General features: G+C 59.3%; 55 protein-coding genes and 2 pseudogenes (1 of these 57 cut by a window edge). 21 read left to right on the plus strand and 36 right to left on the minus strand.

Features of this window, described 5'->3' with window-relative positions; genetic code table 11:
- From ATO6_RS21845 to ATO6_RS21890, 10 genes are all read left to right on the plus strand, one after another.
- Positions 1-356 (plus strand): citrate/2-methylcitrate synthase (locus ATO6_RS21845; RefSeq protein ID WP_303395926.1); only part of this gene is annotated, 356 nt, incomplete at its 5' end.
- Between the two features lie 3 nt (positions 357-359).
- Positions 360-1,523 carry an acyl-CoA dehydrogenase family protein gene (locus ATO6_RS21850; RefSeq protein WP_028288582.1) on the plus strand — a complete coding sequence of 388 codons (1,164 nt, stop codon included), beginning with the start codon at positions 360-362 and terminating at the stop codon, positions 1,521-1,523.
- 10 nt (positions 1,524-1,533) lie between these two features.
- Positions 1,534-2,373, plus strand: coding sequence for a MaoC family dehydratase N-terminal domain-containing protein (locus ATO6_RS21855; RefSeq protein ID WP_028288583.1), 840 nt, complete (start codon positions 1,534-1,536; stop codon positions 2,371-2,373).
- A 211-nt stretch (positions 2,374-2,584) separates the two neighbouring features.
- Complete coding sequence (locus ATO6_RS21860; protein ID WP_028288584.1) at positions 2,585-3,364, plus strand: ABC transporter ATP-binding protein; 780 nt, start codon at positions 2,585-2,587, stop codon at positions 3,362-3,364.
- A 4-nt stretch (positions 3,365-3,368) separates the two neighbouring features.
- Positions 3,369-5,366 carry an AMP-binding protein gene (locus ATO6_RS21865; protein ID WP_254919240.1) on the plus strand — a complete coding sequence of 666 codons (1,998 nt, stop codon included), beginning with the start codon at positions 3,369-3,371 and terminating at the stop codon, positions 5,364-5,366.
- Between the two features lie 15 nt (positions 5,367-5,381).
- Positions 5,382-6,266, plus strand: a complete 885-nt coding sequence (locus ATO6_RS21870; protein ID WP_028288586.1) for a branched-chain amino acid ABC transporter permease — start codon at positions 5,382-5,384, stop codon at positions 6,264-6,266.
- Between the two features lie 3 nt (positions 6,267-6,269).
- Entirely contained in the window at positions 6,270-7,322 is a 1,053-nt protein-coding gene (locus ATO6_RS21875; RefSeq protein WP_028288587.1) for a branched-chain amino acid ABC transporter permease, read from the plus strand.
- Between the two features lie 34 nt (positions 7,323-7,356).
- Positions 7,357-8,595, plus strand: coding sequence for an ABC transporter substrate-binding protein (locus ATO6_RS21880; protein WP_051630972.1), 1,239 nt, complete (start codon positions 7,357-7,359; stop codon positions 8,593-8,595).
- A 61-nt stretch (positions 8,596-8,656) separates the two neighbouring features.
- Positions 8,657-9,448, plus strand: coding sequence for an ABC transporter ATP-binding protein (locus tag ATO6_RS21885; RefSeq protein ID WP_028288589.1), 792 nt, complete (start codon positions 8,657-8,659; stop codon positions 9,446-9,448).
- Between the two features lie 13 nt (positions 9,449-9,461).
- Positions 9,462-10,250 (plus strand): SDR family NAD(P)-dependent oxidoreductase, encoded by a 789-nt coding sequence (locus ATO6_RS21890; RefSeq protein ID WP_028288590.1) that lies wholly within the window; start codon positions 9,462-9,464, stop codon positions 10,248-10,250.
- 25 nt (positions 10,251-10,275) lie between these two features.
- Here the strand turns inward: ATO6_RS21890 and ATO6_RS21895 are convergent, their stop codons facing one another.
- The gene (locus ATO6_RS21895; RefSeq protein ID WP_036540260.1) at positions 10,276-11,379 is read right to left on the minus strand and encodes a CaiB/BaiF CoA-transferase family protein; all 1,104 of its coding nucleotides are present in this window, start codon (positions 11,377-11,379) and stop codon (positions 10,276-10,278) included.
- A 113-nt stretch (positions 11,380-11,492) separates the two neighbouring features.
- Between ATO6_RS21895 and ATO6_RS21900 the strand changes: the two genes are divergently transcribed.
- Genes ATO6_RS21900 through ATO6_RS21910 form a run of 3 tightly spaced genes read left to right on the plus strand, consistent with a single transcriptional unit; the run spans position 11,493 to position 14,719 of the window.
- Positions 11,493-12,281 carry an enoyl-CoA hydratase/isomerase family protein gene (locus ATO6_RS21900; protein WP_028288592.1) on the plus strand — a complete coding sequence of 263 codons (789 nt, stop codon included), beginning with the start codon at positions 11,493-11,495 and terminating at the stop codon, positions 12,279-12,281.
- Positions 12,282-12,297: 16 nt separating this feature from the next.
- On the plus strand, positions 12,298-13,536 hold the full coding sequence (locus tag ATO6_RS21905) for a thiolase family protein (RefSeq protein WP_027264384.1): 1,239 nt from the start codon (positions 12,298-12,300) through the stop codon (positions 13,534-13,536).
- Between the two features lie 16 nt (positions 13,537-13,552).
- Complete coding sequence (locus tag ATO6_RS21910; RefSeq protein ID WP_036051588.1) at positions 13,553-14,719, plus strand: acyl-CoA dehydrogenase family protein; 1,167 nt, start codon at positions 13,553-13,555, stop codon at positions 14,717-14,719.
- 10 nt (positions 14,720-14,729) lie between these two features.
- On the opposite strand, the gene ATO6_RS21915 is transcribed toward ATO6_RS21910, so the two are convergent.
- The gene (locus tag ATO6_RS21915; protein WP_088626185.1) at positions 14,730-15,386 is read right to left on the minus strand and encodes an SDR family NAD(P)-dependent oxidoreductase; all 657 of its coding nucleotides are present in this window, start codon (positions 15,384-15,386) and stop codon (positions 14,730-14,732) included.
- On the opposite strand from ATO6_RS21915, the gene ATO6_RS21920 reads away from it, so the two are divergent.
- Positions 15,337-16,314, plus strand: coding sequence for an FAD-binding oxidoreductase (locus ATO6_RS21920; RefSeq protein ID WP_169739214.1), 978 nt, complete (start codon positions 15,337-15,339; stop codon positions 16,312-16,314). The genes ATO6_RS21915 and ATO6_RS21920 overlap by 50 nt on opposite strands.
- A 225-nt stretch (positions 16,315-16,539) precedes the next feature.
- Here ATO6_RS21920 and ATO6_RS21925 read toward each other — a convergent pair whose 3' ends face one another.
- The 10 genes from ATO6_RS21925 to ATO6_RS21970 all read right to left on the minus strand — a co-directional run bounded on the left by ATO6_RS21925 (position 16,540) and on the right by ATO6_RS21970 (position 25,650).
- The gene (locus ATO6_RS21925) at positions 16,540-17,736 is read right to left on the minus strand and encodes a phenylacetate--CoA ligase family protein (RefSeq protein WP_229669281.1); all 1,197 of its coding nucleotides are present in this window, start codon (positions 17,734-17,736) and stop codon (positions 16,540-16,542) included.
- Between the two features lie 27 nt (positions 17,737-17,763).
- A complete protein-coding gene (locus tag ATO6_RS21930) occupies positions 17,764-18,573 on the minus strand; it encodes an enoyl-CoA hydratase/isomerase family protein (RefSeq protein ID WP_028095226.1) in 810 nt (269 codons plus the stop codon).
- Between the two features lie 28 nt (positions 18,574-18,601).
- On the minus strand, positions 18,602-19,753 hold the full coding sequence (locus ATO6_RS21935) for an acyl-CoA dehydrogenase family protein (RefSeq protein ID WP_028284914.1): 1,152 nt from the start codon (positions 19,751-19,753) through the stop codon (positions 18,602-18,604).
- Positions 19,750-20,874 (minus strand): acyl-CoA dehydrogenase family protein, encoded by a 1,125-nt coding sequence (locus ATO6_RS21940; protein WP_088626186.1) that lies wholly within the window; start codon positions 20,872-20,874, stop codon positions 19,750-19,752. Before ATO6_RS21940 ends, ATO6_RS21935 begins: the two co-directional genes overlap by 4 nt.
- Positions 20,861-21,310, minus strand: a complete 450-nt coding sequence (locus ATO6_RS21945; protein ID WP_027264320.1) for a MaoC family dehydratase — start codon at positions 21,308-21,310, stop codon at positions 20,861-20,863. Before ATO6_RS21945 ends, ATO6_RS21940 begins: the two co-directional genes overlap by 14 nt.
- Entirely contained in the window at positions 21,307-22,026 is a 720-nt protein-coding gene (locus ATO6_RS21950; protein ID WP_088626187.1) for a transglutaminase family protein, read from the minus strand. Before ATO6_RS21950 ends, ATO6_RS21945 begins: the two co-directional genes overlap by 4 nt.
- 63 nt (positions 22,027-22,089) lie before the next feature.
- Entirely contained in the window at positions 22,090-23,226 is a 1,137-nt protein-coding gene (locus tag ATO6_RS21955; protein ID WP_088626188.1) for a CaiB/BaiF CoA-transferase family protein, read from the minus strand.
- A gap of 10 nt (positions 23,227-23,236) precedes the next feature.
- Positions 23,237-24,094 (minus strand): MaoC/PaaZ C-terminal domain-containing protein, encoded by an 858-nt coding sequence (locus ATO6_RS21960; RefSeq protein ID WP_028284918.1) that lies wholly within the window; start codon positions 24,092-24,094, stop codon positions 23,237-23,239.
- Between the two features lie 23 nt (positions 24,095-24,117).
- Positions 24,118-25,269 (minus strand): acetyl-CoA acetyltransferase, encoded by a 1,152-nt coding sequence (locus ATO6_RS21965; protein ID WP_088626189.1) that lies wholly within the window; start codon positions 25,267-25,269, stop codon positions 24,118-24,120.
- Between the two features lie 3 nt (positions 25,270-25,272).
- The gene (locus ATO6_RS21970; protein WP_036538078.1) at positions 25,273-25,650 is read right to left on the minus strand and encodes a Zn-ribbon domain-containing OB-fold protein; all 378 of its coding nucleotides are present in this window, start codon (positions 25,648-25,650) and stop codon (positions 25,273-25,275) included.
- A gap of 104 nt (positions 25,651-25,754) precedes the next feature.
- On the opposite strand from ATO6_RS21970, the gene ATO6_RS21975 reads away from it, so the two are divergent.
- Both ATO6_RS21975 and ATO6_RS21980 read left to right on the plus strand, forming a co-directional pair.
- Positions 25,755-26,900, plus strand: coding sequence for a CaiB/BaiF CoA-transferase family protein (locus tag ATO6_RS21975; RefSeq protein WP_028284921.1), 1,146 nt, complete (start codon positions 25,755-25,757; stop codon positions 26,898-26,900).
- Positions 26,901-26,933: 33 nt separating this feature from the next.
- Complete coding sequence (locus tag ATO6_RS21980) at positions 26,934-28,100, plus strand: CaiB/BaiF CoA-transferase family protein (protein WP_028284922.1); 1,167 nt, start codon at positions 26,934-26,936, stop codon at positions 28,098-28,100.
- A 21-nt stretch (positions 28,101-28,121) separates the two neighbouring features.
- Here the strand turns inward: ATO6_RS21980 and ATO6_RS21985 are convergent, their stop codons facing one another.
- From ATO6_RS21985 to ATO6_RS22085, 21 genes and pseudogenes are all read right to left on the minus strand, one after another.
- Entirely contained in the window at positions 28,122-29,279 is a 1,158-nt protein-coding gene (locus ATO6_RS21985; protein ID WP_028284923.1) for an acyl-CoA dehydrogenase family protein, read from the minus strand.
- A 207-nt stretch (positions 29,280-29,486) separates the two neighbouring features.
- Positions 29,487-30,413 carry an electron transfer flavoprotein subunit alpha/FixB family protein gene (locus tag ATO6_RS21990; protein ID WP_028284924.1) on the minus strand — a complete coding sequence of 309 codons (927 nt, stop codon included), beginning with the start codon at positions 30,411-30,413 and terminating at the stop codon, positions 29,487-29,489.
- Complete coding sequence (locus tag ATO6_RS21995; protein WP_028284925.1) at positions 30,413-31,171, minus strand: electron transfer flavoprotein subunit beta/FixA family protein; 759 nt, start codon at positions 31,169-31,171, stop codon at positions 30,413-30,415. Before ATO6_RS21995 ends, ATO6_RS21990 begins: the two co-directional genes overlap by 1 nt.
- Positions 31,172-31,213: 42 nt before the next feature.
- Complete coding sequence (locus tag ATO6_RS22000; protein WP_028284926.1) at positions 31,214-31,996, minus strand: enoyl-CoA hydratase/isomerase family protein; 783 nt, start codon at positions 31,994-31,996, stop codon at positions 31,214-31,216.
- Positions 31,997-32,007: 11 nt separating this feature from the next.
- Entirely contained in the window at positions 32,008-32,784 is a 777-nt protein-coding gene (locus tag ATO6_RS22005; protein WP_028284927.1) for an enoyl-CoA hydratase/isomerase family protein, read from the minus strand.
- A 79-nt stretch (positions 32,785-32,863) separates the two neighbouring features.
- Complete coding sequence (locus ATO6_RS22010; protein ID WP_028284928.1) at positions 32,864-34,114, minus strand: ABC transporter substrate-binding protein; 1,251 nt, start codon at positions 34,112-34,114, stop codon at positions 32,864-32,866.
- Positions 34,115-34,216: 102 nt separating this feature from the next.
- Entirely contained in the window at positions 34,217-35,455 is a 1,239-nt protein-coding gene (locus tag ATO6_RS22015) for an ABC transporter substrate-binding protein (protein ID WP_028284929.1), read from the minus strand.
- 33 nt (positions 35,456-35,488) lie between these two features.
- Complete coding sequence (locus tag ATO6_RS22020) at positions 35,489-36,298, minus strand: ABC transporter ATP-binding protein (RefSeq protein ID WP_088626190.1); 810 nt, start codon at positions 36,296-36,298, stop codon at positions 35,489-35,491.
- Positions 36,299-36,309: 11 nt separating this feature from the next.
- Complete coding sequence (locus tag ATO6_RS22025; protein ID WP_028284931.1) at positions 36,310-37,383, minus strand: branched-chain amino acid ABC transporter permease; 1,074 nt, start codon at positions 37,381-37,383, stop codon at positions 36,310-36,312.
- A gap of 3 nt (positions 37,384-37,386) precedes the next feature.
- Entirely contained in the window at positions 37,387-38,274 is an 888-nt protein-coding gene (locus ATO6_RS22030) for a branched-chain amino acid ABC transporter permease (protein WP_028284932.1), read from the minus strand.
- Positions 38,275-40,194, minus strand: coding sequence for a long-chain fatty acid--CoA ligase (locus tag ATO6_RS22035; protein ID WP_028284933.1), 1,920 nt, complete (start codon positions 40,192-40,194; stop codon positions 38,275-38,277).
- Positions 40,187-40,993: an ABC transporter ATP-binding protein gene (locus ATO6_RS22040; RefSeq protein WP_036538081.1), complete on the minus strand. Its 807-nt coding sequence runs from the start codon at positions 40,991-40,993 to the stop codon at positions 40,187-40,189. The genes ATO6_RS22035 and ATO6_RS22040 overlap by 8 nt, the downstream gene beginning before the upstream one ends.
- A gap of 37 nt (positions 40,994-41,030) precedes the next feature.
- Positions 41,031-41,885: an SDR family oxidoreductase gene (locus ATO6_RS22045; RefSeq protein WP_028284935.1), complete on the minus strand. Its 855-nt coding sequence runs from the start codon at positions 41,883-41,885 to the stop codon at positions 41,031-41,033.
- A 104-nt stretch (positions 41,886-41,989) separates the two neighbouring features.
- On the minus strand, positions 41,990-43,156 hold the full coding sequence (locus tag ATO6_RS22050; protein WP_176441060.1) for an acyl-CoA dehydrogenase family protein: 1,167 nt from the start codon (positions 43,154-43,156) through the stop codon (positions 41,990-41,992).
- The gene (locus ATO6_RS22055) at positions 43,153-44,364 is read right to left on the minus strand and encodes a CaiB/BaiF CoA-transferase family protein (protein WP_088626191.1); all 1,212 of its coding nucleotides are present in this window, start codon (positions 44,362-44,364) and stop codon (positions 43,153-43,155) included. Before ATO6_RS22055 ends, ATO6_RS22050 begins: the two co-directional genes overlap by 4 nt.
- 123 nt (positions 44,365-44,487) lie before the next feature.
- Positions 44,488-44,910, minus strand: a pseudogene (locus ATO6_RS25525) (transposase); the annotation flags it as partial.
- Between the two features lie 202 nt (positions 44,911-45,112).
- Entirely contained in the window at positions 45,113-48,193 is a 3,081-nt protein-coding gene (locus ATO6_RS22065) for an efflux RND transporter permease subunit (protein ID WP_088626193.1), read from the minus strand.
- A gap of 27 nt (positions 48,194-48,220) precedes the next feature.
- Entirely contained in the window at positions 48,221-49,324 is a 1,104-nt protein-coding gene (locus ATO6_RS22070; protein WP_233145720.1) for an efflux RND transporter periplasmic adaptor subunit, read from the minus strand.
- Between the two features lie 31 nt (positions 49,325-49,355).
- Complete coding sequence (locus tag ATO6_RS22075) at positions 49,356-49,907, minus strand: TetR/AcrR family transcriptional regulator (protein WP_254919241.1); 552 nt, start codon at positions 49,905-49,907, stop codon at positions 49,356-49,358.
- Positions 49,908-49,974: 67 nt separating this feature from the next.
- On the minus strand, positions 49,975-50,583 hold the full coding sequence (locus tag ATO6_RS22080) for a TetR/AcrR family transcriptional regulator (RefSeq protein ID WP_043753118.1): 609 nt from the start codon (positions 50,581-50,583) through the stop codon (positions 49,975-49,977).
- A 237-nt stretch (positions 50,584-50,820) separates the two neighbouring features.
- Positions 50,821-51,174 carry a helix-turn-helix domain-containing protein gene (locus ATO6_RS22085; RefSeq protein WP_229737775.1) on the minus strand — a complete coding sequence of 118 codons (354 nt, stop codon included), beginning with the start codon at positions 51,172-51,174 and terminating at the stop codon, positions 50,821-50,823.
- 243 nt (positions 51,175-51,417) lie between these two features.
- On the opposite strand from ATO6_RS22085, the gene ATO6_RS22090 reads away from it, so the two are divergent.
- From ATO6_RS22090 to ATO6_RS22110, 5 genes are all read left to right on the plus strand, one after another.
- Positions 51,418-51,714, plus strand: a complete 297-nt coding sequence (locus ATO6_RS22090) for a hypothetical protein (RefSeq protein ID WP_233145771.1) — start codon at positions 51,418-51,420, stop codon at positions 51,712-51,714.
- Positions 51,715-51,780: 66 nt separating this feature from the next.
- A complete protein-coding gene (locus ATO6_RS22095; protein WP_088626196.1) occupies positions 51,781-52,596 on the plus strand; it encodes a class III extradiol ring-cleavage dioxygenase in 816 nt (271 codons plus the stop codon).
- An 8-nt stretch (positions 52,597-52,604) separates the two neighbouring features.
- On the plus strand, positions 52,605-53,102 hold the full coding sequence (locus ATO6_RS22100; RefSeq protein WP_088626197.1) for a luciferase family protein: 498 nt from the start codon (positions 52,605-52,607) through the stop codon (positions 53,100-53,102).
- Between the two features lie 42 nt (positions 53,103-53,144).
- Entirely contained in the window at positions 53,145-54,047 is a 903-nt protein-coding gene (locus ATO6_RS22105) for an SDR family oxidoreductase (RefSeq protein ID WP_043753128.1), read from the plus strand.
- A complete protein-coding gene (locus tag ATO6_RS22110) occupies positions 54,047-54,694 on the plus strand; it encodes a glutathione S-transferase family protein (protein ID WP_048534191.1) in 648 nt (215 codons plus the stop codon). Before ATO6_RS22105 ends, ATO6_RS22110 begins: the two co-directional genes overlap by 1 nt.
- A 575-nt stretch (positions 54,695-55,269) precedes the next feature.
- Here ATO6_RS22110 and ATO6_RS22115 read toward each other — a convergent pair.
- From ATO6_RS22115 to ATO6_RS22125, 3 genes and pseudogenes are all read right to left on the minus strand, one after another.
- Positions 55,270-55,512, minus strand: a pseudogene (locus tag ATO6_RS22115) (integrase core domain-containing protein); the annotation flags it as partial.
- A gap of 48 nt (positions 55,513-55,560) precedes the next feature.
- Positions 55,561-56,091, minus strand: coding sequence for a transposase (locus tag ATO6_RS22120; RefSeq protein WP_333909906.1), 531 nt, complete (start codon positions 56,089-56,091; stop codon positions 55,561-55,563).
- Between the two features lie 77 nt (positions 56,092-56,168).
- On the minus strand, positions 56,169-56,623 hold the end of the coding sequence (locus tag ATO6_RS22125; RefSeq protein ID WP_088626198.1) for an acetyl-CoA C-acyltransferase family protein. Its footprint extends 733 nt past the window's final position; the window shows 455 of its 1,188 coding nt (coding positions 734-1,188); its start codon lies beyond the right edge, outside the window; its stop codon occupies positions 56,169-56,171.

The following is a 56,623-nucleotide window of genomic DNA, read 5'->3' on the forward strand; positions in this document are numbered from 1 at the left end:
TGCCGGGGCTCGGACATCCGGTGCACAAACCGGTCGATCCGCGCACCCCGCGCCTGTTCCAGATCGCTGCCGAGAACGGCAAGTCCGGTGAATACATCGAGTTGATCCAGAAAATTCAGGCCGTTGCCGAAGAAGAATCGGGTAAGATGCTGCCGATTAACGCCACTGGTGCGATCGGAGCGATCTGCTGTGAATTCGGCTTTCCCTGGAAGATCGTGCGGGGCTTTGGCGTCATGGCTCGCGCCATCGGCCTGGTCGGTCATATCCTCGAAGAGAGCGAAAACCCGATCTCCTATGAATTGTGGCAGCGCGCCGAAGAGGAAATCCTCGAAACCTCCGGCCCGGGAGCGGCTTGAACGATGCAGACGTCAGCCCCAGACACTCACACCGATCTGCGCGATGCCTTGCGCGCACTTTGCGCGCAGTTTCCGCCAGAGTATCATCGCAAGTTCGGCGAAGACGAAACCTACCCCGAGGAATTCGTCGATGCGCTGACCCGCGAGGGCTGGCTTGCCGCGATGATCCCAGAGGAATACGGTGGCTCGGGTCTGGGGTTGACCGAAGCCTCGATCATCATGGAGGAGGTGAACCGCTGCGGCGGAAACGCGGGCCATTGCCACGGGCAGATGTATAACATGGGCACGCTGCTGCGGCATGGTTCGGATGAGCAAAAGCAGACATACCTGCCCGGTATTGCCAGCGGCGCGTTGCGCCTGCAATCCATGGCCGTGACCGAACCGACAACCGGGACCGACACCACCAAACTGAAGACCATCGCAGTCAAGAAGGGTGACCGGTATGAGATCAATGGCCAGAAGGTCTGGATCAGCCGTATCCAGCATTCTGACCTGATGATCTTGCTGGCCCGCACTACGCCGCTGAGCGAGGTCAAGAAAAAGTCGCAGGGCCTGTCGATCTTTATGGTCGATCTGAAAGAGGCAATCGGCAACGGGATGGAGGTCCGCCCCATCGCCAACATGCCCGGCCACGAAACCAATGAAGTGTTTTTCGACAACCTGGAAATCCCCGCCGAGAACCTGATCGGCACCGAGGGGCGCGGGTTTTACCATATTCTTGACGGGCTGAACGCCGAACGGACCCTGATTGCGGCGGAATGCATCGGTGATGGATACTGGTTCGTTGACAAGGCCCGCGCCTATGCCGGCGACCGCGTGGTCTTTGACCGTCCCATCGGCCAGAACCAAGGTGTGCAATTCCCTATCGCCAGGTCCTATGTGAACATCGAGGCCGCCAATCTGATGCGCTTTGAAGCCTGCAGGCGGTTCGATGCCGGACTGGATTGTGGTGCACAGGCGAACATGGCCAAGCTGCTGGCTTCGGAAGCCAGCTGGGAAGCGGCCAATGCCTGCATCCAGACCCACGGCGGCTTCGGTTTCGCACGGGAGTACGATGTTGAGCGCAAGTTTCGCGAGGCGCGCCTCTATCAGGTCGCCCCGATCTCGACCAACCTGATCCTCTCCTATGTCGGCGAACATATCCTCGGCATGCCCCGATCCTTCTGAGGCCAGAAACATGGGTGAGATCGACCTTGACGCGCTGGCGCCCTGGCTGGGACGCACCGAGACCAAGGAAGATGTTCTGACGCAGGGGCTGATCGACAAATTCCGCGCCACGCTCGGTCCGCATCTTTGGGACGAAGCCGGCGATGTCCCGCTGGGGGTTCATTGGTGCCTTGCCCTTGATACCGTGCCAGCTGCCGCCCTGTCAGAAGATGGCCACGCCGCGAGGGGTGGATTTCTGCCCCCTGTTCTGCTGCCCGCCCGCATGTGGGCTGGCGGCGATGTTACGCATATCGCGCCGCTGAAAATCGGCGAAACCATCACCCGACGCTCTTCGATCAGGAATATTGTGGCCAAGCAGGGCCGTAGTGGACCATTGGTCTTTGTGACCGTCGAACATGAGTATCTGAGTGGCAACCGGCTTTGTATCCGGGAGCAGCAAACGATCGTTTATCGTGAGATTTCCACCCCCCGCACGGGCGAGAGCGCAGCTGACGCGGGTGACCCCAACACGCTTAGATCGACGCTGACACCGGATCCTGTTCTTCTGTTTCGCTATTCGGCGCTGACGTTCAATGCCCATCGCATTCACTATGATTACGTCTACGCCACCGAAACCGAAGCCTATTCCGGACTTGTTGTGCATGGCCCATTGCAGGCCACGCTGCTTCTGAATCTGGCGGCGGGTGCGTTGAAAACATCGCCCCACCGGTTTTCGTTCCGTGGCCTCGCGCCACTCACCCTGCCCTGCGAATTGCAACTGCACAATGAAGGGACCGGCACCTCCGGGACAGTCTGGTGTCAGGATCAAAAAGGTCTTCGAAGCTTTTCCGCAGAGTACGCGGCCGTCTGATCGGTCTTCTTCGGTAGCGAATTCAGTTGTTGACCAATTTTTCTAACATCTGTTAGGCTTCGCGGAGAGACTTGGTAAATAAACCAGGCAAACCTCTGAATTTAGAGGTGGGAGGAGGAACAATGCGAGGAAAACTCGTAACCAACGAAAAACCGTGCGGTCAGGCTATGCGCGCCTCCATGAGGTGTGGGGCAAAAGCACGGGCCGCAACATGACCACGAATAACGGGCACGTATCCTCACCGCTTGCGGTGCGTGGTGCAACTTTGAAATTTGGCGGTGTGACCGCGCTCGACGATGTGAGCATTTCTGTGGCCGACGATGAATTGCTTGCAATTATCGGACCGAACGGAGCCGGAAAAACATCACTTCTAAACGTGACTGCGGGCTTCTACCGTCCGCAGAAGGGCCGTGTCGAATTGTCCGGGCAGGACGTGACCGGCCTGCGTGTTGACCAGATCGCCCGGCGCGGTCTGGCGCGGACGTTTCAGGGCACCCATCTTTTTGCCGGGCAGACGGTGGTGGAAAACATTATGATCGGCCGCCACATGCTGATGAAATCGAATGTAGTCCAGGCTTTTTTCCAGTTCGGTCCCGTGATGCGCGAGGAATCGGAACATCGTGAAGCCGCAGAGGAGATCATCGATTTTCTCGAGATCGAGGCAATCCGCAACCGGCCCGTGGGCACGTTGGGGTATGGGTTGCGCAAGCGTGTCGATCTGGGCCGTGCATTGGCGCAGGAACCGTCGATCCTGCTGATGGATGAACCGATGGCCGGCATGAACTCGGAGGAAAAAGAAGACCTGGCGCGCTTCATTCTCGATGTGCGCGAGGCGCGCAAGATTCCGGTAGTTCTGGTGGAGCACGACATGGGCGTCGTGATGGACCTTGCCGACCGGATCGTGGTGCTGGATTTCGGGCGGGTCATCGCTGAAGGCACCCCGGAAGAAATCCAGAAGGACCCGGCTGTCATAAAGGCATATCTGGGGTAGCGGCATGGTCAAACAACGGACAGCAATGGTCTTTTCGGACCCAGCAGTGACACATAGCGAAACCCTGCCGCAGGTTTTGCTCGCGCGAGCGACATCCACACCGACCAACCTCGCCGAACGGCACAAGCGCCTGGGCATCTGGCGTGAATTCACCTGGGCCGATGTTCTTGACAGGGTTCGCGCCCTGGCTCTCGGGTTGGAGAACCTGGGCTTGTCGGCTGGCGAATCCGTCATGATGATTGGCGAAAACGAACCCGAACATTTCTGGGCTGAATACGCCGTCCAGTCGTTAGGCGGCAAAGTCCTGTCTGTCTATCCGGATCAAAACGCTGAAGAGATTCTGTATCTGGCCGAAGACTCGCAAACGCGGATTTTTCTGGCACAGGATCAGGAGCAGGTCGATAAATGCATCGAGATTGCGGGCAAGTACTCGGGCGCCCTGGCGGTCGTTTACTGGGACGATTCCGGTCTGTGGGGCTATGATCATCCCCTGTTGCATTCGTTTGAAAGTGTGAGCGCGGCAGGGCGTCAGATCCACGCCAAGGAACCCGCCAGATTTGAAGAACACGTAAAACGTGGACGGGCGGACGATACCGCCTTGCTGTCCTATACCTCGGGTACCACGGGAAAACCCAAGGGCGTTGTCATCAGCCATCGCTACCTGTTCGACAATTGCTCGCGGGTGATGGGGGCAATCGAAATCGCGCCGGGCACCGAATACCTGACCTACATTTCGCCGGCCTGGGTCACGGAACAGATTTTCGGCCTGTCGATCGGTTTGATCGCGCCCATGGTCGTCAACTTCCCCGAAGGCCCTGAAGACGTACTGACCAACATTCGCGAACTGGCGGTCGACGCACTGGTGTTCAGCCCGCGCCAGTGGGAAAATCTCGCCTCCATCGTTCAGGCCCGGATGCTGGGGGCGGGTAAAATCCGCAATGCGATGTACAACTGGGGTATGAAGGTCGGCCACGACGTTTATGTGGAACGGCTGGAGGGGCGTAGCCCCAGCCTTGCCGCACGCCTGCAGCTTCCCTTTGCCGAAGCTCTGGTGCTGCATCACCTGCGCGACAATCTTGGCCTTGGTAAGGCCAAAAACGCAATGAGCGGCGGCGCCCTGATGGCACCTGACGTCTTTCGTATGTTCCACGCGATGGGGGTTAAGCTGCGCAACGTGTATGGCGCGACCGAAATCGGCCTTCTGACCGCGCATGTCGGCGAAAGCTATCAGCTGGAAACCAGCGGCAGCTGGATGCAAAGCAACACGAACTACGGCGAACCGCTGGAATACAGGGTCTCGGACGAAGGGGAGCTTCAGGTGCGTGGCGGATCGGGCTTCGGTGGCTATCACGGCAAGCCCGAAAAGACCGCAGAGGAATTGACCGAAGACGGTTGGTACAAGACCGGTGACGCGGTGTCGATGACCGACGACGGCGAGCTTTTGTTCTTTGACCGTGTCAAGGATATGCGCCGCCTGGCAAATGGGCACAGCTATCCGCCGCAATTCATCGAAACGCGGTTGCGGTATAGCCCCTTCATCAAGGATCTCATGACCTTGGGCGACGAAACCCGGAGCTTCGTCAGCGCGCTTATCAATATCGATATGGAAGTTCTCGGGCGTTGGGCGGAAGAGAACAAGATCAGCTTTTCGACCTACACCGATCTCTCGCAGAAACCCAAAGTTCTGGACCTTATCAAAGGCGAAGTGGCGCGCATCAATGCGCTCCTGCCCGAAGGCTCGCGCGTGGCACGTTTTGCGAATTTTCCCAAGGAACTCGACCCGGATGAAGGCGAGTTGACCCGCAGCCGAAAGCTTCGCCGGGCCTTTCTGGAGGAACGGTATGCCAAGCTCGTCGAGGCGATCTATGCTGGCGATGACGAGACAGATCTCGAAATCGCTGTGACCTATCAGGACGGCCGTCAAGGCGTTCTCAAGACCACGGTTCGCGTGTCGGATGTTGAAAACGCATCGAAGGCTGCCAAGCGGCAGTCCAAATCTTAAAGGAGGTCGGCGACAATGGTCTATTTCATCAATGACATCATTACCGGGGCTTTGATCGGCCTTCTGTATTCGCTGGTGGCCATGGGCTTTGTTGTGATTTACCGCGCCAGCAAGGTGTTCAACTTCGCGCAGGGCGAGCTTGTGATCATCGGCGGGTTCATCGTCTGGTTCACAACGATGCAAGCGGGGCTTAGCCTTTGGTTGTCGATACCCCTTTCGCTGGTTCTGGCCGGGCTGGTCGGGTACGCAATCGAACGGATTTTCCTGACAAAGCTGATCGGTGAATCGGTTTTCTCGATGGTCATGGTCACCGTCGGCCTTTTGATCCTGCTGCGCGGTTTGGTGCTGCTTGTGTTCGGTCCCGCGGTAAGACCCTTCCCGATCATTTTTCCGCTGAAACCCTTGTTCCTCGGCGATATGTTGATCCCGATGAACCTCCTGATAGGTGGGATCATCACCATTGTCGCGGCCGTCGGCCTGTCGTGGTTCTTCAACCGGACCCGGTCCGGCCTCCGTATGACCGCTGTGGCGGAGGACCACGTCGTAGCTTCCTCGATGGGCATTTCGGTGAAAGGCTCGATTGCCGTTGCCTGGGTTCTCGGGGCAATCCTGTCCACAATTGGTGCGATGATCTTTCTCAGCGGCAAATCGCTGACCTTCCTGGCCTCGGATATCGGGTTCGCGGCCCTGCCGGTGGCGCTCTTTGCCGGGCTGGAATCCATCGGCGGGCTTATCCTGGCAGGAATAATCATCGGCATCGCGCAGAGCTTGACCACCAACTACCTTGATCCGTTGATCGGTGGCTCGCTCGGCAGTGTCGTTCCATATATCATAATGCTTGCCATTCTGCTGATCCGGCCGACCGGCCTGTTCGGCTGGCGCACAATCGAACGGGTGTAATCCATGGATCCTTCTGGCGTATTCCCGACAAGCTATCGCAGTGACAGACGTTTGATCCGAACGCGCTGGCAGTTTCTGGCCCTCGTCGTATTCATGGCTCTACTGCTGTTGGCGCCTTACCTGGTGAGCAGCCGTATCATCGCTATCCTGAATATGATGATGATCAGCGCCGTCATCGCCGTCGGGCTTCAGATCTGCACCGGCTATGCGGGCCAGATCAACCTGGGTCAGGCGGCGTTCATGGGGGTCGGCGCCTATACGGCCTCGATACTGGCCTCGAAGACCGGCCTTACGTTTCTGCTGACCATTCCTCTGGCCGGGCTCTCGGCTGCGCTGTTCGGCTTTCTCTTTGGCTTGACCGCGGCGCGGATCAAGGGGTTCTATCTGGCACTGACCACGATTGCAGCTCAGTTCCTGTTCCACTTTGCCGTATTGAACCTGCCGTCAACCTGGCTGGGTGGATCGAACGGTATCACCGTGCCCCCGGCCGAGCTTTTCGGGCAGCGATTTGTCAGCGAATCTTCGCAGTTCTATCTGAATTTCGCCGTGACCGCGATCATGGTGGCGGGCGCGTTCGGGATCGTTCGGTCACGCTTCGGCCGTGCCTTCGTGGCGGTCAGGGATGATGACGTGGCCGCGGGTATAATGGGGATCAATGTCGCGGCCACAAAGGCAAATGCCTTCCTGATCGGCGCTTTCTATGCGGGCGTCGGCGGGGCGCTTTGGGCCTATCTGATCCGCTTCGTGGGGGTAGACCAGTTCACCCTGTTTCACTCGATCTTCTTCGTCGCGATGATCATCGTCGGCGGGATGGGTTCAATCGTGGGGGCCCTGATCGGCGTCTTCATTATCCGCATCATCCAGGAAATTATCGCGACGGTCGGCCCCAATATCGCCGACTCGGTATCATTCCTTGGCGGTGACATCGTGTTCGCTGGCATGAATGTCGTTCTTGGCGGCGTGATCGCATTGTTTATGATCCTCGAACCCAAGGGGCTGATGCACCGCTGGAACATCCTGAAGTCGTCATACCGTATCTGGCCGTTTCCTTACTGAGAAATAGAGCGGCTCTAAACCTGGGAGGAAGAATATGACTTACCAATCGAATCGAGGTCTTCGCGGCTTACTGGCAGCGGCTGCCTTGGCGGCCGCGGCGACCATGCCTTTGAAGGCGCAGGCCGAAGAGACCTATAATCTGGCCCTGCTGTCGGACTTTTCCGGCCCTTATGCTGACATCATGCCCATCCTGGCAGGCGGACGCGAAGCTGTGTTCACCTGGTGGAATGAAACCCGCGGCAAGGAACTTGGCGTCACGCTGAACTACAAAAACTACGAAACCCGCTATGACGCGGCACAGGTGGCAAGTCTCTGGCCCGGGATCAAATCGGAACTGGACCCGATTGCGGTTGTCGGCCTCGGCGGGCCTGACGTCGCGGCCCTTTCCGAACGCCTGCCGGAAGACAAAATCCCGATGTTCATGGCCACAGCGGCCTACGGTTTTGCCTGGCAACCGGATGCCTGGATTTTCAACCCACGCCCGACCTATTCGCACGAAAGTGTCGGCTTTCTAAACTGGATGCGTGAACAGCGCGGAGGAGACGAACCGCTCAAGGTTGCGATCCTCGCCTCCGAAGCATCGCCTGCCTATGTCGACATGGCAAAGGGCCTTGAACTCTATGCCGAAGAGCACCCCGAGGAGATCGACCTCGTCGAGGTCATCTATACCGAAGTTCAACCCACCGATCTGACGGGGCAAATGCGCCGCGTTGTACGAGCCGGGGCCGAGGCGCTGGTAATCCAAACGAACACCTCTATCGTGGTTGCCGCGAAACGTGGGCTGCAGGCCAACGGGGCGAACATCCCGATCATGATGAGTTCGCATAACGGGCTTCCAGCCTCGGGTGGCGCGCTTGGCGGGCTTGAGCAAATGGAGGGGGACTTTGAAGCCTACGGCATGGCGATTGCGGCCGATGAGGACACTCCCGCGCGACAATTCTACGAGACATTGGTTGCCGATTACGGACTCGAAGCACCTTGGAACGTCGTGACCGCAATGGGCGTATCTCAGGGTCTCTATACCGTGACCGTGATCGATCACGCGATCGAGGCGAACGGCGCCGAGGGCCTGACCGGAGAGATGGTACGTGAGGCGCTTTTTGCCAAACCGATCACCACCGAAGAAACCCATGGGTTCCTGCCGACCTTGTCCTTTACGCCAGAAGCGCCGTTCCCATTGGAAGGCCTCAAAGTGAATGTGGGCACCGTCAAAGATGGGAAAATCACCATCGCGGCAACGGGTGTCGACGTTCCGCAAGTTGAGAAATGGTGAATTAATCCGGGCGCCGCAGTCGCGGCGCCCGTTCTGATCCTTAGCCCCGGGCAATATGACCATGCTGGAACTCAACAACGTAGAGGTGACATATTCCGACGTCATCCTGGCGCTCAAAGGCGTGTCCATGACAGTCCGTGCGGGACAATGTGTTGCTCTGCTCGGTGGCAATGGCGCAGGAAAAAGCACGACGCTTAAAGCCATCTCGGGAACGCTCAAATCCGAGGATGGAACCGTTTCGGCGGGGTCCATCGTTCTGGACGGAACTCCCATTCAGAACATGGAAGCCTCGGAAGTCGTGAAGAACGGTCTCATCCATGTGATGGAAGGGCGGCGCGTTTTGCGGCATCTGACGTCAGAGCAAAACCTGATCGTCGGCGGGCACATGGTGCCCAACTCCGCCGAGCTGAAAAAGCGCCTGGACCATGTTTACACCTTGATGCCCCGGCTTGCGGACCTGCGCAACCGCACCTCTGGCTTCATGTCTGGTGGCGAACAACAACTGCTGCTGATCGGCCGGGCCATGATGGCCAGCCCCAAGATCATCGCGATCGACGAACCGTCGTTGGGATTGGCCCCGATGATGATCCGGGATGTTTATGAAGTGCTCAAGCAGCTCAAGTCAGAAGGCACGACCTTCTTCCTGGTCGAACAAAACAGCGCCGCGGCGCTATCGATCGCCGACTATGCCTATGTGATGGAGAACGGCCGGATCGTGATGGACGGCCCTGCCGACAAGCTCGCTGACAACGAGGACATCAAGGAATTCTATCTCGGCGTCACCGCATCGGGCGAGCGCAAAAGCTATCGAGATATCAAACACTATCGCCGCCGGAAGAGATGGCTGGGCTGAGGAGAAGGAATTCATGAGCACCATCCTGGATATCAAGGGCCGCACCGCGCTGGTGACCGGCGCCGGACAGGGCGTGGGCCGGCAGGTCGCGCTTTATCTGGCGGAACATGGCGCAGGCGCTGTTGTGATCAATGATTTTCACGCCGATCGGGCGGAAAGCGTTGCCGCAGAAGTTGAAGCAGCTGGCGCCAAGGCATTGCCAATCGCCTTTGACGTCTCGAACTTCGAGGCGGTCGGCGCAGCTTTCGCCGAGGCGCAATCCGCGTTCGGCGGCGTGGATATCCTGGTCAACAACGCCGGGAACGCGGGGCCGACCTCGCGGCTCGATGATCTGGTGCCCTTCTGGGACTCAGACCCATCGGAATGGAAGCGCTGGATGGCGACCAATTTCGACGGCGTGTTGAACTGCACCCGTCACGCAATGCCCCTGATGGTCAAGGGCGGCTATGGGCGCATCGTGACGGTCATCTCCGACGCGGGCCGCGTGGGCGAGCCGCATCTGGCGGTCTACTCCGGCGCCAAGGCCGGCGCGGCCGGCTTCATGCGGGCAATTGCAAAAGCCGGTGGTCGGTTCGGGATCACCGCGAATTGCGTCGCCTTGGGGGGCACAAGAACTCCGGCTGTCGCCGACCTGATCCCGGATGCAGAGACCGAGAAGCGGGCATTGTCGCAATACGTGATCCGCCGTCTGGGCGAGCCGGAAGACCCCGCCGGAATGATCCTGTTCCTCTGCTCGGATGCTGCCAGCTGGATCACCGGTCAAACTTATCCGGTGAATGGCGGGTATTCTTTTGCCTGCTAGAGCCGCCATCGGACGGCTGCCGCCTCTAGTTGGAGCTGTCCGAAAAAACGCTGTCATTATCTGCCCCGAGCTCGGGGGGCAGATCCGGTATCGCGGTTTCGAAACCATCGAATTTCAACGGCTGGACAATAAAAGTCTCGGCCTTGCCGCCGTCATGCGTAATCTTGCGCAGCAGCTGGCGCGCACGCACATGGGGGTCGTCCAACGTTTCGACCAGGGAATTGACCGGACCCCATGGCACCCCCGCCTTATCCAGAAGGTCGCCCCATTCGGCGCGCGTCTTGTTGACCAAAATCGCCGCGATTTCTTCGCGCAGCGCGGCCTTGCGGGCGACACGGTCGCGGCCTGTCAACGGCGCAAGATCCGCCCTGTTGATCACATCGCAGAACGGTTTCCAGAACCAGTCCTCATGCGCGATGGACAAGGTCAAGAGCTTGCCGTCTTTGCAGGTGAACACGCCATAGCCCGGCTCGGCGATAAATTCGCCCAGCGGTGTTCCATTGGCGGCGGGAACGAGGAATGCGGTCAACATCGAAACCACCGCATCCGACATGGACACGTCCACGTAACGCCCCTGCCCTGTGCGCTGGCTCGACACGACCGCCGACAGGATTGCGATCGCCGCGAACAACGCCGCGCCAACATCCGCAAGGGGGATCGGCGGCACAGGGCCGGGCTGCTTTGCATCGGCCTGATCGGCCAGCAAACCGCCAACCCCTTCATAGCTCAGGTCATGGCCAGCCCTGTCACGATAGGGGCCGTCCTGCCCGTAACCCGAAATCGATACATAAACCAGCCGCGAGTTGACACTACGCATGTCCTCGAAACCGGCACCCAAGGCCGCAAGCTTGCCAGGGCGGAACCCTTCGACGATGACATCCGATTCCTTGGCCAGTTCGCGAAACCGTGCCAGCCCCTCGGCCGATTTCAGATCCAACGCAACGCTGCGCTTGCCTCGGTTCAGTGCCCGGAACAAGGGCGGAAATTGCCGGGCCGGATCGCCGACACCCGGTCGTTCGATCATGATCACCTCGGCTCCCATGTCGGACAACAGCATTGTGGCATAGGGACCGGGAAACTGTTCGGCAAGGCTGAGAATTTTCAGGCCGGCCAGGGGTGCAGTGCTCATATCAATCTCCAGCTCTTTTGTTTTCCACGTGCGGGTCCGCCCGAGTGCAGCGCAAATCGCCGCAAAAGACAAGGCGAAAAACCAATAATATGTATAATTATCAGGAGCTTAGCATGAGTGAAGCAAAGCAGACGCTATTCGTTGAGCGGGTCGCAAAAACTGAATGGATTACCTTCCAGCGCACCGAACAGCTCAACGCAATGTCAACGCAGATGCTGCGCGAGATGGCGGCAGCACTGGAATCGGCGCTGGCCGACGATGGGGTGCGTACAATTGTCCTGACCGGCTCTGGCCGGGCATTCTGCGCCGGTGCCGATCTGAAAGAAGTTGCTGGCGCCAAACATGCACCAGGCGAGCCGGATCTTCTGGATCTTGTCGATCACACGTTTGGGCTGATGCGACATGGCCCGAAACCGGTGATCGCCGCAGTGAACGGGCTGGCGATGGCGGGCGGTTTGGAAATGGTGATGGCCTGCGATCTGGTCTTTGCCGCCGAAAGCGCGCAACTGGGCGACGCACATTCCAACTTTGGCGTCTTTCCCGGGGCCGGCGGTGCGGCGATCCTGCCGCGTAGGATTGGCCTGAACCGCGCGAAATACCTGCTGTTCTCGGGCGAGAACGTTTCGGCACGGGACATGATGGACTGGGGACTGGTGAACAAGGTCATCGCGGACGAAGACCTGCGACAAGCGGTGCAGGCCTTTACCGACAGGCTGGCAGAAAAAAGCCCGGCGGTCTTACGCCGCATGAAGACGGTTGCCAATCGGTCGCTGGACGTGGACGAAACCGCCGCGCTTTCCGAAGAGATGCTGAACCTGCGCGCGCACATGCGATCCTGGGACATGCACGAGGGTCTGTCGGCGTTCAATGAAAAACGAAAACCGCAGTTTCGCGGATACTAGGTCAGGAGGACAAACGATGCAGGACATTTACATCGTTGGCATCGGGATGACGCCGTTCGGAAAGTTCCGGGACAAAACCATCAAGGACATGACCGGCGAGGCCGTCGCCGCCGCGCTTTCCGATGCCCGAGTGACGGCAGATCGTATCGACGGCGCATTCTTCTCGAACGCGGTGCAGGGCCACATGGAGGGCCAGCACATGATCCGCGGCGAAATCGCGCTGCGTGAAATGGGCATTCAGGGCATTCCGGTGGTGAATGTCGAAAACGCCTGCGCCAGCGCCTCGACCGGGTTCAAACTGGCAGTCGATTTCCTCAAGGCCGGCAATGGCGACTGCTGTCTCGCCGTGGGCGCCGAAAAGATGTATTCTGACGACCGTGCGTTGATGTTTTCGGCCTTCGACAGCGGCTGGGACGTCAGCAACAGCGAAGAAGTCGCGCAACGGCTGGCCGATCTGGGTGCAGGGGTCGAGGAACCCGAAGGATCGAAATCGCCCAAGCCCTACAGCGTGTTCATGGATGTCTACGCAGGCTTCGCCCGGCTGCACATGAAGACCTTTGGCACAACTCAGGAACAGTTCGCCGCCGTCGCCGCCAAGAACCATGCGCATTCCGTGCATAATCCACTGGCGCAATACCGAGAAGCCATGAGCGTCGATCGGGTATTGGCCGCGCCGCCGATCACCTATCCGCTGACCCTGCCGATGTGCGCCCCGATCTCGGACGGGGCCGCTGCGGCCGTTTTATGCACCGGCGAGGGGATAAAACGTCTGGGCCTAGATCCCGCGCGCGCGATCAAGGTCAAGGCCGCGATCCTGCGCTCGGGCACCGATCGTCCGCCGGAAGATTACAAGAACCACCTGACCCGGCTTGCCGCGCTTGAGGCCTATGAACAGGCCGGGATCGGCCCCGAGGATATATCGGTGGCCGAAGTGCATGACGCCACGGCCGTGGGCGAAGTGATCCAGATCGAGAACCTCGGATTTGTCGAATTCGGCGAGGGCGGTCCCGCCAGTCTGCGCGGCGAGACAAAGATCGGTGGACGCATTCCGGTGAACCCCTCGGGCGGGTTGGAATCCAAGGGCCACCCGGTCGGTGCCACAGGGATAGGGCAGGTTTTCGAACTGGTCACGCAACTGCGCGGCGAAGCTGGCGCGCGTCAGGTCGAAGGGGCAAAGAACGCCATCGCCGAAAACGGCGGGGGGTTGCACGGGGTAGAAGAAGCGGCCGCCTGCGTCACCATTCTGGGCCGTTGAAACAAGGAGACGAACCATGGAAAACGTGATCGCCGCCGCTCAGGCAATCTATACAGATGAGCAACGCATGTTGCTGGAAAACTTCCGCAAGATGGCCGAGGCAGAGTTCGCGCCGCTGGCCGAGAAATACGAGAACCTCGGCCACCCCCCCGATGCGAAAACCCTGAAGTCCCTGTTCGCCAAGGTCGAGGAATTCGGGCTGATCAGCGGCCTGATCCCCGAAGAGGACGGCGGTGCCGGAATCGACCGCATGACCTATGGCATCCTATACGAGGAACTGGCCCGGATATGGGCCGATCTGGCAATCGCGGTGCTGATTCAGGGTCATGCCGTGTTCGCGGTCAACCTCTTGGGAAATGTGGCGCAGAAAGAGGCCTATCTGAAGCCGCTCCTGCGCAGCGAACGGATCTGTGCCACCTGTATTTCCGAACCAGAGGTCGGTTCGAACGTACGCGAGGTCAAGACACGTGCGGACCGCGAGGGCGATAAGATTTTCGTCACTGGCCAGAAGCTCTGGATTTCCAATGGGGCCCAGTCGGATTTCGCCATCGTTGTCTGCAATCTGGACGACGGTATTTCCATGGTCATCGTCGACCGCGATACCGGCAACTACGAGAGCCGCGAATTGCGCAAGCTGGGGCTTGTCGGTGCATCGACCTGCGAATTGTTTTTCGACCGTGCCGAAACCAGCGCTGACCATGTTCTGGGTAATGCAGGCGGCGGCCTGTTCCAGACATTGAAACTGTTTGAGAGCGCTCGCGTGTTTGTCGGCCTGACGAGCATTGGCATAGCGCAGGCGGCGTTGGAATGTGCCGTCAAATATGCGCAGGATCGCCAACAACATGGTAAGCCGATCGGCGGGCACCAGTTGATTCAAGGCTACTTGGCCGACATGGCCACGCACCTGGATGCCGCGCGCCTGTTGTGCCAGCGCGGGCTGCAACTTCTGGACCTGGGCGTGCGCTGTGACACCCAGACCTCGATGGCGAAATGGTATGCAACCGAAATGGCCGTCGAAATCGCCGGCAAAGCGGTGCAGATCCACGGCGGCAACGGCATCACCAAAGAGTTCCCCGTTGAACGGCACTTCCGCAATGCAAAGGTCATGCCGATTCCCGATGGCACCACCGAAATCCAAAAACTGGTCATCGGGCGCAACCTGACCGGGCTTAACGCGTTCTGAAATCGTGACTCTAAGAATTGCGGCCGGGGATTCCCGGTCGCCTTATCGTAGGCCCCCGGTCCGGGGGGGCGGCCAACGGATCATGCCCCAACCGGCGCTGCGGGACGCGTTTGATCAATGCCTGTCCCGCGTCAGTGGCAAAAAACTCACGGTTCAGGTCGGTTTCGATATAACCGGGGCAGATGGCATTCACCCGGATGCCATTCCGCGCCCATTCAAGCGCCAGAGACCGGGTCAGTTGAATCAGCCCTTCCTTGGACGCGGCATAGGCGGACACATGGCTGGCCACCCGTGTGCCCAGAATCGAGGCGACATTGACGATACAGCCCCCGCGTCCGGCATCAATCATCGCTTTGGCGGCGATACATGCGACATGAAATGCGCCCTTGAGATTTGTGTCTATGATCGCGTCGATTTCGGCCGGCCCGTGTTCCAATGCGGGAAGAGATGCCGTCGTTCCGGCATTGTTGATGACAGTGTCAAAGACCCGTCCCTTCAGCGCGGCTTCCACCGACTCCGGGTCCGCCACGTCCATCTCTATCACATCGGCCTGCCCCCCTTCCGCCGCTATCTTTGCGGAAAGCTCAGACAAGCGGGCGACGCGGCGGGCGGCCAATGTGACGTCGACATCCTGCCCCGCCAGCAGTTCGGCGAAATGCTCGCCCAATCCCGAAGATCTGGCGGACGACTATCAATTCATCCCGGGCCAGTACGTCACGCTGCGCCGTGCCGGTGATATCGATGGTGTGCGGCGATGCTATTCGGTCAGCTCCGGCCGAGACGATGGCGAGTTGCGCGTTCTGGTCAAGCTGCTGGAAGGCGGAGCGTTTTCCTCTTTCGTTCATAGCGAACTGCCACCGGGCACCGAACTTGATGTCATGACGCCCGAAGGCACATTCGGATCAAAGATACGACAAGGCGGACCACGCACCTATCTCGCCCTGGCCCCGGGCAGTGGAACTACTCCAATCATTTCGATCATCCGCTCGGTGCTTGCCACCGAGGCCGGGGCCAACTTCATCCTTTTTTACGGCAGTCGAACGCTAAGTTCCATCATCTTCCGCGACGAATTGAACGATCTCAAGGATACCTATCCCGGACGGTTCTCTCTTTTTCATACACTGACGCGCGAAGGCACCGATTCCCCACTATTCTCGGGCCGGCTTGATGCGGAAAAGCTGCGCAAGTTCTCCGGTGCCCTGTTCGCTCCGGCAGAAATAGAAGATGCTTTTCTTTGCGGCCCCGCCGAGATGATTCAGGAACTCAAGACCGCGCTCCGCGACCTCGGCGTTGAAGAGAACCGTTTTCATGACGAGCTGTTCGCTCCCGCCGATGCTGACAATACCGCCACCGTCACGCTTGCGCCGCTTACGGCGGAAGCCGCCACTGGAGAAGGAGTTCAGGTCACGGCGATCCTTGATGGCACCGCCCGCAGCTTTGTGATGACACCTGATCAGGAAAGCGTGGTCTCCGCCGCCGCAGCAGGTATCGAACTACCCTATTGCTGCAAGGGCGCAATGTGTTCCACCTGCCGCGCCAAAGTTATCGAAGGCGAGGCAGAGATGACGCTGAACTATGCTTTGGAGCCTCGGTAGTTGAAGGAGAACTTTGTCCTGACCTGCCAGGCCCGTCCGAAAACCAAAAAACTGACAGTCGATTTCGACCACGTTTGACCTGTGCCGCTTTCCGCGACACCCCACGGGCGCGCGGGGCCGGGATCCCCAAGACCTCCGCCAAGTTGAAAGTCTTGGGTCCACGAAAACCCGCGTGCCAGTGTCGGCTAAAAGGTCGGATTCAGGCAAAGCGCACAGAACCCGATCTCAGCGGTCTTTTTGGTTGACGATCAGTTCTGCATTTTCGGGTAGTTCCGAAACAATGTTCACCTCGTCAGCACGAATTCGTGCATGCAGTTTGAAGGTATCAGCGGCGGCTGCTTCTGCGGCGGAAGCGTCGGCACCGTCTTCCAGCACAAGCGAGAGGCGGATCATGTCGCGATCGTTCTCGCGCGTTACCACGGCCTGCGCGGCCTTTGCGCCCGGCGTGCCGATGACAACTTCTTCAACCACGCGCGGATAAACGAAAATCTCGCGCACTTTGACCGCTGCCCCGACCCGTCCCTGCAATGCTGAAATCCGGCTGACGGTGCCATCCGCGTTGCTTTCCAGGGCAAAGGCGCTGTCGCCGGTGCCGAACCGGATCATCGGCCAGGTGGAATCGCGCGCGGTCACGACAACCTCGCCAGGATCGCCATGAGCGACCTGTTCGCCGCTGACCGGATCGCAGATCTGCACCACGCGGTCGGGATGAACCAGGTAGCCTTCGCCGCCATCCTCATAGGCGACAAGGCCCAGATCGGCGGTGGCATAGGCGGCCCAGGTGGACACGCCGTATTCGGCCTCGATCCGGCGGCGCTTGGCCATCCAGTCGCCCATCTCACCGCCGAGGAAGGCTGTCTTCACCTTCCATGCGTCGCGGCCATAGGTTTCGATCACCTTGTCCGCCAGCGTCAGGAAAAACGCGGTCGAAGCGCAGATCGAAGTCACGCCGGTTTCGGCGATGATCTGTGCCTGAAGCTCCGTATTGCCGACGCCTCCGGGGATCACCGTGGCGCCTGCGGCCTGTGCCGCTTCGTCGAACAAAAGCCCCGCGGGCACCAGATGATACATCCAGGTGTTCAGGATGATATCCCCCGGCCCCACGCCTGCCGCCTTGAACAGCCGGTCAAGGCCGTGGCCGCCACCGTCCGAAAGGGCCGGTTCGAAAATCGGGCCGGGGGACACGTAGATCCGCCCGACATCCTTCAGATCCGAGGCCAGGAACCCGCCAAAGGGCGGGTTCTCGCGCTGGATCTTCAGAAGCTCTTCTTTTTTCATCACTGGAAGACGCGAGAGGTCCGCCACCGATGTGACAGCTGCCGGATCGAATCCGGCAGCCGTAAATCGCGATTTCAGGCCAGGAGCTTTTTCGGCCGCAGCGGCATAGGCTTGAGCTATATCTTTGTAGATATCATCAGACATTTCCATGCCTCCTCGTCCAATCTGGTGTTAAAGCGGGCAGTCCTTACGGAAGTTCGGCGCGCGCTTCTCGCGGTGCGACAACACACCTTCCTTGACGTCCTCGCTCATGAAGCCAAGCATCTCCAGCGCGGTCGACGCATCAAAGATCGGCCCGGCCTGGCGCAGCCAGTTGTTCAGCGAATACTTGGTCCAGCGAATCGCGCTTTGCGAGCCGTTGGCCAGTTCGACGGCTGTATCCAGCGCGATCTGCTGCAGCTCGTCATCCTCGACGCACATTGATACCAGACCGATACGCTCGGCCTCTTCGCCCGACACCGGCTTGCAGGTCATCAGATAGTATTTCGCCTTGGCCATCGAGGTCAGCAGCGGCCAGATAATCGCCGCGACGTCACCGGCGGCAACACCAAGGCGGGGATGACCATCGACAATCTTGGCCTTCTTTCCGGCGATCGAGATGTCGGCCAGGATGGCAACCACAAGGCCTGCGCCGGCCGCAGGGCCATTGATCGCGGAAATGATCGGCTTGTTGCAGTTGATGATGTTATAGACGAGATCCTTGGCTTCTTTCCACGTCTTCATGATCTCGTGCGAATTGCCAATCATGTTTTCGATAAGGCTGAAATCACCCCCGGCGGAAAATGCCTTGCCCGCACCGGTCACGATGACCGAATTGATGTCTGGGTCACGGTCGATATCGATCCACATGTCCGTCATCTGGGTGTGGGTTTCGGCATCGACCGAGTTGAATGTCTCGGGCCGGTCGAACGTGATGCGCAGGACGCGATCCGCCGGGTAGTCAAATTTCAGTTTATCGTATTTTGCATAACGATCCGACATGGTTCTATTTCCTCCGTGGGGTATTGAGTCAGCCAGGCAGTCCCAGGACGGCCTTGGACAGGATGTTTCTTTGGATTTCGTTCGATCCACCGTAGATCGTGGTAGGTCTGGCCTTGTAGAAACTCGCCAGAACATCGACACTTACGTTGCCGACCTGAAGCGGCCCGATGGAGCCGCCATCGGGACCGGCTGCTTCGATCATCAGCTCGGTGATGCGCTGGAAGCATTCAGTCACCCAAATCTTCAGCATGGACACATCCGCACCGAGCGTCTCGCCACGTTTGAGCTGATCTGCAAAACGGGCATAAAGCGCGGCATGATCTTCCACATCCAGTGCCGCCTGGGCAAAGCGGTCACGGAACACCGGATCGTCAAACGCGCCACGGCCACGGGCAAAGCTTTCAAGCTGTCCCAGAGCGTTCTGGGCCAGACTTGGCGAACCGATGAAAATGCGTTCGAAGCTCAAGAGAGCCTTGGCCATCGTCCAACCCTTGTTCAGCTCGCCCACGAGGTTCTCGCGGGGCGTCCGTGCATTGTCAAAGAAGACCTCGCAAAACTCGGTCTCGCCCGACAGGGTCGTGATGGTGCGCACCTCGACTCCGGGTTGATCCATCGGAGCGAGCAGGAAACTGATGCCCTGCTGTTTCTTCGGCGCATCGGGATCGGTGCGCACCAGCATGAAAATATGCGTGGCGTCATGCGCCATCGTGGTCCAGATCTTCTGTCCGTTGATGACAAAGTCGTCGCCGTCAATCTCTGCGCGTGTGCGTAGGTTCGCCAGATCGGACCCGGCGCCGGGTTCCGAATAGCCCTGACACCAGATATCTTCGCAACTCAGGATACGCGGCAGCCAGTAATCTTTTTGTTCCTGGGTGCCGAATTTGATGATCAGCGGCCCGACCATCTGCACGCCCATGTCGCGGCCGCGATTGACGCCCCAGCGCTGCTGCTCTTCGTAAAAGATCAGCAACTTGGCGGCGTTCAGCCCCATACCGCCGAATTCAGCGGGCCAGGCTGGCGCGACCCAGCCCTTGGCGTGAAGCTTGCGGTGCCAATGTTCGATCTCGGCGAACTTCGGTCGGTGCGGCAGGTGACGCAGCTCCTCGGGATATTCCGCCTCGAAGAACTGGCGCACTTCTTTGCGGAACTCTGCATCGGTCATAGCGCTCCAGTCGGTCATTGTGCTGCCCCCTCTGCTTCGCGTGCCTCGAACCATATCCGCCTGTGATAGGCATCGTCGCCCAACCAGGCCGACAGCACCAGCGCCCGGTTCAGGTAGAGCCCGATATCGAACTCATCCGTGTACCCGACGGCCCCGTGCAGCTGGATGGCGTCGCGGGTGATTTTCTTGGCGGCCGTGACGGCGCGCGCTTTGGCGCGGCTGGCAATCGGGGCCCGAACCTTCGGATCGGTTTCGCTGTCCATCTGCGCAAGCGCCTCCCGCACTCCGGCCTGCGCGACCTCGCACATCACGTTGAGGTCGACGGCACGGTGCTGGATGACCTGGAATGATCCGATCGGCTTGTCGAACTGCTCCCGCGTCTTGATGTAGTCGAGCGTGATCTCGAAGGCGCGCTCGCTCAGGCCGACAAGCTCGGCCGCGGCAAGCGCCGTTGCATCGGCGACAGCCTCGGCCAGTGCAGTGAGAACCGCACCGCTGCTGGCCAATTCCGCGGCCGGAGTTCCCGAAAACGAAAGCTCGCCCAGAGAGCTGCCATCCGCCTGCGTCTGCTTGTCGATGACAAGCCCCTGCGCGTCTGCCTCAGCCAGAACCAGAACCGGACCATCATCCTGTTCGGCCACGACAAGGAACCCGTGCGAACCGATCGCACCGACGACCCAGGCCTTGCCACCGGTCAGCTTTCCGTCCGCGTATCGGCAGGTCGCATCGGCAGGCGCCCCGTCGGGGCCGCGTTCCTGCCAGGCAACCGCCAATGAAATTTCGCCGCCGATGAGCTGTGCCATCTTCGGATGATCCGGACAAAGGCGGCGCAGAAGGCCGAGGCTCAGACCGATCGTCGACACGACCGGTTCCGGGGCAATCACACGGCCGACTTCCTCGGCGATGACACCCCCGGCGGCTAGGCCCATGCCAAGCCCGCCCTGATCTTCGGGCACCGCCACGCCGAAAACACCGGCCTCGGCGAGTTCCCGGACCATCTCCGCATCGAAACCGCCCCTGGCATCACGAAGTTTTCGGGCTCTGTCACTTCCGCCCGCCCGTTCAAACAACGTGCGCGCGCTCTCGCGCAACAGGCGAAGGTCTTCTTGTTCGCTGAAAAGGATATCAGTTTGTGTCATTTTGTTTTCGCTGGATCATCACGGGGGTGTCGGTCGAAAAAACGACCTCGCCCTCGGGGTTTTTGGCGCTGAGCGTATAGTGCAAAACACCTCTGTCGGGCTTGCTTTTTGACGGTGTGACCGAGTTGACCGTCAGTTCGACATCAAGGGGTTCGTTCGGGTGCACAGGCCGCAGCCAGCGCAAATTGTCAAAGCCCATGCCGCCGATATTGGCAACATCGACCATCATCTCGGTCATGACCGGCTTGAACACCTCAAGCATGGTCTGAAAGCCCGAGGCGATCAGGCTGCCATGTATGGCGGTTGCATAGTCTTCATCGGTGTGCAGCCGCTGCGGATCCCATTCCTTGGCAAAGGCCTTTATTGAATCCGCGCTCATCGGAGCGCTGCGAAAGCGATAGACTTGGCCCGGCGAGAAGTCTTCCAGATACCTCAAGAGGCACCCTCCTTTGCGAAACCGTCATCGTATCCGCTCGCATCCTTGGATATCCGGATGCGGTTGAATTCTTCCAGCTTCGGATAGGTTTCCTTGAACGCCACCAGGAACTCACCCATCGGCGCGTCGAAATAGAGACCACGGTCGTTCACATATTCCATGTGCCGGTGATTCTGTTCGTCGAACTCATGAAAGAGCGCGTCGTGATAGCCGTCGAAGACCAGGGGTTTGACCCCGAATCTTTCACACAGTTCCATGTTGAATGCAGGTGTCACCTTGTAGGCCTCATTCCCCAACCACAGCTGAACATAGCCGTGGTAGATAAAGAGATCGGTCCCCATCAACTCCTGCAACTTGGGTGTATTCAGGTGGTTGCGCACATCCGCGAACCCCAGAGCGGCGGGGATACCCACAGCACGCAAACAAGCCGCCAGAAGAATTGCCTTGGGAACGCAAAACGCCGCTTCCGCCCCAGCGATACGGCTGGCACGGTAAGAGTCCTCATCCAGCGCAAAACAATAGGGATCATAGCGAATATCGTCGCGCACCGCTTCGAACAGGCGGATCGCCTTGTCGCGATTGGTTGCGCCCACAGGGAGATCACGCAAAGCCGATGTCACGAAACCCTGCACTTCCAAGCTATCGCTTTCCACAAAGCGCGATGGCATGACATAACGCTCAGCTTCAGTCGGCAGGTTATCGTCAGACTTGTCCATTGGCCCCTCCTTTTTTCTAACAAATGTTAGATTACCGATTCAAAACCTGCCCGTCAACGGGATTTACTCTGTCTTTGGTTGGTCCACGCCATAACGCGTATTGTCTTCGCCCAGAGTGGCTGCAACTCCGACCGAATTTCCGGAAGAACGGAACTCCGGCGCAATTGGCAGCGGTAAAGCAGGCGCGTCCCGGCCGGAGATTTTTACTGTCCGCCCGAACACGTCACGCGCTTTGAAATGCGGGTCATGTGCCGCCTCGGCGGGCGTTTTCACGACCGAACAGCAGCAATCTGCCGCTGCCAGCAAAGGCTCCCAATGGGTCGAGGGATGTTCCCTCAGACGACGTGCAACCTCCGCGGCACAGGCATTTGGATCGGACCAGTCATCGCGAAGGGCCACCGGCAAACCAATGACATCGCAGAACAACTGCCAAAACTTTTCTTCCAACGCGCCGACGGCGATCTGACGCCCATCCGCAGCCGAATAAAGCCGATACCGGGCCAGGCCACCCGTCAGACGGCTGCCACCGCTTTCGATGTTCTGCCCGGCAATCACACCTTCGGCATGGGCCCAATAGGCAAAGGCGAACGCCCCCTCGGCCATTGCGATATCCAGATGCGTCCCCTGCCCGCTTGCCTGGCGCGCAATCAGGGCCAGCAGGATATTCATCACCGCAGGATAGGTTCCGCCTCCGATATCGGCGACCAGCCCGAACGGGGCCGTTGGCTGGTCATCCGGTCCGCGACTGAGCGACAGGTTACCCGCATCACCGACGTAGTTGAGATCGTGGCCGGCGGCGCTGGCCTTTGGTCCGGTCTGGCCATAGCCGGTGATCGAACAATAGATGAGACCGGGATTGATCTTTCGCACCGCTTCATAACCAAGCCCCAGCCGGTCCATCACGCCGGGACGGAACTGCTCTACCAGAACATCGGCCCTCTCGATCAAGGGGCGCAGACGTTCCACTGCGCCCCTTGACTTGAGGTCGATGGCCACCGATCGCTTGCCGTGGTTCAACACGGCAAATCCGATGCTCTCTCCGTCGATCTTGGGCTCGGTTTGGCGCGCGTCCTCGCCGACTCCGGGACGCTCGAACTTGATCACTTCGGCGCCAGCCTCGGACAGCATGAGCGTCGCCATCGGACCGGGAAGAAGTGTGCTGAAATCCAGCACCAGGATATCCTTGAGCGGTTGAGCCATCTTCACTGCCTCAGGCGAAGCGCGCCGCGCCGTTGTTCAGAACAACCACGTCGCGTGCCGGAATAGATGCTCGAAACCGGGCCTCGCCGTCCTCTTCCCAGATTTCGAACCGCACGGTTTCGCCGGGATAGACCGGAGCTGAGAACCGAACATCCAGACCGACAAGCCGGGCAGAATCATAGTCAAGCAACGTCTTTAGAATCGCCCGGGCCGCCAGCCCATAGGTCGCCAGACCATGCAGGATCGGGCGGTCGAACCCGACAGAACGGGCCACATCCGGGTCAGCGTGAAGCGGATTGAAATCACCGCTGAGACGATAAATAAGGGCTTGGCGCGGCAGGGTATCGATATCACATATATGATCAGGCGCCCGATCAGGCAGCACTGCGGGTGCCGGACCCGCCTGGTTTTCACCGCCAAACCCCCCATCACCGCGACAGAAAGCCGACATCGCCACGCGCGCTAGTTTTTCGCCGCTGTCCGCGTCGATAATATCGCGGCTTTGGTAAATGACGGCTCCCTTGCCCTCGCCCTTGTCGGCGATGAAGTCGATCTTGCTACGGCCGACAAGCCGGGCATGTGTCGGCAGCGGCTTGTAGATGTCGAGCCACTGTTCGCCGTGCAGCACTTTCTGCCAGTTTACGCCGGTCTTGGGATCGCGCAGCCAGAAGCCGGGATACCCCAAAATAACCGCCATCGAGGGAACTGCCTTCAGCCCGTCTTCATAGACATAGGCCAGCTCCTTTTTGTCGGTCGGATCCTCACCGAACCCAAGGCCGAGTGCATACAGGATGGTATCCCGCTCGGTTAGCGTCTGTTCGATTTCCTCAAAGTCCCAGTTCGACAGTGCATCGAAATCCAATGGCATTTGCTTTCCTCCCTTAGTTGCCGTCAGAGCGTGTTTTGAGATCCAAGTATGGCCGTGACCTGACTGGACAGCACACCGCCGTTGCCATGCGCCAGCGCCAGATCAATATCCTTCAACTGAATGCCTGGCGCGTCGCCACGGATCTGGCGGGCAGCCTCGATCACTGTGAAGATGCCGTACATCCCGGGGTGCACACAGGACAGGCCGCCGCCATTCGTGTTCACCGGCAAGACGCCGCCAGGCGCGATGCGTCCGCCCTCGACAAAGGCCCCTCCCTCGCCCTTGGCGCAGAACCCCAGATCTTCAAGAAACAGGATGGTATTGATGGTGAAGGCATCATAAAGCTCGACCGCCTGGATGACCGCAGGGGTCACGCCGGCCGCAGCAAAAGCGCGCGCGCCCGAGGCGCGGGCGGCGGTCACGGTGAAATCCTTCATTTGCGAAATCTGCCGGTGCGAGCTTTCCGCAGCACTGCCCAGCACATAGACAGGCGCCTTCGGGAAATCCCGGGCGCGGTCCGCGTGGACCATTACGATCGCGCCGCCACCGTCGGTGACAAGACAACAGTCGCGCACGGTCAATGGATCGCCCACCATGCGCGCACCCAGCACGTCCTCGCGGGTCAGCGGGCCGCGCTCGAACGCTTCGGGGTTGCGCTGCGCCCAGGCCCGCGCGGCAACGGCCACGTCGGCCAGCTGTTCGCGGGTGGTGCCGTATTCATGCATGTGCCGCGCCGCGGCCATCGCGTAGGCCGAGATCGGATAGCGCGGATTATACGGCGCCTCGTAGGCCGGCGGACGTGAAGCGGTCACCAGTCTGCCCGATGCGGTGCGCTGGTTGGAGCCATAAACAATCAGCGCGACATCACACAGACCGGCATCAAGGGCCATGGTCGCGGACGTCAGGTAGTTTACGAAGGACGAACCGCCCGACATTGTGCCATCAATGAAACGGGGCTGGATGCCCAGATACTCCGCCGCCATAAGCGCCGGCATGCTGTCTTCCATCATGGTGCACAACAGCCCGTCGACGTCGGACAGGTTCAGCCCGGCATCGCCAAGCGCCGCAAGCGCGGATTGCGCCATGACATCATAGGCCGTCAGGCCATGGGCTTCTCCGAAACCGGCATGACCGGTTCCCACGATGGCGGATTTTCCCCGAAGTTCAGTGGTCATGGCTTATCCCTCCGACGGCTTGAAAAGCACGGCCGGAACACCCTCGGCCTCGCCCACGAAGGCGGTTACGGGCATGTCGATGGCGACCTCACCCGGAGCAATGCCCTCGACCCGGCTCATCATCCGGACACCCTCATCCAGCTCGACGACGCATACGTTGTAATCGCCGCCCCGTTCGGGCTTTCGGCGCACAACTGTTGTGGTGTGGACCCGTCCCTTGCCGCTAGCCTTCTTCCAAGAAATCGCGCTGCCATGACAATGGGGACACAGGACTCTCGGGAAAAAGTGATATGCCCCGCAATCATCGCACTTGGGCAGCAGGATCTCTCCCTCTGCCAGCGCGCGTTGGAAAAACTGGTCTGGTCGTTTGGCGTCCTGCACCGGCGTTCTCCTTCAAGCGATCCAGTCTTTGTCTAATCGTATTGATTATGTTTCTAACAATTGTTAGATTTAGTCAACCTTTCAGGATCAATTGAGAGAAACTCATGTCAGGTTCAGACTTAGCCCCCCTTTCCGGCAAACTCGTCGTTGCGTTGGAACAGGCAGTCGCCGCGCCTTTTTGCTCCTCGCGGCTGGCCGATGCCGGCGCGCGTGTGATTAAGATCGAACGCAAGGGAGCCGGCGATTTCGCCCGCGCCTACGATACCGCCGCCAACGGCGAAAGCGCCTATTTCACATGGTTGAACCGGGGAAAGGAATCGGTGGCGCTGGACATTAAAGCCGACGAAGACCGTGAAATCCTGCTCAGGATGCTGGAAAACGCGGATGTGTTTATTCAGAACCTGCTGCCGGGCGCGCTGGCCAAGCTCGGGCTCGATTCCGCAAGTCTGCGAGAGAGGTTCCCGCGTCTCGTGACCTGCGACATCACCGGATATGGCGAAGACGGCCCGATGCGCAACGCCAAGGCCTATGACCTTCTGGTGCAATGCGAGAGCGGTCTGGCATCAGTGACCGGCACTGCGGACGGACCGGGACGGGTTGGAGTGTCGGTCTGCGATATCGCAACCGGTATGACAGCCCATGCCGGAATCTGCGAAGCACTGGTCGGGCGAGATCGCACCGGCAAGGGCAGCGGCGTTTCCGTGGCAATGTTTGATGTGATGGCCGACTGGATGTCGGTTCCGCTGCTATATCACGATTACCTTGGCAAGCCGACACCCCGTGTCGGACTGAACCACACGGTCATCTGCCCGTACGGGGCCTATGAATGCAAGGACGGTCAGCTTGTCGTCATTACCGTGCAGCACAGCGGCGAATGGCAAAGGTTCTGTGAACACATACTGGGCGACGCGGCTCTGGCAACCGACCCCCGTTTTCAGGACAACACATCGCGCATCAACAACAAACCCGCGCTCGAAGTGCTCATCAAGGCCGTGTTCGCCTCGCATGACCGCGCCGAGATGCTGAAGCGGCTTGACGCTGCGGGCATTGCCTCGGGCGCGGTGAACGACGTGGCGACCCTGTCCGGTCACCCCCAGCTTGACCGATCCGTGATAGGCACACCCTCGGGCGAGATCAACGTCCCGACACCCCCGATCCGGCGCAGCGTCGGCGAAACGACACTGCGCCCCTGCCCGGCCTTCGATGCGCAAGGTAAAGCCATTCGCGCCGAATTCGGACCCCGTTCATGAAAACGGTGGACAACCAAAAGGGTGGACAATCAAATGACCGCTGAGAACAAACCGGCGATCCTTCAAGGCGTGAAGATCGTCGATCTGACTTCTGTGGTTTTCGGACCTTTGGCGACGCAGATGCTGGGCGATCTGGGGGCCGATGTGATCAAGGTGGAAGGCCCCGAGGGCGATCTTCTTCGCCAGGTCCAGCCATCGCGCAACAAGCTGATGGGGGCCGCTTTTCTGGGGACCAACCGTAACAAGCGCAGTGTCGTACTCGACCTCAAAACACAAACTGGTCGCGATCAGTTGCGCAAACTGCTCATCGATGCCGATGTGATGATTTCGAGCATCCGGCCTGCGGCGCTGGCCAGATTGTCTTTGGATCCCGAAACTCTACGCCAGGAAAACCCGAACCTGATCACGGTATCCGCCACCGGTTTCGGGCAGGACGGGCCCTATGCCGCCAAGCCTGCATTCGACGATTCCGTCCAGTCGGTGTCGGGATTGGCCAGCCTGGCAACCTTGCGCGACCCCGAGGCACCGCCCGCTTATGCCCCGACAATTCTGGCCGACAAGCTTGGCGGCGTGACCGCCGCCTATGCCGTGATGGGCGCCCTGTTCCACCGCGAGCGTACGGGACAGGCCCAGCATGTCGAAGTTCCGATGTTTGAGACGCTGGCCGCCTTCCTGCTGGCCGAACACATGGATGGCGCCACCTTCGAGGAGACTCCGCAGGATTTCGGCTATGCCCGCATGCTGGTTCCGCACCGGCGTCCGGTTCAGACCGCAGATGGCTACATCACCATTCTGCCCTACACCAACGTGCAATGGGCGCGGTTCTTTCAGGCGGTCGGGCGCGACGACATGATCGACCATGTCTGGGTCACTGACATGGATGCCCGAAGCCGCAACATCGGCGCAGTATACGATATGGTGGCGCAGATTGCGCTGACCCGGACCACGGATGAGTGGCTTGACCTCATGGAGCAGGCCGACATACCCGCCATGCCAGTGCGCAACCTGTCAGATTTGCCGAACGATCCCCATCTTGCCGCAACCGGGTTCTTTCAACGGATTGATCACCCGACCGAAGGTGCGATCTGGACGACACGCCCGCCGGCTCGATTTTCGGCGACCCCTGCGCGACATGATCATCGCCCGGCCCCGCGACTTGGGGAACACAGCGACGAAATTCTGGGGCCGGGCAGGGAGTAGCCCCACCCGGCACCGGACGGATCAAACATCCATCGAGCGTGCGATCAGTTCCTTCATGATCTCGTTGGTGCCGCCATAGATCATCTGGACCCTGCTGTCGGCATAAAGTCGCGCGATGGGGTATTCCATCATGAAACCGTAACCGCCGTGCAGTTGCAGGCATTCATGCATGACCTCGTTCTGCGTCTGGCTGCCCCACCATTTCACCATCGAAGCCGTGGCCGCATCAAGTTCGCCCGCTTCAAGACGCGCGAGCCCGTCATTTACGAAGGAACGTAGCAATTCGGCCTTGGTTTTGCATTCCGCCAGTTTGAAGCGTGTATTCTGGAAGTCCATGATCCGGCTTCCAAATGCCTTGCGGTCCTGAACATATTTCACCGTTTCATCGATCGCAAAATCAATAAAACCGAGCGCGGTAATGCCGATCATCAGCCGCTCCCAAGGCAGCTGCTTCATCAGCTGGTAGAACCCCTGCCCCTCTTCCGGACCAAGCAGGTTCGCCGTGGGCACGCGCACATCCTCGAAGAACAGCTCAGCAGTATCCGAACCTTTCATACCCAGTTTCTTCAGGTTCCGTCCCCGGCGAAAGCCCTCGGCGCCCTCGGTTTCCAGAACGATCAACGAAACGCCCTTGGCGCCGGCGTTGCGATCGGTCTTTGCCACGATAACAACGAGATCCGCCGTGTGCCCGTTTGTGATAAAGATCTTCGAACCGTTGATCTTGTAGTGGTTGCCATCCTTTTCCGCGTAGGTTTGTACGTTCTGGAGGTCAGAGCCCGTTCCAGGCTCGGTCATGGCAATCGCCGCAACGCTGTCGCCGCTGACCAGTTTCGGCAACCACTTTTTCTTCTGTTCCTCACTGCCATATGCGTTGAGATAATGGATTACGATGGACTGAATCCCATAGCCCCAACCCGTATCACCGGTGCGCCCCTGCTCGTAGACGGTAATCGCGTCGAACCCGATGCCGCCACCGAACCCACCATATTCTTCGGCAATCGAGCCACCCATGACACCCTGCTGACCGACTGTTTTCCAGAAGTCGCGGTCAACAATTCCCTGCTCCGCCCATTTTTCAATCTTCGGAGCCATCTCTGCATCGAAAAGCCTGCGTGTACTATCGGCGAACATCTTGTGTTCATCCACTGCCCAACTCGGGGAGTTCTTGATCAGAGACATGTTTTATTCCTATCGGTTCATGCTTGCATTGAAGAAATCTAACAAGTGTTTTATTTCCTGGCAATGAACCCGAGGCGTTCTGACGGGGCGTCACAAGGCTTCGGACCGTGCGCATCCGGATTTATCCAATCACGCGCCGCCCATTCGGCTCGTACAAAAAAGGCCCGCCAAAACAGGCGGGCCTTTTTGTAATTTTTTCGCAATGACTTACAGCCTGTCGGTCAGTTCGGGCACGGCGTCGAACAGGTCGGCAACCAGACCGTAATCGGCAACCTGGAAGATCGGGGCTTCTTCGTCCTTGTTGATCGCGACGATGATCTTGCTGTCCTTCATGCCGGCCAGGTGTTGGATCGCACCCGAGATGCCAACGGCGATATACAGGTCAGGCGCGACCACCTTGCCGGTCTGGCCAACCTGCCAGTCGTTCGGTGCAAAGCCCGAGTCGACGGCGGCGCGGGATGCGCCAACGGCGGCGCCCAGCTTGTCGGCCAGTTTCTCGATCAGGGCAAAGTTCTCTTCGGAGCCGACGCCGCGCCCACCGGACACGACCACACCGGCCGAGGTCAGTTCGGGACGATCCGATGCGGCGACCTTGTCTTCGACCCATTCCGACAGGCCGGGGTTGTCCCCGGCACCGATGCTTTCGACCGAGGCAGACCCGCCTTCGCCAGCGGCATCAAAGGTCGAGGTGCGGAAGGTGATGACCTTTTTCGCATCCGACGATTTGACGGTTTGAATCGCGTTCCCGGCATAGATCGGGCGCTCGAACGTTTTGCCATCGACAACGCCGGACACGTCCGACAGGACCATCACGTCCAGCAGCGCGGCAACGCGCGGCATGACGTTCTTGGCGTCCGTGGTGGCCGGGGCGACGATATGTTCATAATCACCGGCCAGCGATGCGATCAGCGCGGCGGTCGGTTCGGCCAGGCGGTGACCCAGCGATGCGTCTTCGGCGACCAGAACCTTGGCCACACCGTCGATCTTGGCGGCGGCGTCGCCTGCGGCAGCAGCAGAGGCGCCCGCGCACAGAACGGTCACATCGCCCAGGGCCTTGGCCGCGGTCACGGCCTTGGCGGTTGCGTCGATTGCCAGTTCACCATCGGTGACTTCTGCGAGAAGAAGAACAGCCATTATACAGCCCCCGCTTCTTTGAGTTTTGCGACCAGCTCGTCCACCGAGCCGACCATGATACCGGCCGCGCGTGCCACGGGCTCGGAGGTTTTGACGATTTCCAGACGCGGCGTGACATCAACGCCGTAATCATCGGCGGTTTTCTCATCCAGCGGCTTTTTCTTGGCCTTCATAATGTTGGGCAGCGACGCATAGCGCGGCTCGTTCAGGCGCAGGTCCACGGTGACGATCGCGGGCATCTTGACCTTGATGGTCTGCAGGCCGCCGTCAACTTCCCGGGTCACGACGGCACTGTCACCGTCGATGTCCAGTTCCGAGGCAAAGGTACCCTGCGACCAGCCCAGCAGGGCTGACAGCATCTGGCCGGTGGCATTCATGTCGTTGTCGATCGCCTGCTTGCCGCAGAGAATCAGACCAGGCTGTTCCTCTTCCACGACCTTGGCAAGGATTTTGGCCACTGCCAGCGGCTCGATATCATGGTGCACGTCATCCGCTGCAACGACCAGAATGGCGCGGTCGGCACCCATGGCCAGTGCGGTGCGCAGGGTTTCCTGCGCCTGTTTGACGCCGATGGATACCGCGACCACCTCTTCGGCCTTGCCGGCCTCTTTCAGGCGTATCGCCTCTTCGACGGCGATTTCGTCGAAAGGGTTCATCGACATCTTAACGTTGGCCAGATCGACACCGCTTCCGTCCGCTTTGACACGAACCTTCACGTTGTAGTCGATCACGCGTTTCACAGGCACGAGTACCTTCATTGGCGTGGTCTCCTTGAGTTTTGCGATAAGGTTTCAACCGAGCTAACGGTCTTTGAATTCTGGAGTTCTTTTTTCCGAAAACGCTTTCATGGCCTCAGGAAAGTCATGCGCGCACAGCAAAACGCTTTGGGCATCGCGCTCGATATCCAGCGCCTCGAGATAGCTGCACTCGGCTGCGGCGCGCATCACACGCTTGGCGGTCTGAACGCCAAACATCGGGTGCGTTGCAATCTCGCGGGCAATTTCCAGCGCCCGTACCTCGACCTGGTTGGCCGGCACGCATTCTTCGACAACGCGCAGGTCCCTGGCGGTGCGCCCGTCGATTTCACGGCCCGTGAGCACAAGCATCCGGGCAACGCCCGCACCGGCGCGCTGCTGAAGCAGCCAGCTTGATCCCGTGTCGGGACAACCGCCGACGCGTGCAAATACTTCGCACAGCCGGGCATCTTCGGCGGCAACGACAATGTCCGCCGACAAGGCCAGGCTGAGGCCCGCGCCAAAAGCCACGCCGCATACCGCGGAAATCAGAGGTTTGCGAAACAGATAGGCCGCGCGTCCGCCATCGTGAACCAGGTCCACCATTTCCGACGTCGCCCGCGCGCCTTTGGCGATCTCGGACTGAAACCCGACAAGATCGCCGCCGCTGCTGAAATGATTGCCACCGGTCATAACAACGACACGGATCGTAGCGTCCCGTTCGGCTTCGCGCAGAAGCGCCACCAGTTCTTCGACGAACCCGATGCTGTAAGGGTTGCGTTTTGTCGGCTGAAGAAAACGCAGGATTCCGACAGGGCCTTCCCTGTCCAGGCGAATAAGCTCAGTCATTCAAGTCTCCATCAGGTCCCGGTCCAGACGGGTGCCCGCTTTTCAGCAAAGGCCTTTGGGCCTTCAATCGCGTCGTTGCTGGCGTAAACCACCTCGTGAAGGCGCTTGCCCTCTTTCAGGCCACCCGCACAGCCCAGGTCCATGGTCGCGCGAACGCCGCCTTTCGCGGCAACAACCGACAGCGGGGCCGCGCTGGCAATGCGTTTGGCAAGGTCAAATGCCCTTGCGCGGACAGCATCGGGAGTGTCTTCGATATAGTTGGTGAACCCGTATTCGTGCAGGCGCTCGATCGGCATCAAGTCGCCGGTCAGAACGATTTCCATAAGGATGGGCTGCGGTAGCATGGACAGTGCCGGCGATGCCCAGGGCGATCCACGACCGATCTTTACTTCGGTGATACCGACCTTGGTCCCCTTGAGACCGACCCGCAGATCGCAATTCAAGGTCAGCATCATGCCGCCCGCCATCAGCGACCCTGTCATCGCCGCGATGATCGGTTTCTTGCAGGCGCGCATGGTCTCGTGAAACGGGTCGCGCATCTTGGTCAGAATATCGACACCCTCGTCGCGTGCGATTTGTGTGGCTTCCTTCAGATCCAGTCCGGCGCTGAAAACGCCGCAATCGGCAGAAGTCAGAATGGCCACACGAACGCTGTCATCCGCCTCGATCTTCTCCCAAGCGTCGGTCAGCCCGTTCGTCGCCGCCACGGAAAGCGCGTTTTTACGTTCTGGCCGGTTGATACAGACGGTCGCAATTCCGTCTTCGATCTTCACGTCAATGGGGCTCATGATACCTGCTTCGCTTTCTCGGGACAATCTAACTGCGGAAAGCTTCCCCGCGACATGTCTGCCGCGGGGAAGCTCTGTCTTATTCGACGGTGAACGTCGCGGAGCTGTGCTTGATGACATCCCAAACAACGTCAAGATAGTCGGCGCTCCAGTCGGTCAGCGGAACCCAGGTTTCGCCATTCCACTGCTCGACCCGGGTCTTGCCGCCACCACCGTGGTCTTTGTCGGTCAGTGTAACCGGGGCCATGATGCCGTTTCCATCGAAGTTCTCGATCGATTCATAGGCATTCTTCATGCTTTCCGGTGTGATCGGCCAACCGTTTTCAGTAATTGCGATCCGCGCGGCTTCGAAACCGGCCGAGTAGATCGCCATGCCCGTGTTGTAGTACACGTCGCGCACCAGGCTCTCGGGACCGCTGCCCTTGCCATTGGCATAGTAGGTGTCCAGCATCGTCTTGACGATCGGAACTTCCTGGCCACCGGCCACGTTGGTCCCGCGCAGGATGCCTTTCGCCTCTTGTGCGCCGATATTGGCGATATCGACTTCGTTCAGCCAGTTCACCGACAGATAGCGGTCGATCGGGAAACGGTTGCGGCGCATTTCCTTCGAGGCGACCACATGCCCGCCCGCCAGCAGCCAGCTGATCACGTAGTCAGGCTTGTCGCGGCGGATTTTGCTCCATGCGCCGGCCTGATCCGACCCGGGAAGCGGTACGGGATACAGCTCCAACTCGAACCCTTCCTTTTCGGAAAGCGTTTTCAGGATCTCGATCGGTTCCTGGCCAAAGGGGTAATCCAGATAGATGAACCCGATCTTCGCCTTGCTCAAGTCACCGCCCATCTGACCCTTGATGAAGGCAACGTCATTTGCCGCCTGCTGCCAGTACGTCGGACCGACCGGGAAAACCCATTCGAACACTTCGCCGTCCACCGCGTCTCCGCGGCCAACAAAAGACTGCATCAACAAGTTCCCGTCCTTCATCGCACGCGGCAGAACCGCGTTCGTGACCGGCGTGGACAGAAAATTGAATAGGAACACACCTTCGCGCTTGAGCTGCTCATAGCATTCCACACCACGCTGGGGTTCGTTGCCATGATCGCGAATGATGATTTCAACCGGATGACCTTCGATACCGCCATTTTCGTTGGTGTACATCGCCAGATCCTGGGCGGCCTGAGCCACCTGCGGCGAAATGAAAGTGTAGGATTTGCTAAGGTCGAAGCAGAGTCCGAAGCGGATCGGCTCCTTGTCCTGCGCTGCGGCCACAGTCGCGCTTGCTGCCAGCGCGGCAGTCAGTGCCACCGCCCTTATGTGCTGTTTGACTTTCATGTTCTCTCACTCCCGTTGGTTTGGTTTGGTTTGGGGCTGTGATACCGCTTTGCAAACGCCGCTGCCGCCCCGCGTAGCGTCGCCCTTCCTGCTACCAGTCTTTCACTGCTCGTATTTTGAGGAACTTTTTTTCACCACGTCCCACACGACGTCCGTGTACTCAGAGATCCAGTCGGTTTGCGGCACCCAAGTCTCCCCGTCCCACATCTCGATCCGGGTCTTGCCACCGCCGCCATGATCTTCGGCCGTCACCGTAATGGGGGCCATCAGCCCGTTCGCGTCGAATCCCTCAAGCGACTCCAGTCCGGCCTTGTAGGATGTCGGAGTGATCGGCAGCCCCTCGGCTTCCGCCGCCTTGCGCGCGGCTTCGAACATGATCGAATACATGGCCAGCCCGGTGTTGTAGAAAACGTCCTGCGTCTTCTCGATCGGGCCGGATCCCTCGCCCTTGTCATAAAGCTCGGCCATGATTTCCTGATACAGGGCAATATCCTGACCGCCCACGACATTGGTCCCGCGCTTGATACCTTTGGCGGCCTCTTTACCGATGTTGGCGATATCGACTTCGTTCAGCCAGTTGACCGAGATGTATTTGTCCATCGGAATGCGATTGCGCTGCATCTCTTTCGAGGCAACCACATGGGCACCGCCCAGCATCCAGACAATCACATGATCTGGGTTGTCCCGGCGCACCTTGGACCACACACCGGCCTGGTCGCTGCCAGGCAGTGGCACGGGGTACAGTTCAAGCTCGAAACCCTCTTTCTCGGACAGGGTTTCCAGGATCTCGATCGGCTCCTGCCCGAAGGGATAATCGAAATACACAAACCCGACCTTCACATCTGACAGATCGCCGTCATGCAATTGCTTGATGTAGGCGACATCGTTGGCGGCCTGTCCCCAATAGGTCGGCCCGATCGGATAGACCCAATCGAAGACGGTGCCATCAACGGCATCGCCGCGCCCGACAAGCGACTGCATCAGGATACGCCCGTCTTCCATGGCCCGCGGCAGGATAGCCAGAGACACCGGAGTGGACAGGGTATCGAAAACAAAGACGCCCTCGCGGCTGAGTTTCGAGTAGCACTCGATTCCGCGCTGCGGTTCGTTCCCGTGGTCACGCACGATGACTTCGACCGGTTCCCCACCGATGCCGCCCTTCATGTTGATGAGCTTGGCAAGGTCCATCGCGGCCTGCGAAACCTGCGGCGTGGCAAAGGTATAGGCCTTGCTGAGATCGTAGCAGATGCCGATCTTGAATGGCTCGGCCAGCGCCTGGGTGCCGAACAGCGCCCCGCCAACCATTGAAAATACAGCCAGCGCTTTGGTAAGTTTCTTCATTTTTTCCTCCCTGAACAGTTTTCGAATAGTACGTTAGCTCAGCCAACGTTTGCGTCGGCTGTAGTGCTTGACGTTGTGAAAATCGGTCTCTCCGCCGCCTAGATAGAACTCCTGAATGTCGGAGTTGGATTTGAGCGCCTCGGCCGTGCCGTGCATAACGACGCGGCCGTTTTCGATAAGATACCCTTGCGAAACGATCTCCAGAGCTGCCAGGGCGTTCTGTTCCACCAGCAGGACGGACAGCCCCTCATCCTTATTGATCTTTTGCAGGATGCCGAAGATTTCCTCGACCAGGAACGGAGCAAGCCCGAGACTTGGTTCATCAAGCATCAAAAGCTTCGGCTGGGTCACGAGGGCCCGCCCAATGGCAAGCATCTGTTGCTCACCACCCGACAAATAGCCTGCTTGCGAATTTTTGCGTTCGGCAAGCCGTGGAAAATAGGCGTAAATCTTGTCCTTTTCCGCATTCAGCGTCGATCGGGACATTCCGCGCGGCGCGGCGGCGGTCAGGTTCTCGTCGGGGGTCAGATGTTCAAAGACCCGCCGCCCTTCGATGACATGACAGATGCCCATCTCGACGCGTTTTTGCGCGAGCGCTTCGGTAATGTCCGTTCCTTGGAACGTTATCTCACCTCGGCTGATGCGTCCGCGCTCGGCTTTCAAAAGACCGCTGATCGCTTTCAACGTGGTGCTTTTTCCCGCTCCGTTCGACCCCAAAAGCGCGATCATCTCGCCTTTTGGAACCTGGACCGATACACCTTTGATCGCCAGCATTACATTGTCGTACAGCACCTCGACACTGTTCATGGACAGAATGTTCTGGGCTTCAACTTTTTCTTGCATCGGCATTTCCCTTATTTCTTGAACTGATCGAAGGGCCAGACCATCAGGTAGTCTCTGATGTTGCCGTAGAGTTTTCCCAAACCAAGCGGTTCGATCAGAAGGATAATGACGATCAGCGCGCCATAGACCGCGTTGGGGATGTGGGCGAGCGTTTCAACGTTGATCTGCATGCCAAGCCCGTCACTCAGCGTGACGACGAGACCGTTCACGATACCCGGAACAAGAAGGATCAGGGCAACACCGAAATAGGAACCGATAATGCTGCCAAGGCCGCCAACAATCACCATCGCAAGAACCTGGATCGAAACGGCAACCGAGAATTGCTCGGGTGCGGCGAGAAAGAAAAAGGTGGCAACAAGCAACGCACCGCTGACGCCTGCGATGAACGAAGAAGTCGCGAATGCGAGGATTTTGTAGTAGAAACTGTTCACACCCAGGATCGCGGCGGCAAAGTCTTTTTCCCGGACAGCGACCAAGGCGCGACCGAGTCCAGTACGCTTGAGATTAAGCATGAAGATCGTCACCAACACACACCAGCCGAAGGCGACATAGTAGAAGCCAGTATCAGTGGTAATCTCTTGCCCCAACAACGCCAGCGTCGGCGACTGGAGCGATGCGTGTGAGCCCCCCGAGATCGCCGGCGAGTGGGTCAGAACCCAGTCCATCACGAACTGCATCGCAAGAGTGGTAAGGGCGAGATAGAGGCCCTTGACCCGCAAAGCGGCAAAAGCGAACAGGCTGCCGATCACGGATGACGTCAACCCGCCAATGATCAGGGCGAATTCCCACGGCACCCCGAAACGCGCGGCATGGATAGACGAATACGCTCCGACGGCCATGACCGCAGCATAGCCCAAGTGCAGTTGGCCGGCCCAACCTGTCACCAGGTTCAGCCCCAAAGCGGCGGCCGTCCAGATCAGCCAGGGAAGCATGTAGCTGTTCAGATAAAGCGACGGGATGATGAATGGCGCGGCAAGGCCGATCAGAAAGATGAAAGCTGTCAGATTTCTGTCGGCAGGCACCTTGAAGATACGGCTGTCCGAAACGTAGTCGGCGTGATGGACGCCGGAAAGTCTGTAAAACATGCCTTACACCCTTTCGATGTCGTGACGACCGAACAGCCCGTGCGGACGGATCATGACGGTAAGAATGAGCACGGCGGCGACGATAAGCTCACGGCTTCCGCCTCCGACAAGCGGATCGAGGAAATCAGCGCCAACGTTTTCGACGACGCCCAGGATGATGCCTGCGATCACGGCGCCAAGGATACTGTCGAGACCACCGAGAACGGCAACCGTCAGACCTTTGAGAAGCAACAGCGACAGCGCCTGATCGACACCCTGAATCTCACCCCAGATGACGCCAGCGGCGACGGCAACAACGGATGCCAATGCCCAGGATAACCCAACGCCGCGCTCAACCGAGATACCTACCGACCACGAAGCCATGTAATCATCCGCGATCGCCCGCAACTTGATCCCGGTCCGGGTTTGGAAGAACAGCATGAAGCCGACAAACAAGGCAAGCGCGACACCGGCACCGACCAGATGGATGCGGCTGATGAAGATGTCGCCCAGGAACAGCGGATCATAGCTGACGCCCAGTTCCATCGAACGCGACGTTCCGCCCCAGATGGCAAGTGTCGTACCCCGCAGGAATATGTCGAGGCCAAGTGTCAGCATCAGGATCATGACGACCGGGCGACCCGCGAGACGACGCAGGGCAACACGCTCGATGCCGAACCCAAGGCCGAACATGACAACCGCAGCCAGAGGAATGGCCAGCCACAAGGGCAAACCCACATCGCGCGCCAGCGCCAGGACCACATAGGCACCCACCATGGTCAGCCCACCCTGCGCCAGATTGGGCACCGAGGACGCTTTGTAAATCAGCACGAGGCCGATGGCGAAAAGCGAATATAACAGACCCGTCAAGGCTCCGTTGATCGCAAGCTCTGATAGAAAGACCCAGTCCATTTATACCTCCCTGACGGGAAGGCTTCTTTCGACCTTCCCTACTTCCCCGGTCTCGTAAGTCACCTGCGCGCTTACGTGGACCTCTTTTGAACCGTCGTAGAGCGCCGCGATCACGTCAGCATAGCGTTCCTGAACGACCTTGCGCCGCAGTTTTCGTGTCCGTGTGATTTCACCATCGTCCGGGTCGAATTCTTTCGGCAGACTGACAAAGCGTTGCAGGCGCAATGGCTCGGTGACGGCCTTGTTGACCCGTTGGAACGCCTCGCGAAGCAACGTCGCGACCTCTTCACGCTGAGAAAGATCGGCATATGACACGTAAGGTACGCCGTTCACTTCGGCCCAGTGCCCCACGGCCTCGAAATCCACGCAGACCATCGCCGTCAGTTCCTTCAGCCCGGCGCCAATCACGGCCGCATCCTTGATATACGGGCTGAATTTCAACCGGTTCTCGATGTAGTTTGGAACGTAACGTTCACCGTCGGCGGTGTGCATGACCTCGGATACACGCCCAAGAACAACCAGGTGTCCGTCGTCCTCCAGATAGCCGGCATCACCTGTATGCAGCCACCCGCCGTCAAGGGCTTCGGCGGTCGCTTCGGGTTTGTTGAAGTACCCTTCAAACACGCTGTCCGAGCGCACCAGGATCTCACCGTCTTCGGCAATGCTGACCTCGACGCCAGGCGCGGGTTTGCCAACCGTATGAAGACGGACCTCGCCCGGAGCCTGAATCGCGTTGATCGCGCTGTTCTCGGTCTGGCCGTAGAGCTGACGCAACTTGATCCCCAGGGCGCGGTAGAACACAAAGGTGTCTTCCCCGATCGCTTCACCGCCGGTGAACGCATTCTTGAGGCGGCTCATCCCGAACTGGTCCTTGATCGGACCGAAAACAATCGCCTCGCCCAGAAGCCGGCCCAATGGCTCAAGAACACCGCCGCTTTTGCCATTCAGCTTGCGCGTTTCCGCCGCGATGGCCCGATCCATGAAAAAATGGTACAGCCATTTCTTTAAAGGGGTCGAATTTTCGATACCAACCTGGATTGTCGTCAGCATCTGGTCCCAGCTTCTTGGCGCCGCCAGATAGAATGTCGGAGCGATCTCGCGCATGTCGCGCACGACCGTTTCCTGGCGCTCAGGCACATTCACGGTGAAACGCCAAAGGAGTGCCGCGGCAACGGTTATGGCGTAGTCTCCCACCCAGGCCATCGGCAAGTACGCGAGGATCTCCTCATTTTCGCCGAAGGCACCCGCCGCATGTCCATTCCGAGCAGCAGCAAGAACGTTCTTCTGACTCAGTACGATGCCCTTCGGCGCGCCCGTCGTTCCGGAGGAGTGCAGAAAAATGGCCGGATCTTCCGGCTTCGCACGACTAAGCAGTTCCTCACTCAGGCCCGGGGTTTCGTTCAGATCGTGCTGACCAACTTCGATCAGGTGATCCCAGGACAACAGCCCTTCAACCTCGTAGAAGCCAAGACCGCGCGCTTCATCATAAATGATGTGGTCGATGCCCTCGGCGCCCGCGTCCTTCAGTTCCAGGATCTTGTCAACCTGTTCCTGATCTTCGGCGATGGCCGCGACGATTTCGACTTCGCCAAGAAAGTGCCGGAGTTCTTCGAGCGTCGCGCCGGGATAGGCAGGCATTGCATAGGCACCCAGCAACGAAATAGCCAGCATTCCGCCATACAGCCGCGCCCGGTTGTCGCCCAGGATAAGCACCGCCTTGCCCGGTGTTACGCCGATTTTCTCAAGCCCGGCCGCGCAGGCCAGCACCTCTTCGGCGTATTCCGCCCATGTGGTTTCCTTCCAGATCCCACGCTCTTTTTCGCGAAGCGCGATTTCCGAACCGTGTTTCGAGGCGTTCCGCGCCAGAATTGCGCCGATCGTGTCGCCGCCCGAAGACTGTTTCTTCGTCAAATCAGTCATGCGACCCTCCGATATATGCCTCGATGACCCGCGGGTCCTTCACAACCTCCTTGGGGATGCCACTGGCGATCATTTCACCATAATTCAGGGCCAGCATCCGATCACAAATGCCGGTGATGACATCCATATGGTGTTCGATCAGCAGAACGCTGACGCCGCGTTCGGCACGGGCATCCAGAATGAAACGGGACATATACCCTTTCTCTTCCTGGTTCATGCCGGCCATCGGTTCATCGAGAATCAGCATCTGTGGCTCGGCCACCAATGCCCGCGCCAGCTCGACCCGTTTTTTCAACCCGATCGGAAGGCCATCGACCAACTCATGCCGGATGCTCTCGAGTTGTAGAAACTCGATCACCTCTTCGACGATCTTGCGGTTTTCGATTTCTTCACGCTGTGCTGCCCACCAGTAAAGCGCGGTGCGCAGAACGCCCGGTTTCATGTGGATGTGCCGCCCCAGCAGGATGTTGTCCAGAACGCTCATCCCGTTGAACAAGGCAAGATTCTGGAACGTCCGGGCGACGCCGAGCTTGGCAACCTTGTGAGGTGCCGTACCCGTGATTTCCTTTCCTGCCAACCGCACAGTCCCCACATTCGGTGGGTAGAACCCGGTAATTGCGTTCGTCAGTGTTGTCTTGCCGCTGCCGTTCGGGCCGACAAGTCCAAAGATTTCCCCCTGCCGAATGACGAGGTCCACACCGGTGACAGCGACGATGCCGCCGAACCGTCGCTCGACCCCGCTGCACTCCAGTATCGCCCCATCATCGGCTCCGATTGCTGTTTTAATCTTAGTCGTCATCTAGATATCATTGTCCCCCTAAGGTTCACGGCCAACATCAGGTAATCCGGAAGTAGTCCGGCCGCCCCGTTGGCCATGGATCCCCCCACAATTGCTGCCCACCGTCGATGTTCAGAACTTCTCCGGTTACGAATTTCCCTGAATTCGCCGCCATATAGACAACCCCTTCAGCGACATCCCATTCGTCCCCGGCGTGCCGCATCGGGTTGGAGTCCTGAAAGGTCGCAGAACCCTCCGGAGGGTAGTTCCCGAAACCGTTGCTTTCGCAGCAACCCGGCGCCACGCAGTTCACTCGGATACCGTGCGGGGCCCACTCCACCGCAACCGACTTGGACAGGTAAACTACTCCTGCCCGGGCCGCACAGGTATGCGCGATGCCGGGCATGCCGCGCCAGATATCGGCCACGATGTTGACGATGGAGCCCGATTGCTTGTTGGCAACCCAGTGGCGCGCCGTGGATTGCATCATCCACCACGTGCCGTTCAGGTTGGTGTCTATGACCGCATTCCAGCCCTTTGGACTAAACTCCAACGCTGCTTGCGGAAACTGACCCCCAGCATTGTTCACCAATACGTCAATCGCCCCGAACTCCTGGTTCGTCTTGGCGACAAAATCCTCGACCTGCTCAGGCTCCCGGATGGTCATAGGCACAGCGAAAACTTCGCCCCCGAAACTTTCAAGGAACTCCTTGGCCAAAGCCAGTTTCTCTTCGTTGCGTCCATTGATCGCCAGATTGGCCCCGAGCCTTGCGAACAAGGTCGCAATTGCCAGCCCCAATCCGCCTCCGGCCCCGGTCACCACAACGACTTTGCCGGTGAATAAACCGCTTGCGTAAACGGTTGCACGTTTTGATAGGTCCTCCCTCGAAGACCCAAACTGCGTCTTATTCACGACGCCTCCTCCCATTCCCATTAGGGGCAGCTGCCAGTAATCTAACGGGTGTTAGAAAATTGGTCAAGACAACTTTTCCCACCAGCCCCGCCCGTTATCTCCGATCAGTAAGACTTTGGAAGTCCAAGGGCTTTTTCTGCTATGAACGACAGAAGCATCTGCGGTGTCACCGGTACGATGCGGAACAGCAGAGCTTCACGTACCAGTCGCTCCACGTGATATTCCTTAGCATATCCGAATCCGCCAAACGTAATTTGCGCGGCTTCGGTCGCCTCGACCGCGGCGTCGGCGGCCAAAAGCTTGGCGGCGTTCGCCTCGACGCCGCAGGGTTCTCCCGCATCGTAGAGGGCTGCAGCGTGCATCACCATGAGATTGGCAGATTCCACTCGCGCCCAGGCTTTGGCGAGTGGATGCTGAACACCCTGATTTTGGCCGATCGGGCGGTCAAAAATCACACGTTCGTTTGCATAATGCGCCGCTCGCGCCAGTGCGTTGCGCGCAATACCGATGCATTCACCGGCCACCAGGATGCGTTCGGGATTCAACCCGTGCAAAATTTGCCTAAAGCCTTTGCCCTCCTCCCCGATCAGGTCCTCAGCCGGAATCGGCAATCCATCGATGAAGACTTCGTTCGAATCGACAGCCTTTCGACCCATCTTTTCGATCTCTCGCACGTCAACGAAATTTCGGTCGAGATCTGTATAGAACAGGCTCAGCCCTTCGGTCGGGCTGCTCACATCCTCTAGCCGCGTTGTTCTGGCCAGAAGCAACATCTTGTCCGCCACCTGCGCGGTAGAAATCCAGACTTTTTGTCCGTGCACGACATATCTGTCCCCCTGCCGCACCGCCATGGTCTTCAGCTTTGTGGTGTCTAACCCGGTCGTCGGTTCGGTTACGGCGAAACAGGCCTTTTCATCGCCTGCTATTAGAGGGCCAAGCATACGCGCGCGCTGCTCATCGGTCCCAAACTTCACCACCGGGTTGAGCCCGAAAATGTTCATGTGGATGGCCGAGGCTCCGCTTGCGCCGGCCCCCGACTCGGCAATTGCTTGCATCATTATGGTCGCCTCGGTGATCCCCAGACCGGCGCCGCCGACAGCTTCTGGCATGGCGATACCTAGCCAGCCGCCATCGGCCATTGCCCTGTGCAGATCATGGGGAAAACCACCGTTGCGATCCCGATCCAGCCAATAGTCGTCGTCGAACCCTGCGCAAATCCGCAGAATCTGGTCGCGAATCTCTTGTTGGTCGGCGGTCAATCGCAATGTCATAGCGCGCGCCCTCCCTCCAATCTTACGAGCCCAGCCTCACATAGGGCAGCGATCCGCTCATCGTTAAAACCAAGATCACGCAGAATGCTTTGGCTGTCTGCGCTAGGCGGTCGTCCCAGCCAACGAAGCTGACCGGGCGTCGCGCTGAGATGAGGGACCGGACCAATGACCTGGGTCTGTTCGCCGTCGACCGACACGATGTCCCCACGATGGCGTATCTGCTCGTTCGTCATGATCTCTTCGACGCTCAACACACGCGAGGCAACCGCATCATGGCGGGCGAATACCGCTTCCACTTCCTTAGCCGTGTGCTGCGTGACGAAATCATTGATCGCGTCAAAGACCACCGTCATGTGCCGCGACATCTCGCCCAATGTCGCGAACCGCGGGTCATCGGCGAGGGCATCGCCTCCGACCGCCCGCAACAGGCGCTGCGCGGTTTCCGCGCTCCCTGCCGAAACGCTCAGCCACACCCCATCGGACGTTCGGAACATCCCCCCCGGAGCAAAGTCCATCGGCTGGCGCAGCCCATTGCGTCGCGGCGAGAGGTTCGCGCCAGTCAATGCGGGAACAGGATAATCCATCAACCGAAGCAGGGCCTCGAATACTGCAATATCGACGACCTGACCGCGTACTATCCCCTTTTCGCGAGCAAATAGCGCGATCATGATTCCCAAAGCGCCCATTAGCCCTGTCGTGCTGTCAGCCGCCGGAAAGCCGGGGTGCATCGGCGGCCCGTCGGGAAAACCGGTCAGATGCGCTAATCCACTCATGGCCTCCGCAGCACGCCCAAACGCTGGCAGGTCGCGCATCGGACCGTCCTGTCCGTAACCTGAAACCCGCAAGACAACCAAGTCCGGGTTCCAATCGTGCAAGACGTCTGGCCCAACACCAGCACGTTCCAGCACACCCGGTCGGAAATTCTCGATCAGCACGTCGGCATCTTCGACCAACTTTCGCAGGATGTCCCGGCCCTCGTCGGACTTCCAGTCCAGACCTAGTGTTTTCTTGTTACGGCCCAAAGTCTTCCACCAGACGCCCACCCCATCCTCTGCCTTGGGTCCAAGGTCGCGCATCATATCCGTCCGGTTGGGGGCTTCGATCTTGATGACATCTGCACCAAAATCCGAGAGTAAAGCTGCCGCAAGTGGTCCGGCAATTACGTGACCAAGTTCTATAATCTTCAGTTGATCAAGGGGTCCAGACATCTGCACTTTCGACTTTGCTAATTTTCTAATGGTTGTTCGATTCCTAGCAAAGGCGAAGTCGGATCTCAAGATTCAAAGGTAATCACCTCCCCGAAAACGTAACCGCCCGGTTGTTACCATGGATCAGTTCATTGGCGTCCAGTTCCATGGAAGCGGTTCGTTGAGCGGGTTGGTCATGTGATTGTGGATGCGGTCGAGGATTTCGGCCAGCCAGGCTTGCCGATCGAGGCCGTTCATCTTGGCTGTCTCGACAAGGGACATCGCCCGGGACAGCGTTTCGCCACCGCTGTCGGAGCCTGCAAAAAGCCAGTTTTTTCGCCCGATGCTGATCGGGCGCATGACGCGCTCGGCGGTGTTGTCGTCGATGCCGACGCGGCCATCTCCAAGGAAGAGCTCGAATGACGGCCAGCAGCTGAGACCATAGCGGAAGGCCTTCGCGAGATCGCCCTTGCCGGGAATGCGTAGCAGTTGGGCCTCGGTCCATGCCTTGAAGGCCTAGACCATGGAGCGGGAGTGCGCCTGGCCTGCTGCCAGCCGCAGTTCCGCTGTATTTCGTGCCCTCACGAATTATGGCCAGCCGTGCGTTCTTTTAGGCCTGCGGGACGAAGCGCTCGTCTTTGGCGGCACCGAAGTGGCTCCGACATTCGGCGGTTTTCCCGAAGGCGCGCTTGAGGCGGCGGAATATGCCTACACCGTCCTTAAGATGGGTCGAGGGCGCTCAGAGAAGCGCTTATAACTGCATCTGCGTTCAGGCTGTCGCTGGGGAACCTGAAGGAGCGTTTTCTTTTTTGGGCGGCTTGATCCGGAAGAACAGTGCATAAAATACCGGAACCGCGACCAGCGTCAGGATCGAGGCGAACGCGAGGCCACCCATGATCGTCACGGCCATCGATGCGAAGAAGGCGTCTGGTAAGAGCGGAATCATACCGAAAATCGTTGTGCCCGCAGCCAGCACGACGGGCCTCAAACGGCTGACCGAGCCATCGATCACCGCCTGATAGTCCTCGACACCTTCGGCGCGTTGCTGATCGATTTCTTCCACCAGCACAATGGCATTCTTCATCAGCATCCCGGAAAGGGACAAGAAGCCGAGAAGCGCCGTGAACGTGAACGGGAGCCCCGTGAACAGCAGACCGAGAACCATGCCTGTGACCGACATTGGTACGACGAGCCACAATATCAGCGGCTGGCGCACCTTGTTGAACATCAGGATCGAGATCGTCAGCATCACGATGAGGCTGATCGGAAGCTGCTTGCCGAGACTTTCATTGGCCATCTGCTGGCTTTCGTATTCGCCACCCCACTCCATCGAATAGCCGTCGGGGAGCCGCATCGCTTCGATGTCGTCGCGCACGCTGTTGAAGGCTTCGTTCGCAGTCAGATCCGGTCGCGCACCGCCGAGGACCGTTATCGTACGCTCACGGTCGCGGCGGTGGATAAGGGCCTCGACGAGGCGGGGCTCAAAGCCGGAGACGAGGTTGGCCATCGGCACGTAATCATTTGCACCCGGCGACCAGACGGAGAGATCGCGCAAACGATCCAGCCCGTCGCGCTCGACCTCGGGAAGCCGCAGATACATCGGGATTTCGGCATCGCCTTCGCGCAGGGTGCCGACCCGCAGGCCCGAGGTGCCGTATTGCACGGTGTCGGCGATCGAAGCGCGAGTCGAACCGGCCAACCGCATGCGAGCCTCGTCGACGATGGGTTCGACGAGAATTTCGCGCTGCCGCCAGTCTGTGCGCGAGTTTGTGATCGTGCCGGCCTCGTCGAAGATCGCAAGCGCGTTATCCGATAGCTGCCGAAGGACCACCGGATCGGGTCCGGAAAATCGCACGGCGACATCGGCCCCGGCAGGAGGACCGAAGACGATCTCCTCGACGCGGATAAGAGCATTGGAGAATTGCGCCGGCAGTTCGCGATTGAGACGCGCCGCAACATCGGGGATGAGTGTGGCATCGGTCGCACGCACGATCAGCTGACCGTAGCTCGCATCGGCCTGCTCAGGGTTGTAGGTCAGCATGAAGCGGCTGGCCCCTCGCCCGACCAGTGATGTCACGTCCGTCACGATCTCCTCGCCTAAGAGGATCGCCTCCAGCCGAGCGATTTCTTCATTCGTGACTCGAATGTCCGTGCCTTGCGGCATCTGGAATTCGACGTAGAATATCGGGGTGTTCGACGCCGGAAAAAAAGCCTGTTTGACCTGACCAAAGGCCATGACCGACCAGACCGTGATTCCGACGATCGTCAGGACGACGAGCACGCGGGCGCGCAGCGCCAGCCAGAGGAAACCGCGATAGGCCGAATAGATGAAGCCGCGATAGGGGTCCTTGGAGGTGTCTTTCGGTGCCTTCAGAAGGAGCTTACCCAAATAGGGCGTGACGGTCACGGCGAGTATCCAGCTCATCAGCAGCGAAATCGCGATGACCGCGAAAAGCGAGAACAGGAACTCGCCGGTGGCATCTGGCGACAGTCCAATTCCAGAGAACGCCATGATCCCGATCACGGTGGCCCCGAGCAGGGGAAACGCTGTCGCGGTCTCGGTATCGGCGGCGGCGTCTTCGGCGGACTTGCCCCGCGCCATGCCGATCAGCATGCCTTCGGCGATCACGATAGCGTTGTCGACCAGCATACCCATGGCGATGATCAGCGCCCCGAGACTGATCCGTTCCATCTCGATGCCGAAGACAGACATGAAAAACAGCGTGGAAAACACCGTTAGGCCCAGCGTGGCACCCACGACCAAACCCGCGCGCCAACCCATGGTCAGCATCAGCGCCCCGATGACGATGGCCACGGATTGACCGAGGCCGACGAGAAAGCTCGAGACCGCTTCGTCGACGACCTTATGCTGTTCATAGATTGGTACGATCTCGACGCCGTCCGGCAATTCGGTCTTCAGCTGGTCCAGCCGTGCCTCGACCGATCTGCCGACCTCGACAACGTTACGGTCCACGAGCGCCGAGACCCCGAGGGTGAAGGCCCGCGTGCCATTGTGACGCACGATCTGGCTCGGCCGCTCCGTCTCCTCTCGGACCACGCGGGCAATGTCGTAGAGCGCAATCTGCCCGACCTCTCCGGGGGCGCCGAGCCGCAGCGCCTCTATGCCCTCGACGCTGACAAAACCCGGCGGAACGGACACACCTAGCCGAGAAAGCCCCTCGCTGATCTCGCCGTTGGAGAAAACCTGGTTCTCGTCAGCGATGATACCGAGGATCTGGTCAGGCGGCAGACCCAGTTCGGTCAGTCGCGCCGAAGGGATCGAAATGATGATCTCCTCTTCAGCCAGTCCCCGAACCTCGATCTTGGCCACCCCGTCGACGGTGACAAGTCCGCGACGCAATTTGGTCGCGAGGTCTCGCTGTTCCGTGGCGCTCAACCCATCGGCCGTCACGGCATAGAACATGCCGTAGACGTCGCCGAAATCGTCATTGATAATCGGAGACTGCGCACCGGAGGGAAGCTCTCCTTCGATGTCGCGGATACGGCGGCGCATCTCGTCCCAGACCTGCGGGATCTCGTCGGGCCCATAGGTCATCTCGATCTCGACCGTGATCTGGGCCATGCCCGGCATGGATTTCGATTCCACCCGGTCGAGCTGCTTCATCTGTTGGAGTGCGCTTTCCACGACATCGGTGACTTCCTCTTCCACCTCCATCGCCGTCGCGCCCGGATAGGGCACGAAAACGAGCGCCGTCTTGAGCGTGAAACTCGGGTCTTCGAGGCGTCCGACCGTGTTCAGCCCCCACAAACCGCCGAGAAGGCAAAAGATAATTGCCAGCCAAACGGCGACCGGACGTCGGATGCTTGCGCGGGAAATACTCATTGTCATGGTTTCGGTTTTCCGGTCCAGGATCGTTCAGAGGCCGCGAACCGCGACTGTTTCGTTTTCCTTCAGGCGCCACCACCCGCCGGACACAACCAGTTCGTCTCCGGAGAGCCCCTCAAGCACGACGATTTCGTCGTCGTTTGGCAGCCCCAGGCGGATCGTCTTACGGGACACCCGGCCGGTCCCCTCGTCATACAGCCAGATGGACGGCTCGCTCCGGCTCGTCGTGTCGATCGCTGAGACCGGGACGACTACCAACCGCGATTGCGCACCCTCCGCGGCGGCGGCTACGCGCACATTCGCCGTCATTCCGGGCAGCAATCTCGGGTCGATGGCGCCCTCGATTGCAAACTCGACGTCATAGGTTTGGGCTGTGGGGTCTGCATCGGTCACGAATGTCCGCAGATACAGAGTTGCGTCATATCCCGGCACAGCGGGGAAAGAGGCGGTTACCCTGAATGCATCGGGCTGGGCCCGTGCGATCGCGGCGAGTTCCTCGGGCAGCGAAATCCGCACCCGCATTTCACTGATGTCCTGCAACCTGGCAATCGGAGCCGCAGGGGTGACGTTCGAAAACTCCTCCAGAAAGATGCGCGCGACAATGGCCTCGAAGGGCGCCGAGATCGTGGCTTGAGCCAGACGACGCTTCGCTTCACGGAGGGCGACTTCTGCCTGGGCAAGCTGCGCGCGGTTCGTTTCAAGTCGGGCGTCGGTCGCCACCCCCCTCTCGGTCAGACTCAACGCACGATCGTATTCGGATTTTGCGAGGTCGAAAGAGGCCTGTGCCCGGTCCAGAGCCAATTCGAAATCTACCGGGTCGAGCGCGGCGATTAAATCGCCTTTCTCGACCCGAGTCCCAGCATCTACCGCGAGGTCGGAAAGCTGACCCGAAACCTGAAAGGCAATATCCACGGTCCGGGCGGGCTCCACGCGGCCTGCCAGGCTGCGCGCCCTATCGCTATCGCGAAGCTCGGCACGCGATACTTCGACCGTGACCGGTTGGGCGATGTCTTGCTCGGCGCTCCCTTGCGCATCGGCACCGGAAACCTCATCCGTAGTCTGCGCGAAGACCTTGGATGCGAGGTTCGGGCCGAATTGCACGAGAAGGACAATGGCGAGAAGGAGGGCGACCAATCCGGCGACACCTCCTCGGAAGTATCTGGTTCTATTCGAGCTCATCGATCATGTCCTTGAATCTGTCGATGGTGGCGTCTTGCTGATCGGCATCACCATCCGCGAGGCGAAGGAGCCTCTGGAAACGAAGACCCTGGATCGCCAAAAAGAGAACCATCGCCGCAGTGTCGTCCTGCGCGTCCGAACGGATGCGCTCGACATCACGGGACAGTTCTTTTCTCAGCGGGTCCAGAAGATTCGGATCCGACGCCGAAACCGCGAGAATAGCCATCGAAAGGTCATCATCGGTGCTTCCGGCTTGCAGAACTGTCTCGAGATGACCGCGCAGGGTGCGGGAACTGTGCCCTTCCGGGACCGACGCCAGACGTTCGCGGTGCTCCGCGAGCATTTCGTCGAGCAGCCCGGCCAGAAGCGCTTTCTTGGTGGCGAAGTTGTACAACACCCCACCCTTGCTGAGGCCGGATTCCCGAGCGACGGCGTCGATCGTGATCCTTCCCGCGCCTTCTCGCAGCGCAATCGCCCGCGCAGCGCCGAGAATCTTCGGCGAGGCGTTCTTCGGTTGCTTTTCCACTTGTGCAGTCACCCTGTACCGTCCGGTCGGTTAAGTCATTGGGCGAGCTAATGCGCTGCCCCGTATTTGGCAAGCGAGCTCAATCTGAAAATTTGTCTCTGTGGCCGCTACCGTAAAGTCGCAGGAATGCAGCGACCGCTTCGCGCGCATGTTGCTCGCGGTGGACAGCTCGTTTCACTGCGAGAAGGCGCGGCATAAGTAGCCCCGAAACGCAAAGGTGTATGAAGTGATCGGACGCGCGCCGGTCGTCATCGACATCGAGCGCGCCTTCGCGCGTAAGGCGCTCCAGAATCCTACCGACGAGTTCGCGAGCAGGTTTCGGGCCTGCGCGAAAATAAACCTCACCCACTTCGGGCAGTGCCTCGGAGGCGCCAACGCACGTTCGCAGGAGACGGATGTAGGTGTCGTCCAAGGTGAGGTCGACCATGCGAAGGGCGAGTTCTTCCAACTGGGCGCGCGGCTCCAAAGACGCGATCAAGGGCCGGAGGATTTCGTCCGCAAGCCGACCGCATTCGGATTCAACCACGCTCAGGAACAGTTGCTCCTTGGTCGGGTAATACGAATACATGGTTGCCTTCGACACTTTTCCTTCAGCGGCAATCGCATCGACCGTGGCTCCTTCGTAACCGCATCGGAAGAAAACCTCGCGCGCACCAATCATGACGTCGGCCATTTTTCTCACGGGCATCTCGTTCTCTCTATCCCAGGCAGGACTAGGCGGTTACAAGCTTTACTGTACCGTCTAGTGAGTATAGTAGATAGAAGTTGATTTAGCAGCAAAACGTAAAGCTGTGCGGATCTACCCCACCAAGCGCCGCTTGGCGGCTTTTTCTAGCGCCGTTTTCAATTCGTCATGGGCTTCGGGTCTGATTCTGCCTGAGTTGTTCTCGGGCGAGGGATTATCCCGCGAACAGGAGGGGTACCGTCATTCTGCCGCGCTTGCGGTCCCGACAAAGGCACCCTCGGCCTCCCAGCGGCGTGCGATCGAGCCAAGCTTGTCCAGCACGCCGCGCAGTTCCGCGCCGCGCTCAGTCAGCCCGTAGGTGACAGCGGGTGGGATGGTCATGGCCTGCTCGCGCCATACAACGCCAGCATGTTCCAGCATTCTCAGCCTCTCGGTCAGGACCCGGGTGGAAATGCCGGGCACCAAACGCTTGAGCGCGCCGAAACGCTGCGGTCCCTGCTCGGACAGAACCCAGAGTATATAGATCGTCCAAGGGCCTGTGATGACACGCAGAAGCGCCTCCATCGGGCATGAGGGGGGCTGGACGCTCTTCATCGTGGATTATCCTCGCGGTTAAAGTAATCTAGTTACTTTTAAGTGCCTACTTTCACGGACGATGCAAGACACCTAAAGGTACTTAGAGCGGAAACTGCGGCTGAACAAGCCCTTGCAAACAGGGAGTGCGGTGATGAGTGACAACGTGGCAAAGTATGTCTACTGGATCGCGACCGGCCTTGTGGCGCTGGTCTATCTGGGTGGGCGACTTTCTACATCTCATCCCACGATATGGTCGCGGGCATGTATCGCGAGGTGTTGAGCTATCCCACATACATCATCTGGCCGCTCGCGATTTTGAAGATTGTCGGCGCGGTGGTGATTCTTTGGCGCCCTTCGGCGATGCTGGCGGACTGGGCTTACGCGGCGATGTTCTGGCATCTGGTGTTGGCGTTCGGGGCGCATGTGGGCGCGGGCGATCCAGGCTGGCCACCGGCTCTTGCGACCTGGGTGCTCCTGATCGCCTCGTGGATGACAGCCAATCGCGTGCGTGCGGTAAAGTCGGCATATGCGCCGACGTTTCCGACAGAGACGAATTAATCCGATGCGGAGTTGCCACGGCGCTGGCCATCCACCCTCGGGCTTGGGGTTCAAAAGGACGACAGAATGACCGAAAGGCAGCCGACAGTGTTTGTTCCCCAAGGAGGCGGCCCTTGCTTCTTCATGGACTGGAACCCGCCTGACACCTGGGACAGGCACCGCAGCTTCCTTGAGGCTTTGCCTGCGAGCCTGCCGGCAAAGCCCAAGGCGCTTCTCGTGATCTCAGGCCATTGGGAGGAACGGGTGTTTACCGTGCAGACCAACTCCGCGCCGCCGCTGCTGTTCGACTATCAGGGGTTTCCCCCCCATACTTATCAGCTGACCTGGCCCGCGCTAGGCGATCCTACGCTGGCGGCCCGTGCAAGCGAGCTATTGAATGGCGCGGGTTTTGAAACCCGGGCCGACGCCACGCGTGGCTTCGATCATGGGGTGTTTGTTCCGCTAAAGGTGGCTTTGCCTGAGGCCGACATACCTACCGTCCAACTGAGCCTGCGCGACGATCTCGACGCTGAGGCGCATCTTGCTGCTGGTCGCGCGTTGGCGCCCTTGCGAGACGAAGGTGTTCTGATCATCGGGTCCGGCAACACCTATCACAACATGGGCAAGATGATGCGGGCGATGAGGGGCGGACCCGATGGCCCGGTGAACGGCGGCGACTTTGACCGATGGCTCACGGGTGCGGTGACCCATGAAGACCCCGGGGCGCGCCGCGCCATGCTGGCTGCTTGGGATCGGGCACTCGGCGCACGCGACGCCAATCCGCGCGAGGAACATCTAATTCCATTGCACGTCGTGGCCGGCGCCGCGCTTGCGGATCGGGGGGAAAAGACCCTCGAGGATCACGTATTGGGCGCGGTCGAAAGCGCGTTCAGATTTGGATAGGACCAGATATGTGCTTCGAACTTCCCTTGCGGCAGGGTCCGCGCCCCGAAGCCACCGAGTGCGCCCCGCATGAGCAAGTGTCGCAGAACTCCTCGGCCGAGATTCACGCATTGTTCAAGCAGAAGGCCTTCGCCCTGCCCTTCGTCGAGCGTTGCCGATCGGGTATTTCGGTCCCCGGCGCCGAGGCATTAGTCCTGCCGCGGCCGCATGCCTGCGGCCCGCGCGAAGCCTTCATGATCGGACGCGAATTTGAGCATGTGCATCCCGCCTATGACGGTTCGTCGCACATGATGCTGCCGCTGCCGGCGATTGAGGAACTCATCGCGAAGGGATGGGGCGAACAGCACCCGATGGCCTCGGCCGGATACATCCCGGCCAATGCGATCATGGCCTTTGCTCCACGCGATGAGGCAGAGGTCGATGTGATGATCAAAATCCTGACCACAAGCTGGGGTTTCGCGCGCGGCAAGCTGGCGAATCCCGCCCCCACCCAAATCCACGATTGATCGCAAGCGCGCTTGCAGAAACATCAAGATAAGAGAGATACCATGTCCAACATCCAGAACGGCCCCTTCATCGTGACCGGCGCGTCCGGACAACTTGGCCGGCAGGTGGTCGACCTGCTGGTTCAGGCAGGTGCCGGGCCGGTCATCGCGATCTCGCGCACTCCCGACAAGCTTGCCGATCTGGCGGGAAAAAGAGTCGAGGCGCGCGAGGGCGATTTCAACGACCCGGCTTCTCTTGAAGCAGCCTTCGCGGGCGGCAAGCGTCTCCTCATCATCTCTACCGACGATCTGGAGCCGGGCAAGCGGCTCGCAGCTCATTCCAATGCGATTGCTGCGGCCAAGACGGTAGGTATCGACCACATCGTCTATACCTCCTTCGCAGGCCCAGTCGCGGAAAGTCCAATCGGATTCGCTCAAGACCACGAAGGGACCGAGAAGCTGATCACGGAAAGTGGGGCGGATCATTCGATCCTGCGCAACAATATGTACACCGACTTTCTGTTGATGGGCGGCCAGCAGAGCGTCGCCATGGGCACGCATTTCTCCGCCGCAGCAGATGGCAAGACCGGATATGTGACACGCGCGGATTGCGCCCGTGCCGCAGCCGCGGCGCTAATGAAAGCTACGGGAAGGAAGACCCTCGATATCACCGGGCCGGAGACGGTCAGCCAGGCCGAGGTCGCGGCGATCTTGTCCGAAATTGCGGGTAAGGAAATCCCCTATGTCGCCCTGCCCGCCGAGGATCTGGTGCAGGCGATGATCGCAAATGGACTGCCGGAGTTCATGGCGAGGGTCTTTGCCTCCTTCGACGAAGCAATCGCGCAGGGCTATCTCGATGTGGCCAGCGGCGATCTCGAATCGCTCACCGGCAAGCCCGGACAGTCGGTGGCCGATTTCCTGGCCGCTAACCGCGCGGCGCTTCTTCAGGCGCCGCAGGAACAATAATGCTGGAAAATGTCATGAGGCTTTACAACGCGAACTTCTCACCGAATGCGCTGCGTGTACGGGCGGTGGCGCACGAACTGGGCGTGGAACTCGAAATCGTCGAGGTCGACATCCGTGCCGGGGACAACCGCGCGGCGGAATTTCTTGCCCGCAATTCAAATGCAAAGGTGCCTGTTTTGGAGGACGGGAATTTCGTGCTCTGGGAGTCCCGGGCGATCTGTGCCTATCTGGCCGGGATCCGGCCCGAGGCAGGGCTCTATCCTGATGGCCTCAAGACGCGGGCCCTCGTCGATCAGTGGGCCTGGTGGCAAGCCATCCACCTTGGCCCGGCGATGCAGAAGTTGTCCTTTGAGCTGTTCCTCAAAGAGAAATTCGGCATGGGCGATCCTGATCCTACTGTGGTCGAAGTGGAACGGAAAGCCACCGATCAGTTCCTTGCCGTTCTGGAAACCGGACTCGACGATAAGGATTGGATTGCAGGCGCACTCAGCCTTGCCGACTTCTATCTGGCGACCACATTCATGTATCGCGACCAAGCGGGGATTTCGCTGGACGAATTCCCCAGAATCGCGGGCTGGATCGGACGGCTTGAAGCGCGTGACAGCTGGCAGAAGGCCGTAGCACCGCTTCTTGCGCTCTTCGCCTGACATCGCGCTCGCCGCGATGATTGAACGATCTGCATCACGTCCGGCGATCGGCCCGCTATCAGATTTAGACATGAGCAGGAAGCGTCGCATGACAGAAATTAGCCGCAGACAGCCGCGACAACCAACCTGACAAGAGTTCCTCCGGAAGCAATGCGGCGGTTTTGGGATGTAAATGCTGTGTCTCATCCCGATCTTTAGAGTTTTCGCGCGGGGTGTATTCATCAGGTCCGATAACTCAGCATCCGTCGCGCCAATGGAGCACGTGCCGTTCGTCCAAGACAAAGACTGATCTCACAGCCTCCGCGAGCGGGATGCCGAGCACAGTGTAACCGTGCAGGACAGCTATGCGGGTGTCACTGTTCCCTTAATTCTTGGACGCTGATGTATGTGACCGTTCAGAACGCGGGGTCATGCTGCCCTGAGCAAGGGTGGTGTAGGACTTATGAAGCTCGCAATGTTGCCTGCAATAGGCTGCTTCGGGGCTTCATATTTCGTTCGTTCGGACAGGTCCCCGTTCAGCACGGAAGCCAAAACAGTGAGCTGCTCCCCAACGCTTGGACAGTTTCCTGGGTGATTTAAGCTACTCTCTGCCCCTGCTGGTCGGTTTTGATTTGGTTGAAGTAGACCACGGCGGGTGGCTGTCCGCCATGGGCGGCGTGGGGCCGCTGGTGGTTGTAGAAGGTGATCCATCGGCCAACGCCGGCCTTGGCTTGCGAACCGGTCTCCCAGGCGTGAAGGTAGACGCACTCATACTTCAGCGATCGCCAGAGGCGCTCGATGAAGATGTTGTCGAGGCAGCGCCCCTTGCCGTCCAGGGAGTGTCCTGAACTCTGTGTATCTGGCCCGGTCCATGCGGTTTCAGATACTCAAGCGTCGAAGCGCTCGCCGAACATTATGGCGAACTGGTTGCGGGATGCAAACCATTCCCGGACATTTCGGCCATCCTTCTCGAATTTGCGGATTGCCAGGTAGATCAGCTTGGTTGCGGCCTCGTCGGTCGGGAACGAGCCGCGCGTCTTGATCGATTTTCGGATCACGCGGTTCAGACTTTCTATGGCATTCGTCGTGTAGATGATTTTCCGGATCGCCGGATCGAAGCCAAAGAACGGGATCACCTCGGCCCACGCCCGGCGCCAGGCCGGGGCGATGGAGGCGTATTTCCCGGCCCATTTTTCCTCGAAGCCATCGAGCTCGGCCTCGGCCAAATCGGCGGTCGGGGCGTAAAACCCGAGTTTGGTCCTTTGTCCGAGCCAGCGGACTTCGACGTATTTCACCAATAGCGGACAGGGTCGGTATTTGCTGGCGGCGAGCCCGTCGTTAAGCACGCCCATGGAGAGTCCGGGTCCGATGGACCCCATGATCGAGACCATGTCGCCAATGATCAGGTTCGAGCCCATCAGCTGACTGAGCTGGGCGATCGGCGTGGCCAGAACAACCCCGTAGCCATCGGCAAGCGTGTTCAAAAGCGGCACGTTTACGTCGAAGGCCTGATAGCTTCCATAGCAACCGCGATGCCCTGCCCACCACCAATGCACATGGTTACCAGAGCCCGTTTCAAACCTGTACGCTCTAGCTCGTAGAGCGCCTTTAGAAAGATTATAACCCCCGATGCCCCGATCGGGTGTCCAAGAGCTATTGCGCCACCATTGGGATTCACCTTGTTATTGTCCAAACCAAGAGTCTTGCTCACAGCTAAAGCTTGCGCCGCAAAAGCCTCATTCGACTCGATCACATCAAAATCTGAAATTGTCAGTCCTGTTCTCTTTAGAAGACCTGATACCGCTGGAATTGGCCCAATCCCCATGATGTCCGGACGCACGCCTGCTATATGATAGCCGAGCAGCCTTGCTCGCGGTATCAATCCCGCTCTGGCTGCAGTATCTGCAGTCGCTAATACAACTGCGGCGGCCCCGTCATTTAGGCCCGAAG

The sequence above is a fragment of the Oceanicola sp. 22II-s10i genome (genome assembly GCF_002210105.1).
GTDB lineage: Bacteria > Pseudomonadota > Alphaproteobacteria > Rhodobacterales > Rhodobacteraceae > Pseudooceanicola.

What these genes read in the sequence shown, in the direction of transcription:
- ATO6_RS22055 (WP_088626191.1), bottom strand. Translation starts at nt 44,364, where the DNA reads ATGTCTGGACCCCTTGATCAACTGAAGATTATAGAACTTGGTCACGTA.
- ATO6_RS21955 (WP_088626188.1), bottom strand. Translation starts at nt 23,226, where the DNA reads ATGGCTCAACCGCTCAAGGATATCCTGGTGCTGGATTTCAGCACACTT.
- ATO6_RS22010 (WP_028284928.1), bottom strand. Translation starts at nt 34,114, where the DNA reads ATGAAAGTCAAACAGCACATAAGGGCGGTGGCACTGACTGCCGCGCTG.
- ATO6_RS22100 (WP_088626197.1), top strand. Translation starts at nt 52,605, where the DNA reads ATGTGCTTCGAACTTCCCTTGCGGCAGGGTCCGCGCCCCGAAGCCACC.
- ATO6_RS21885 (WP_028288589.1), top strand. Translation starts at nt 8,657, where the DNA reads ATGCTGGAACTCAACAACGTAGAGGTGACATATTCCGACGTCATCCTG.
- ATO6_RS22120 (WP_333909906.1), bottom strand. Translation starts at nt 56,091, where the DNA reads ATGGGCTCGAACCTGATCATTGGCGACATGGTCTCGATCATGGGGTCC.
- ATO6_RS21990 (WP_028284924.1), bottom strand. Translation starts at nt 30,413, where the DNA reads ATGGCTGTTCTTCTTCTCGCAGAAGTCACCGATGGTGAACTGGCAATC.
- ATO6_RS22090 (WP_233145771.1), top strand. Translation starts at nt 51,418, where the DNA reads ATGTATCGCGAGGTGTTGAGCTATCCCACATACATCATCTGGCCGCTC.
- ATO6_RS21875 (WP_028288587.1), top strand. Translation starts at nt 6,270, where the DNA reads ATGGATCCTTCTGGCGTATTCCCGACAAGCTATCGCAGTGACAGACGT.
- ATO6_RS21880 (WP_051630972.1), top strand. Translation starts at nt 7,357, where the DNA reads ATGACTTACCAATCGAATCGAGGTCTTCGCGGCTTACTGGCAGCGGCT.
- ATO6_RS22030 (WP_028284932.1), bottom strand. Translation starts at nt 38,274, where the DNA reads ATGGACTGGGTCTTTCTATCAGAGCTTGCGATCAACGGAGCCTTGACG.
- ATO6_RS21935 (WP_028284914.1), bottom strand. Translation starts at nt 19,753, where the DNA reads ATGACCGACTGGAGCGCTATGACCGATGCAGAGTTCCGCAAAGAAGTG.
- ATO6_RS21940 (WP_088626186.1), bottom strand. Translation starts at nt 20,874, where the DNA reads ATGACACAAACTGATATCCTTTTCAGCGAACAAGAAGACCTTCGCCTG.
- ATO6_RS21855 (WP_028288583.1), top strand. Translation starts at nt 1,534, where the DNA reads ATGGGTGAGATCGACCTTGACGCGCTGGCGCCCTGGCTGGGACGCACC.
- ATO6_RS22015 (WP_028284929.1), bottom strand. Translation starts at nt 35,455, where the DNA reads ATGAAGAAACTTACCAAAGCGCTGGCTGTATTTTCAATGGTTGGCGGG.
- ATO6_RS22050 (WP_176441060.1), bottom strand. Translation starts at nt 43,156, where the DNA reads ATGACATTGCGATTGACCGCCGACCAACAAGAGATTCGCGACCAGATT.
- ATO6_RS22020 (WP_088626190.1), bottom strand. Translation starts at nt 36,298, where the DNA reads ATGCAAGAAAAAGTTGAAGCCCAGAACATTCTGTCCATGAACAGTGTC.
- ATO6_RS21965 (WP_088626189.1), bottom strand. Translation starts at nt 25,269, where the DNA reads ATGACCACTGAACTTCGGGGAAAATCCGCCATCGTGGGAACCGGTCAT.
- ATO6_RS21985 (WP_028284923.1), bottom strand. Translation starts at nt 29,279, where the DNA reads ATGTCTCTGATCAAGAACTCCCCGAGTTGGGCAGTGGATGAACACAAG.
- ATO6_RS21960 (WP_028284918.1), bottom strand. Translation starts at nt 24,094, where the DNA reads ATGCCATTGGATTTCGATGCACTGTCGAACTGGGACTTTGAGGAAATC.
- ATO6_RS21925 (WP_229669281.1), bottom strand. Translation starts at nt 17,736, where the DNA reads ATGTCTGATGATATCTACAAAGATATAGCTCAAGCCTATGCCGCTGCG.
- ATO6_RS21975 (WP_028284921.1), top strand. Translation starts at nt 25,755, where the DNA reads ATGTCAGGTTCAGACTTAGCCCCCCTTTCCGGCAAACTCGTCGTTGCG.
- ATO6_RS21905 (WP_027264384.1), top strand. Translation starts at nt 12,298, where the DNA reads ATGCAGGACATTTACATCGTTGGCATCGGGATGACGCCGTTCGGAAAG.
- ATO6_RS22110 (WP_048534191.1), top strand. Translation starts at nt 54,047, where the DNA reads ATGCTGGAAAATGTCATGAGGCTTTACAACGCGAACTTCTCACCGAAT.
- ATO6_RS21895 (WP_036540260.1), bottom strand. Translation starts at nt 11,379, where the DNA reads ATGAGCACTGCACCCCTGGCCGGCCTGAAAATTCTCAGCCTTGCCGAA.
- ATO6_RS21900 (WP_028288592.1), top strand. Translation starts at nt 11,493, where the DNA reads ATGAGTGAAGCAAAGCAGACGCTATTCGTTGAGCGGGTCGCAAAAACT.
- ATO6_RS21890 (WP_028288590.1), top strand. Translation starts at nt 9,462, where the DNA reads ATGAGCACCATCCTGGATATCAAGGGCCGCACCGCGCTGGTGACCGGC.
- ATO6_RS22005 (WP_028284927.1), bottom strand. Translation starts at nt 32,784, where the DNA reads ATGAGCCCCATTGACGTGAAGATCGAAGACGGAATTGCGACCGTCTGT.
- ATO6_RS21910 (WP_036051588.1), top strand. Translation starts at nt 13,553, where the DNA reads ATGGAAAACGTGATCGCCGCCGCTCAGGCAATCTATACAGATGAGCAA.
- ATO6_RS22025 (WP_028284931.1), bottom strand. Translation starts at nt 37,383, where the DNA reads ATGTTTTACAGACTTTCCGGCGTCCATCACGCCGACTACGTTTCGGAC.
- ATO6_RS21850 (WP_028288582.1), top strand. Translation starts at nt 360, where the DNA reads ATGCAGACGTCAGCCCCAGACACTCACACCGATCTGCGCGATGCCTTG.
- ATO6_RS22065 (WP_088626193.1), bottom strand. Translation starts at nt 48,193, where the DNA reads ATGACAATGAGTATTTCCCGCGCAAGCATCCGACGTCCGGTCGCCGTT.
- ATO6_RS22085 (WP_229737775.1), bottom strand. Translation starts at nt 51,174, where the DNA reads ATGAAGAGCGTCCAGCCCCCCTCATGCCCGATGGAGGCGCTTCTGCGT.
- ATO6_RS21870 (WP_028288586.1), top strand. Translation starts at nt 5,382, where the DNA reads ATGGTCTATTTCATCAATGACATCATTACCGGGGCTTTGATCGGCCTT.
- ATO6_RS21980 (WP_028284922.1), top strand. Translation starts at nt 26,934, where the DNA reads ATGACCGCTGAGAACAAACCGGCGATCCTTCAAGGCGTGAAGATCGTC.
- ATO6_RS22000 (WP_028284926.1), bottom strand. Translation starts at nt 31,996, where the DNA reads ATGACTGAGCTTATTCGCCTGGACAGGGAAGGCCCTGTCGGAATCCTG.
- ATO6_RS22105 (WP_043753128.1), top strand. Translation starts at nt 53,145, where the DNA reads ATGTCCAACATCCAGAACGGCCCCTTCATCGTGACCGGCGCGTCCGGA.
- ATO6_RS21995 (WP_028284925.1), bottom strand. Translation starts at nt 31,171, where the DNA reads ATGAAGGTACTCGTGCCTGTGAAACGCGTGATCGACTACAACGTGAAG.
- ATO6_RS22080 (WP_043753118.1), bottom strand. Translation starts at nt 50,583, where the DNA reads ATGCCCGTGAGAAAAATGGCCGACGTCATGATTGGTGCGCGCGAGGTT.
- ATO6_RS21860 (WP_028288584.1), top strand. Translation starts at nt 2,585, where the DNA reads ATGACCACGAATAACGGGCACGTATCCTCACCGCTTGCGGTGCGTGGT.
- ATO6_RS22035 (WP_028284933.1), bottom strand. Translation starts at nt 40,194, where the DNA reads ATGACTGATTTGACGAAGAAACAGTCTTCGGGCGGCGACACGATCGGC.
- ATO6_RS21950 (WP_088626187.1), bottom strand. Translation starts at nt 22,026, where the DNA reads ATGGACAAGTCTGACGATAACCTGCCGACTGAAGCTGAGCGTTATGTC.
- ATO6_RS21930 (WP_028095226.1), bottom strand. Translation starts at nt 18,573, where the DNA reads ATGTCGGATCGTTATGCAAAATACGATAAACTGAAATTTGACTACCCG.
- ATO6_RS22095 (WP_088626196.1), top strand. Translation starts at nt 51,781, where the DNA reads ATGACCGAAAGGCAGCCGACAGTGTTTGTTCCCCAAGGAGGCGGCCCT.
- ATO6_RS21865 (WP_254919240.1), top strand. Translation starts at nt 3,369, where the DNA reads ATGGTCAAACAACGGACAGCAATGGTCTTTTCGGACCCAGCAGTGACA.
- ATO6_RS22040 (WP_036538081.1), bottom strand. Translation starts at nt 40,993, where the DNA reads ATGACGACTAAGATTAAAACAGCAATCGGAGCCGATGATGGGGCGATA.